Below are 56511 nucleotides of genomic sequence, written 5' to 3'. Positions count from 1 at the left end.
CTGAGCGAAATGTTTTGCATGCCCATCAATTTCCGGTTGCCGATCGATACTTTACGCCCATCTATCTCGACTTCTAGGCCGTGGCCTGGAATCGCCTTGAATGACTCGCCTTTGGCAAGGACGAGCTCTTTTTCAACTGCTGCTTCAACAATTGCTTCCCCAATAGGATGTTCAGAACCTTTTTCAGCGGACGCCGCAAGCGCCAGCAATTGTTCTTCCGTTAATGTGCTGTCAGCCAACACGATATCAGTTACTTTCAATTTTCCTTCTGTGATGGTTCCTGTCTTGTCAAATACGATTGTTTGTACTTTATGGGTGGTTTCCAGCGCTTCACCGCTTTTGATCAACACGCCATGCTCTGCACCTTTCCCGGTGCCGACCATAATGGCTGTCGGCGTCGCGAGGCCAAGTGCGCATGGGCAGGCGATGACCAATACGGAAATCGTGATAGTCAGTGCAAAAACAGCCGTCTGTCCGCCGAAATACCAGACCAGACCTGAAATCAATGCCAAAACGATGACGACTGGCACAAAGTAAGCCGAGATGATGTCCGCCAATCGGGCAATCGGCGCTTTCGATCCCTGTGCATCTTCCACCAATTTAATAATCCGCGCGAGTACCGTGTCTTTCCCGACTTTCGTCGCACGGTAGCGGATTGCACCATTCTTGTTAATACTCGCTCCGACGATGGCATCTCCCGGGGCTTTGTCGCTTGGCAAGCTTTCACCGGAAATCATCGATTCGTCGACGGAAGTGTGGCCTTCTGTAACGATTCCGTCCACCGGCATTCTTTCACCCGGCTTAACGAGGACGATGTCTCCCACTTCCACTTCATCGACAGAGATTTCGCGCTCTTCGCCGTCTCTGAAGACGACAGCGGATTTTGGCGCCATGCCCATCAATTTTTTGATAGCCTCTGACGTTTTGCCTTTTGACAAGGCTTCAAAATATTTCCCTAAGGTAATCAGTGTCAGAATGACTGCAGCTGATTCGTAGTACAGGTTATCGGCAGCGTGCTCGTCGCTTGCAAACATGAATGCCGTAACAACCAGGCTATAAATAAATGCTGCACTCGTTCCCAACGCGATAAGCGAGTCCATATTCGGATGTCCTTTAAATAACGTGCGGAATCCGACTGTGAAGAATTTCGCTCCTAGTATCATCACCGGAATGGTCAAAAGCAGCTGGATCATCGCAAAGTTCGTATGGTTGATCTCTGGATCGATGATTGCCGGCAACGGCATTCCGAACATATGCCCCATTGAGATGAGCAGCAGCGGTACGGTCAAAGCCGCGGACATCCAGAATCTTCTCCACATCTCTTTTATGTGCTGCTGCTTTTTTTCCCGGTCTTCATCAGCGGAATCGATTGCCGCTTCATCATCATGCGCTTCGTAGCCGGCGTCGCTGACCGCCGCTTTTATATCCGAGATGGCCAGGACTGATGGATCATAGCGGATCACCATTTTTTCGGTGGCCATATTGACGTTCGATTCGGCCACTCCCGGCAGTTTGCGTGTCGCTCTTTCAACGGCTTGCACACAGGAAGCACAGGTCATGCCTTCAATCACAAAACTTTTCACTACGCTGTCGGTGCTGGCTTTATACCCGGCTTTTTCGACAGCATCCCGGATATCCTGCACAGAAACAGCGGCTTCGTCATACACGACTTTCACTTTTTCAGTTGCTAAATTGACGTTCGATTCGTCTACTCCCGGCAATTTATTAACCGCTCTTTCAACGGCTTTTGCGCACGCCGCACAGGTCATGCCTTCTACATTCAATGTTTTTTCCATCACGCTCTCAACTCCTTACATTTTAATGGCAATTTATATTGTAGTCTTTTTTGCATTTGCATTGGCCAGGAATACAATTACACGGAACCGTATCTACGGCTTCGCCTTTTTTCGCGTCCAACGCTGACTGCAGCAGCCGGATATCTTCATGGCTGAGCAGTGCTTTTGAAATCATGTCGGCGATTGTCTTGCCGGCTGCACGGCTGCAAATTTGGCCGAATAACCGGTCTGTAGCGCTTTTCACACTGCCTTCTTCGCTGATGCCGGCTGAATAAATGAATTTATTGCCTTGCGATACTGCCAGCAGCATTCCTTTTTTTACAAGGCGTCCGATAAACGTTTTCGTCGTTGCCGGTTTCCAGTCTTTCTTTTCCTGGAGCACTTCAATGATTTCTTTGCTGGTTGCTTGCTCGAGTGTCCAGACGACGCGCATGATTTCCCATTCAGCGTCTGTAATTTCCACTTTCTCTTCTATCATCATGAAAATCCTCCTTCGTTTACATTTGTAATCGATTTATTTTAGTTTACATTTGTAATCATTTATTGTCAAGCACTTTTTCTAAAAAAAAAACTGCGTTTCCATTCTGGGATTTCAGAACGGACACGCAGTTTTTCATTTCAGCAAATCAAGCTGTGGATTCTCCCGTGGAGCGGCCGATCGGTACCATTGATAGCAAAGGATGATGATTAAAGCCAAGTCTATGGCATTTCCGCCATAGTACATCAATAGCGCACCCGCCTCACCATCCGCTTTTCCGACACCATCCGGCGGTGTAGCGTATATCAGTTTTGCCAGGATTTTATGCGCGGCCAACGCGAGAATCAAGACTGCCGAACGCAAGATGAAGCCAGAGCGGTGCGGGGCTATATCGACATAAATGATGGACATTGTGAACAGATAACCTGCTAAAAAAACGTGGAGATGGATGAATGCATACAGCCATTCCGACCCATGCATCGCTTCGAAAAGGCCCGTCAAGTAAAGCACGTATAATCCGCCGATGTTCAAGAAGGCCGCGGTCACCGGATGGCTGACAAGCTGTAACCGCCGGCTTTTCAATAACCGGGACAGCCTTCTAGCTGCAGGGATGCTCAGTGTCCTTAATAACAATGATATCGGCTTTGCGTAAAGCAGCAGCAGCGGTACCAACATTCCAAGCAATAAATGTGCCGCCATATGCGCCCTGAAATTCGAATGTGCCAGTTCAGCAAGCGGCCCTAACAGCACGGCTGCAATCGCCGCTAGCCCAGCATCCCAAAAGACATACCGGTGAAGCGGCCATTTCTTATATTTTCTGCCTGTCATAAAAGCAGCTAACGGATACAAAACGAAAAGTGCGGTAAGCATCACAAATGCCGCCGCTTCAAACCCTCCGAAAATCGGCTCGGCATGGTCATGTACTGCCATTCTATCACCCTTCTTTCGCCGCGGATTTTTTCGACTGCTTCAAAAGGGCAATACCGATAACACTTAAAACCGCTCCAAAAAGATTCCACGCCAGATCATACGGCAGCAACTCAACACCATACCGAATTTGGTGTGTTTGTAAGACTTTGTGATCGATGATGCCGTCGAACAGCTGAAAGCCCCCTAATCCTAGGAAAACCGCAGCCACCCATCTTTTCATCCATACAGCGCTGCGCCTTCTGAGATCCGCAAACAGGAACAACCCGCCAATTGCCGCAAACCAGGCAAACGAATTCAACAATCCGTCGGCAAATATCCCAACGCGCGGAGTCGATAAATCGTAGAAATGATGCCATTGCAGCAATTGGTGGAAAATCACTTCATCCACGAACGCCATCCCTCCGATGCCGAACAGTAGCCCTGACAATAGATTACGAGAAGCGTATTCCGTGCGAAACTCTCCAGAATTATGCGCCTCTACTCGTTCCGACTGGACCTCCATCAAATCTCCTTCTTTCCTTTAGGATTTCTAAAAAATACCCTTCCGGAAAATCTTCAAACTCTTTCACTGGCCATGCGCCCAGGCAATGCGCGGGTCAATTTGGCGCGACATCCGCACCATGACCGGCTCGAACCCAAGACGCGGCCAGAAATAAGCAGCCAGGTGATTGGCCGTGCGCCAGTCGGCAAAAATATACTCGAAGCCGTCTTTCTGCAATTCCGCAAAGCAATGGTCGGCCATCGTCCTGCCCACTCCCCGCCCCCGCAGATTTGGGTTGGTCGATGCTGCTGGCAGCTCGATGCATTTTTCAGGAATGACCAGATTGTATGGATCACCGTCTTTGTAATAAACATGGAATCCCGCTACCTGCTCTCCCTGTTCAGCAATCCAGACATAGGAATTCTCTTCTTCCGACAGTTCCTCATAACCCTTTTTCACTTCTTCCATCGTTTCTTTCGTGATGGGGTTCCAGGATGGCGCAGCCGTTTGGTGGATGCTGTTCCACAAAGCCATCTTCTTATACAACTGCACATCCTCCGGGGTGCCTCGACGGATCTTCAGCGGCGGTTGGGGCGCAATTTCTTTCGGTTCGTATTTATCCAGCGGCAGCAGCGCGTATTTTTGTTCAAAATAAAACGACTGATCGAGCCATTCATTCAGTAATTTTTGTTCCGCAAGCGGCACCATCAATGCATGATGGAAATAGCCATTTTTCACCCATTCCGCACCGGCATCAGCGTAAAGAAGCCTTACCAGCCGGGGATGCTCATTTTCACTGACTGCAATCGATTCGTAGCCCATCCACACGTAGCGCCCACGTTCAGCGCTTTCCTTGAACTCGTAAAGCAAATAACCGATAACATCGATGCCACGGACTGCGACAATGCCGCCGACATAAGGACGTTCCAGCATTTTGCGGATCACGCTTTCCGCTTCATCGATTTCTTCAAAACGCGCAGGCAGATAAGGGAAAGCCTTGCGTTCGCGTTCCTGCCTTTTCGCCAGCAGCACAGCCATTTGGCGAATATGTTTTTCTTCCATTCCCATAAACTGAATCATTGCCCTCACTCCTTGGTTTGAAGTTTCACATCAAGCATATGGTAATTTCCATTTATCACTTTATCGCCGAGTCTGACCGGCACCGCTTCGACAAAAATCGGTCCGTCGATGACCACCGTGTGAAATTCGCCTTCTTCGCCGCAAGGATCAATGCCGATCGCTTCCAGTTCACCGATCAGCTCTTCCGTGAATTCCCGGCCAAGAAATGCCGCATCCATCCGCGTCGTATCCACTACGGTAATGACTGCCTTAAAACCCGCTCTCACCAATTCCAGCAGCAAATCTTTGCGGGGCTCCTGCCACAGCGGATGGCTCGCTTCCATATTTGCTTCCGCGCTCACTTTCAGCACCCATTGCAAATGATCTTCCAAATCGATATCGCCATAGACGCCCATATCGATTCCTTGGGCCTTAAAGCTTTTTAGCTGGCGAATAAATTCTTCTTCGTATCCCGCCCAATCCGCTTTGCCGATGACAAGCGGCAATCCCATCCGTTCGGCCTGTGCTTCCATGACTTCCAACGGCAGGCCATGCGACCGCGACCGCACCCCGTCCGGTTCAAACATCGTAAACAGCGCCAGCGGCACATTGCCGGCCACCACTGCCCGGTAATACGCTAAAGCTGAATCTTTCCCGCCGCTCCACGACATCATAAATGTTTTTTGCATAATGCACCTCTTTTGTTCTGATTGTTCTTTCCGCTACCTACTTCGACGCCCGCCGAATAAAACCCTGCGCGGGAAACTCTGTTTTGAGACTGTTAAGAAGCTACTTATTGCCTTTTCACTGCGCTTCAACTCACTTTCATGTCTCAAAGCTAGCGCAGCGATGCAGAGACATGGACAGGAGCATGTGTTTTAGCGGGGCTATTTGCGAAATATCGGTATCCAAATCACCTTAACAAATGAAAAAGGCTATCGAGAATATCTCGACAGCCCTTTCTCTATATTCAGTTTCCAACCATGTTCTCCGGACGGACCCATTCATCGAATTGGTCAGCCGTCAAATGGCCGCTTTTCACTGCGGATTCTTTTAAAGTCGATCCATCGTTATGCGCCTGCTTCGCGATTGCAGCAGCTTTTTCATAGCCGATATGCGGATTCAATGCCGTTACCAGCATCAACGAGTTGCTTACGTGGTTCTGGATGACATCCAGGTTCGCCTCGATGCCAACTGCGCAATGATCGTTGAAGCTGATCAAGCTGTCTGTCAACAAGCGCACAGACTGCAGGAAGTTATAAGCGATAACCGGTTTGAAAACATTCAATTCAAAATTCCCTTGGCTTGCAGAGAATCCGATTGCCGCATCGTTGCCCATTACTTGCGCCGCTACCATCGTCAGTGCTTCGCTTTGTGTCGGGTTGACTTTCCCAGGCATGATCGAGCTTCCTGGCTCGTTGGCCGGGATTGTGATTTCGCCGATGCCGCTGCGAGGTCCGCTGGCAAGCCAACGGATATCGTTTGCGATTTTCATTGAGTCAGCCGCAAGCGCTTTAATGGCGCCGTGCGTATAAACCATTTCATCGTGGCTCGTCAATGCATGGAATTTGTTTTCTGCTGAAACGAATTTCGTGCCGACAGATTCGCTGATGAAGTCAGCGACCGATGGACCGAATGTCGGATCCGCGTTGATGCCCGTTCCTACAGCCGTTCCGCCAATGGCAAGCTCACGCATATGTTCTACGCTTTCACGCACCATACGTTCGCTCTTTTCAAGCATATGTCTCCAGCCGCTGATTTCCTGGCCCAATGTCAATGGCGTAGCATCTTGCAGATGCGTACGGCCGATTTTGATGACGTCATTGAATTTCTGCGCTTTCTCATCAAGCGTCGCCTTCAATTTTTGGATTGCCGGGATCAGGTTTTCCGTTACCGCTAAGACACCCGCCACGTGCATTGCTGTCGGGTATGTATCATTCGAACTCTGTGACATGTTCACATCATCGTTGGGATGGAGTTTTTCCTCTGACGATTGTTCCTCCAGGATTTCATTTCCACGGCGCGCCAATACTTCGTTCATGTTCATATTGGACTGCGTACCGCTTCCTGTCTGCCATACGACAAGCGGGAAATGGTCGTCCCATTTGCCTGCAATCACTTCATCCGCCGCTGCGCTGACCGCTTGCATCTTCGCTTCAGAAAGTTTGCCCAATTTATGGTTCGCTTTAGCAGCCGCTTTTTTCAGTTCCGCAAAGGCCATAACGACTTCATGCGGCATACGCTCTGTGCCGATTGCAAAGTTTTGGACGCTGCGCTGAGTCTGAGCTCCCCACATTTTGTTCGCTTCTACTTGAATTTCACCAATCGTGTCCTTCTCTGTACGATATTGCATTCCATTCACTCCAATTCAAAGTCGTTTATAAAGCTTCTCTTCTATATATAAACACAAGATGGCAGGAAAAAGTGATTTTCCGCAGTGAAATAAGCTATTTTAGCCCTTGGAAATAACTTTCGATAATCTCTTCATCTGAATGCGGCACAAACTCCCCGCGTATCTTCTGAGCCCCATTGATGCAGCCGCTCGACAAGAGGATAATGTCATCTGGGCCGCTCGCGCGCAATGCGGCCACTACCGCTTCACGGCGGGTAGGAACTGGCACAACTTGCTGTTTGTAAGGGACAGTGAATCCTTTAAGCACTTCATTGACGACGTCGTCCGGGTTGTTGAAGTCGGGATGGTCGACCGTGACGATAATGACGTCCGCCTTTCCTTCGGCCGCTTTTGCCATTTTCGGCATTTTCCCAAAATCACGGATGCCGATGCCTGCGATAAGCGTGATCAAACGCTTATGCGGCAACTTCTTCACTTCGCGCATGACCAAGTCCAGCGCGACTGGTGTATGCGCATAATCCAAAATGATTTTTCGGCCTTCCGGGCCTGCAATCATCTGGAATCTGCCTTCCACTTGCGGCATTCTTGGCAGCACTGAAATGATTTGTACCATTGAAGCGCCGGACAATAGAGCTGCTCCGATAGCAGCCGTCAAATTGGCCGCATTGTATTCACCGAATAGCGGCACCTGCACATCAAAGACCTGTCCTTTGTAAATAAGGTCGAAGCGCATTCCCATTCCTGCGCCTTCAAGCCTCGTCCAGATCAGATCCGCACCTGAATCTTCAAAATGGCTGTAGGTCAGGCCAGGATAATTAACCACCGCTAAAATATCCTGCGCCATTCCTTTATCATCCAAATTGATGACGGCATTTTTCGCCTGGCTGAACAACAACAATTTGCTTTTCAGGTAATGTTCGAATGTTTTGTGGTATTCCAGGTGCTCTTCGGAAATATTGGTATGGATGGCTACATCGAAATTGATGCCTTCCACACGCTTTTGGTCCAGTGCAATCGACGAAACTTCCATTGAAACCGCTTGATCGCCGTGAGAAGCCAATTGTGAAAAAATCTGATGGATATCCGAAGAAATCGGTGTTGTGGGGGTGCTTTTTTTATACGGGAACTTTCCATCGGAATTAAAGACGCCTGTCGTGCCGATGAACCCGCAAGCTATCCCGAGCAAATTAAATAGGTTATAAACATATGTGGCTGTTGTGGTTTTCCCATTAGTTCCAGTAACTCCGACTTTGATCAACCGGTCTTGAGATCTGCCGTGAAAAAGGATTGAAGCGTGTGCAAGCGCATGGCGCACATCTGCTACTGCGACAAACGAAACGTCTGGATAAAGCGGAACGTATTTTGACAACGCCGCCAAATCGGAGCCGATGATCGCCGATGCCCCTTTTTCCAATGCCTCTGGGATGTAAAGATGGCCGTCTGTATTTTCTCCAGTTACGCAAAAGAACGCCGCGCGTTCTGCCGCGTCTGCGGAATTATATACAATCGAACTGATCTCCTGCTTTTCAGGACCAAACTGATCAATGATTGAAAACTCCGGAATATGGTCGAATTGTATATTCATTGGACACCTCTTAGTATAGAATTAATGCGTTTTTTGAAATTCCCTCCAATATAGTCATGACATTATTCTATCATTTCCCTTCCCTACCGCAAACCGTTTCTTCCCTACTTCTATAATTATTTGTGATTCCATAGTCTTAATCAATTTTATTCAGACAAACTTACAAAAATACCCATTAGAAAACCAGCAAAAAAGCATTATCGCTTATTGCCGGCTTTGCATTAAAGAACAGGTTTTGCAAATTGAATTTCATAATAGCCTTTGGTGACCAGAAAGCCGATTCCTGCATAGCCTTCTTCGAGCAATAACTTCTGAGTCTCCAAGTCATCGATTTTGGCAGCCGTATGGTCCGTGTATTTAGGAGCAGGGTTTTCCAGGTCCTTAACCAGGATGTAACGCTGCATTCCATCATATTTCTCTTTAAAGGCGCCAATGTGCATATGCTGGGAAAACTTATCCTTGAGGCTCGGAATATTCATCGGGGCCACAGTGCAGCAAACATATCGGAACTGCTCTTCCATCTTCGGCAGTTCTTCCATGATCACTTCCGCCAATTTCTGTTGGAGCCTATTGCCGCGGTATTCGGGCAGCACCACCGAAATTTCCTGATAGATGACATGCGGCAATTCTTCCGCCGGCAGCCCGAGGTCATAGCCTAGATGCTCCTCATCGATTTCCGGAATGAGCAGCGCCCTGAAGCCGATCAATTGCCCTTCGGCGAATGCACCGACCAGCAACCCGCGTTCGTTCAATATGAAGAGGAATTCTTCTGTCGTCAGTGGCTGCAGCACCGCTTTATCCGGCAGCGAGTCAATGACCTTCTTTTGGACTTGTTCGATAATCGGCAAGTCCTCCAAATACAGCCGCTTCATATACATTGGCTGCTTTTCATGCAATTGCTGGTTTATGATAGTCCCTTCATATAGATGCGTCATGGCCATTCTCCTAATCGTCTAATTTATACCTTAAGAATAGCACGTCCCCGAAAAATCATCTTGCCTTTTTTCAAGCGGTTGGCTCCTTATCTACTGTTTTCAGAAAACCCGCTATTTCTTTTTTGCCAGATAACAAGATCACCTTATTGCCATCGCGAGCTTCCAGGAAATTGCGCATTCTGCTGCGCATTTTCACTTTTCGCGCTGCATAGGTCGTCACGATAAACTTGAGAAATTCCCATTCCATCTTTTCCGGGCAGCCTTCCCCCATGTCAGGCCGGGTTTTCCCGACATTCGACAGCCAGCGCTTTAAGACACGGTACAGGCATACCCGAAGCGGCAACTCCAAATAAATGAAAGTATCAGCCTGAGCCATGCGAATATCGAAAGTTGAAGAATAATTGCCTTCAATGATCCAGCGTTCCCTTTTGACGATATTGTGCTGCACTAACCGAAACTCTTCCTTTTCCGCTTCTACCCAGCCCGGCTTCCAATGATAGGCATAGAGATGGTGGACAGGCAGTTCCAGTATTTCTCCAAGCTTTGCGGCAAAAGTTGACTTCCCAACTCCCGCAGATACACCAGCAACAATTATTTTTTTCATCTTTCAAGGCCTCCTTTTCGCGCTTTACCGCATATTCCGTGCGGTTTTCCGTACAGAATGTAAAGAGTAAATTATACAATTTCATCATTTGGCTTGCAATATGTAAAAACCCATGTTATTCTTAGGAAGAATTATTTTTGTTCGGATAACTTTTTATAAAGTGTCAGATGTCCATCTGCAAGATTTGAGCAAGGATAGTAATACAATGTATGCTCACGCATACGAGGAGGAAACACACATGGAACAAGGTAAAGTAAAATGGTTTAACTCAGAAAAAGGATTTGGCTTCATCGAACGCGAAGGCGGCGACGATGTATTCGTACATTTCTCAGCTATCCAAAGCGAAGGATTTAAATCTCTTGACGAAGGTCAAGAAGTAACTTTCGACATCGAGCAAGGCCAACGCGGTCTTCAAGCTACTAACGTACAAAAAGCTTAATTCTAAGCTACCTATTTCAGGCCCTTCTTCGGAAGAGCCTGTTTTTTGGTTCATCAAAAAAGCGCAGCCTAAGGGCTGCGCTTTTTTATTGCGTTGGATTCATTTGAAAATACCATTGGAACCCTAAAAAAATCAGAATAATCGCAAGCAATGTTCCACCAACGATAAAAATCGCTATTTTTTTCCCTTCCATGCCTTCACCCCATTTTAAATTAGATAACCGATGTCATTTTTGTTCAATCAATGACCGTTCAACAAGTTTCCTCGCTTCATCTGCTCCTTCGCTGTGATTGGATAACACAGCAAGGATAGCTCCAGTTTCAGTATAATAGGCTGACTGGAAGCTGACGCCCGGATCCCCTCCAGTGACAAAGTATTTTTGCTCGCCGTCACGCGAAATCCAGACGCCGTAGCCATAATCATTGTAACGGCTCGATGCATGCGGCTTAAGTATCGTAGCAAGCATCTCCTCGGACACCAGCGACCCGTCCATTAAACGCTCCCAGAACAAAATCATGTCCCCCGCTGTTACGAAAGCGCCGCCATCCGGTCCGCCTTTAATTGGAACCGCATAATGGTTCGTCCGCCAGGAGTCGGCTTCACCAATGTAGCCATAGGCCGTTTCAGAAGGCAGTTGGTCAAGGCTGAAATACCCGGAGCCTGCCATGCCCGCCGGCCCAAAAATCCGTTGTTCTACAACCTCTGTAAACGGCTGCCCTGTCATTTTCTCAACCACCAGTCCTAGAGCGATAAATCCGGCGTTATTATACTGGAATTGTTCGCCCGGTTGAAAAAGCATCTCTTTTTTATGGAAAAGGGGTATGAAATCCGAAGCAGATTTCATCAAATACATCGGATGTATTTCCCAGAGCCCTTCAAAGCTGCCGTTTTGCTCTTCATCGAAATAATCCGGAATTCCAGATGTATGTGTCAGCAATTGATGCAGTGTCACATCGAAATGAGGAAATGCTTCCGGCAGCAATGACGACAGACGGTCTTCAAAAGTAAGCTTCCCTTCTTCAACCAATTGGCATATCGCCACAGCCGTGAAGATTTTGCAGCCAGATGCGATGGCAAAACGGGTGCCCAGCGAATTCGGCCTTTCATTTGCGCGATCTGCAAAGCCTTTAGCAATCGTCCAAAGCTGATTTTTTTTCAGCAGAACAATACCCGAAAACCGTATGTTCTCAAGCTCTTCTTCAACAGGCTTGGACGGGCGCGTCTCCAAAAAATGCCCTTCTCCGTCAATTTCAATCTGGCGCCCATCCACCAGCTCAATTGCCAATGGATGAACCTCGCTTTTTTGCTTTGAAAAATACCATACACGCTTTGGAGCCACCAGCAGAATGAAAGCATCGCCTTGCCCGAGAAAATTCAATGCTTTCGCTTCAATCCCTTTATTGCCGCGCACCGGAATGTCCATATCCTCCAACTGCTCCCCGACCCTTTCAACGAACGGCGTCGTGATGCTCACTTCACTGATGTTGAGCAAGGAGTCTATCGTGAAGTCGCCCATCCGGTCAACGTTCCGACGGCCGATAAATTCAACGACATTGCCCCCGGGATCCTGGAAGTAGAAGGCGTCGGCATTAAAGTTGGCGTAGAAAACTTCGTCCATGCCTTCCTGCCGGTTCAGCGCAACCCGCGAAGCAGCCCAGCTTTTGGCTAACGTGAACTGGTTGCCGGGAATATTGAATGCAAAATGGTAGACAGCTTTCCGCTCCGATTCTTTAAAGATCAAGGTGGAGCTGCCAATCGCCAATGTGAAGCTGCCATTGTCTTCTTCGACAATCCGGAATCCCATCTGGTATTCGTAAAATCCCTTCATTTCTTCTAATCGGTCTGTAAATAAGGTCACTTTCTTGAACATGAAATCACCTCTTGCTATTAGCATACCGAATGTTTATCCATTTTTCCTCTTTTTACATCAAACTATTCTGGCCATCCCGTTGTCGGACTCGCGCTAATCCCATCTTTCGGACAATAAAAAAAGGAGCATCATGCCCCTTTTAATGCTCCAGTATATTGCAGTTCTGACAAGTCTCGGCCGTCAGCCGCCCCAGCCAAAATCGCTTCCGCTCCAGCCAATGTTTCTTGCAGCGAAACCGATGCCGCTTTTTTCCCGCTGAACTCTTCTGCTACAAACAAAGGCTGGGTGAAATACGCTTCAAGCCGCTCGCCTCTGTGATAGATTTCCCTTTCGCTTTGTGGAATCCGCTCTATTCCATGGGCTGCCGCGATTGAACGCAATTCACGGTAACGGCGTAAAGTTTTTTGTACACGCTGACGAAGCTGCAGATGCCGTTCACTCACCTCTGCTTCTTCGAGAATTGAGGAAGCTGACTGCAGCGGACTTAAAGCAGGGTATTGATGCCGCGCCGCCAAATCCGCATCTAATTGCCACAGCGTTTCCAGCGGACCGAACGGAAAATCATCGTCAACCACTTCGCCGGAAAGATCTACCAATAGCGTCGTTACGGCTTGCCCTTGCAAGCCGTCCTGCAGCTCGAATAATTGTCCTGCATCGATGCGCCCTTTATCGGTGACGAGCACTGCATTGTCTCCGTATCGCTTTAAAAGATCCAAGGTTTCTGTGACCGAGCTGCTTGCATGGTCTGCCAGCTCCACGATGCCTTCAAGTTCCGGATGGAGGCTTTCAGGCATCCAATACACAGTTTTAAGCTCTGATCCTTTGAAGCGATGCAGCAATTCTGCGATGATGACGAGCTGCCCCATTCCGGGTCTTGCCACAATCCCCGTTGTACCGCCTTTGACAAGCGGTGCGAAAAAATCAAATGCTTTAATCTGCGTCTCAATCATTTTCATCTTCTCCCCTCGAATGATCAATTCATCAACTGTGCAATTCGCCAATTTTGCAAGGCCTACCAGCGTTTTGACTTCCGCTTTCCCCAAATCGATTTTACCGGTGCAAAGGTTTGATACAGTCGCAGATCGAATCCCGGCCTCTTTTGCAGCCGTTGTTAAATTGGGGACACGTTTTCTCAATAAAGCACAATTCAATCTGATTTCATCCATATTATCCCTCCTATTATTACTTTTAATAGTAATTAAAATTACTTTAAAGCGCAAGTTTTATTTTAATAAAGCTAATTCTTCTTTTTCTGATGATGCAGCATTGCCATCAATACCTTGCCTCTTTTTATTTTTTTGCATAAAAAGAAACCCTTCCACATACGGAAGAGTTTCAAAGCCATTCGTATTCAAGCCGGACCATGTCCACGCATGGGATGCCGTTCTCGACAATCGGCTCCGGGTAATTTCTTAGAAAAAATCCGCGGTCTATGGACACCATCCGGAATCCGCATTTTTGGTATAGCGCCAGCTGGCCAAGGCTTGAATTGCCAGTGCCGATCACAGCTTTGCGAAACCCCAGGCGTTTGGATTCTGCTAAAGCATGGAAGATCAATTTTTTTCCAAGCCCTTTGCCGCGAGCATTTTCAGCCACCGCAATGTTTTTGATCTCGATCACGGTTTCTTCCAACGGGAAGAGAACGAGCGCTCCGGTAAAGCCTTCGCTATTTTCCAAGACGTAGACCCGGCTTTCAGCGCAATACGAACGGACCAATTTTTCTGAAGGATCCGCTTCAAGCAATAACTCCATTGGCAGCGGCTTTTCTTTTCCGAGCAGCCGGATGTCCATTATTTCGGTTCTTTGAACCCTTGTTCGAGCAGGTAGTCTTCTGCATCGCTAAACGTGCCGAAGGTTTCCTCGAGGTTCTTGCCCGTGTAAAGATTCCAGAACGGCTCTTCGTAGACCAGGTCCAATTTTTCATTTTCCCGGTTTGTCCATGTCTTGTCGTAAGGCGGCTCCGGTTCAAGCGACAGGTAATCGATTGAGTCAGCGACAATGCTGTGCAGCTCTTTTTCCGAGAAATCGCGGATGTTGACGAAACCTTTATTGTCCGCTTTGTATTGCGGCAAGTTGCCGACATAAACAAAGCCGTTGCCGGTTGGATGGAGATGGTAGACGACGATTTTCTTGTCGTACAGGCTATCTTCGTAATGGAAGTTCACGCGTTTCATCGACACGTCTTTGCGTGTCAGGTCTGGAAACGATTCAATGATTTTCAGTTTTTCTTCAAATGTAAGCACGTTGGAAACCCCGTTTCATTTAGTCAATATATTTTTAGTATACCACGGCATGGCCCATTCCCCCATTAAACAGAAAAATGCCGCCCGAAGGCAGCATCTCTCTTATTTTGTACGATTTTTCATGTTGAATGGCCACCAAACGCCGCGGTCGAATGAAACCGAAATTGCCGGTATCAGAAGCGGCAATACGATCAAGCCGTATAAAAGCAGCCCGGTGATGACGATTGTCGCGATCTGGACAAGGCTGAGGACGCCTGAAGGCATCATAGCGCCGAAAGTCCCGGCGAGGATAATGGCTGCCGTGATGATGACCGTCCCCATCTTCGCCATGGAGATTTGCATGGCCTCCCGGACGCTGATGCCATTTTCCGACTCTTCACGGAAACGGTCCAGCAGGAAGATGGAATAGTCGACGCCAAGAGCTACCAGCATGACAAAACCGAAGAACGGGACAGCCCAACTGATGCCGTCATAGCCAAGGGCATTGACGAAGATCAGTTCAGCAATCGCGATTGACGTGTAATACGTCAAAAGCAATGAACCGATCATGTAAAGTGGCATGATCAGCGAACGGAACATCAACGCCAATACGACGAACAAGCTGACCAGCATGATGAGCACAGTCTTGCTGAAGTCACTCGACGATACATCCTGCAAGTCGCTGTTGATGCTAGCGATGCCACCGTATGCGATGTCTGCTTGTTCCAGTGGCGTATCGACAATACTGCGCTCCACAGCAGCTTTGATTGCAGCCGTTGTTTCAATGGCTTCCGGTGAATAAGGGTCATCCGCTAAGATAACTTCCATTTTAACGCCATTGCCATCCGCAAAGGTATAGCGTTCCAAGACTTGCTCAAAATCAGCATTATCCAAGGTGCCTTCCGGGATAAATAGCCCTGTAGCGCGGACAGATTCACTTTCACTCATATCCGCCATCATCGCCACAGCTTCTGTTAAGCCATCCTGGATTTGCAGCAAGCCTGCATTCGAAGCACCGACTCCATCTGCCAGCTGCGTCAAGCCGGAGCCGAGTTCGCCCGTTTGGCCTGCTGCATCTGACAGCCCTTGCTGGACTTGCACCAGCCCGGCGCTGATTTGCGTCAATGCCCCGACAGTCTGTGGAATATTGCTTGTCTGTTGCAGACCTTGTGAAACTTGGCCCAGCTGAGCGTTCACTTGCCCAAGCCCTGCTGCAGCTTCACCTAATCCGCCAGCGTCTCCCGCTTGCGCACTGATGCCGGACAAATTGGTTTCGATATCAGCCAGACCCGACTCCACCTCGCCCAAGCCGTCCCGCGCTTCTTCCAGGCCTTCCGCCAAGGAGCCGATTTGCTGATCGGCGTATAGGTCTTCAATAACCTCTCCGGTCGGGCGCGTGATTGCCCGGACCGCCTCAACACCTTCAATTTTTTCTATTTCTGAACTCAGCGACTCGAAATATGGCACAATCGCTTCTTCAGCCAAAATTTCATCCGACTCGATAATCACTTCAACCGGCAGGGAATCCCCTTTTCCGAAGCCATTTTCTATGGCGCGCAAGCCTTTGACCGATTCGTATTCTGAACCGATTTCATCGACTGTATTGAAAGACAATGCATTGTCGTATGTGAATAATAACGGTACCGTAATGGCTGCTACAACAAGCATCGACAGCAATGGGCGGTTGATTGACAATTTGCCCATCCAGATCCATAATTTACTGTCTTTATGCGAAGCCGATTTTTTTGCCGGCCAGAATAATTTATGCTTGAGCAAAGCCATGAAGAATGGCACGACTGTGAACAGTACAATGAGCAGGACGAAAATCCCAACTGCTACTGCAACAGCAGATTTGAAAATCGGAAATTCCGCAAAACCGATGGCAAAGAACCCGATAAATACAGCTGCTCCGCTGATCAACAATGTACGGCCGGCAGTTTTGTAAGTATTGACAATTGATGTTTCCACGCTATGCCCCGCTGATAATTCTTCTTTATAGCGGCTCAAAAGAAGGATGCAATAATCCGTCCCGATTCCGAAAAGAATCGCCACGAGGAAAATCTGTGTGTAATTCGACACCGGAAACCCGAACCAGTCAATGAAGAACGCCACAATCGATTGGCTCAGCAGATAAGAGATGCCGACTGCCACGAGCGGTATAAACGGGGTGACGATAGACCGAAAAACTGCAAGCAATAAGCCGAAGATCAACACAACCGTGATGATTTCCGTGCGCTTCAAGCCTTCCTGCGCACTGATGTTCACGTCATTATTAATAATGGCTTCACCGGTAACATAAGCGGTCATGCCTTTCGGAACAATCAACTCGCGGATATCTGCAGCAACTGCATTAACTTCTTCATCCGTGCCGTCGACCGTTACCGGCATCAAAACTGTCTTACCGTCTTCCGATACCAATTGCCCTTCGAGTTCCGGGCTTTCAACCGGATTCAGCACACCTGTGACAGGATCGCCAAGCGCTTCGATATTCACAACCATACCCGATAGTGTTTCACGCATCAGGTCATCCAATTCGCCTTCAAGCGGCATGACCAGCGAAATTGTCTGAGCTGAAGCCCCTGCTTCCGCTAAAATGGTCGCTGCCTGCTGGGAAGAGGCTTGTTCTGAAAGCTGGAACGATCCCGCTTGTTCCGCCTGTTCCGTTAAATTCGGCGCCAACAGGAACAAAGCCACCGTTAAGACGATCAGACCGATCATGATTGGCCATTTCAATTTCAATATTGTATGCATCCTTTACACTCCATCCGTTTTGATAATATCTTTCAGCTTGCGGAACGTCGCCAGGAACTGGTCGATTTCTTCATCATCGATTTGTTGGCCGAATAGTTTTTCAATGTAATTCGTCAGCACGGTATCCGATGCCGACAGCACCTCTTCGCCTTTCGGGGTAAGTTCGAGCACCTTTTCCCTGCGGTTCGGCGTTTCAACAATCTGGATCAGCCCTTTTTCCAACAGCTTTTTGATGCGGCTTGAAATGGCGCTTTTATGTACTGCCTGGAGGACCGCCAACCTGCCTGACGTGATCCGCTGCTCCCTGCTGATCAGTTTGAGCATTTGCATTTGTTCAGGTGAATATTCTTTCCATAACGGATCGTCAATCGACTTTATGACACGTTCGGTGCCATAAACCATTACTTCCGTGAATAAATCCACCGCTTCTTTAATTCTAGTGTCCATAATAGTTTACCCCCTCAACTAAATAACAGTTTAGGGGGTAAACTATTTTACGTCAAGACAAAAGATCGAGAGGGACAAAAAAATTCACAGCCGACGAACTTCAGTTTTCTTTCGTCCTGATGAATAGAAAAAAGCCGCCGAAAGCTTATCGGCGGCTTGAAGAAAAACGATTCTCCCTCTTATGTTATGGACATAGGTCCATCTTGAGACCTTCGCGTTACACTTCTTTCGTAGCTGTATGCCTAATGTCTCTGCGGCGTGCGTAAATGTTCTTGGCAATGGTTTTCAGAACGGCGTAAACCGGAATCGCCAGAATGATCCCCCACAAGCCAGCAATATTCCCTGCAGCCAAAATTACTGTAATGACTGTCAACGGGTGAACGTCAAGCGCACTGCCCATCACTTTCGGCGTGATCAGGTTGCTTTCGACCTGCTGCGCGATAAGCATGATGATCATCACATAAACTGCCATGATCGGTTCTTGCACCAGTGCAATGATAATCGCCGGAATGACCGCGATGTATGGCCCAAGGAACGGGATGACGTTTGTTGCCATGCCGATGAGCGCGAGGAGCAGCGCGTATTCCAAACCGATGATCAAGTAGCCGATCAACAGCATGATGCCGACCAGGAAACTGACAAACAACTGGCCTTGGATATAGGCTTGCAGCGTTGCATCGATATCGCTCAAGGTTTTGCGAATCCATGTTTTGCGTTCGCCTTTGAAAAATCCGGCCATAAACGGCGCGAATTTATCGTGGTCGAGCAATAAGTAAATCAAGAAGAACGGGACCAGCACAAGCGTGAATACGCCGGAGATGAAACTTCCCAGGAATGCCAGCAGCCAAGATCCTATATTGCCTGCCCATTCCCCGATTTTCCCTTGCATGCCATTGATCTGTTCTTCGATTGAATCCGGCAGGCGATCGCGCTGGTTAAACCAGTACATGCCGTATTCTTCAACATCTGCAGCAATGCCAGGTGCGTTGTCGACCAGTGAATTCACCTGTTTGGAAACCATCGGGCCTACCATGGCGTAAAGCAGATAAAACACCAGGATGATCAACAGAAGAATGACGAGAACCCCAGACCAGCGGGGAAATTTCTTCTTCTCCAATAAGTGGAGAAGCGGACGGCTCAGATAAAACAGCACCCCTCCCAATAGCAAGGGCACAAAAATAGTTTGTGCAATGATGAATAATGGATCAAATAAGTCTTGGACCTCTATGAATAATCGAATAATGACTAAAGCAAGGATAATTCCAATTCCTACTTGAAACCAGAGTTTACTAGTCAAAAAAAGCTCACTCCCTTTCTTACATTTGAGTATACCCAATATATCACGAAATGCGTCCTTTTTAGCGAGCGAACTTTTATTGCTCATGAACGTCAAGAATAGTTGGCTCCAAAATCGCCATAACGGAGGAGGTATTCGATGGAACAATTATGGCTGACACTCAAATTTCTGCTGCTGGGTTTATTCCAAGGGCTGACGGAACCTATCCCGATTTCCTCCAGCGGGCATTTACTCATTGCACAATATTTTTTAGGTGTAGAAATCGAAGGAAGCACGTCAACATTCGCGTTGCTTGTCAACAGCGCCTCGCTTATAGCTGTGTTGATCATTTACAGCACTGATATCCGTCGGTTAGTCACCCACGGCTTCATGTATTTCACGGTCAAGAATGAAGAAAACAAAAGAGATTTTATGTTCCTGCTCTACCTGATTATTGCGACCATTCCAGCAGCCATCATCGGATTACTGTTCCAGGATGCCATCGATGAATTGCTGTCATCCGTCGCGACGGTCGGAACAACTTTGGTCATCACCGGAGTAGGGCTCTGGCTGATCCGCAATATGCGGGGGAAGCGGAAAGATGGAAGCTTGTCTGTAAAAGACGCTTTGATTATCGGGGGTGCGCAGGCTGTTGCGCTCATCCCCGGCATCAGCCGCAGCGGTGCGACCATCGTTGCGGCCATGGCCCGCGGCATCAACCAGGAAACCGCATTGCGCTTCTCGTTTTTGCTGTTCATCCCGATCAGCCTTGGCGGCGCTGTCCTAAGCATCAGCGACATTGTCAACGATCCAAATCTCAGCCAAATGGCTGTACCATACATAATGGCGTTTTTAGGATCGCTTGTCGCTTCCTATTTTTCTTTAAAGTGGTTCATGAATATTATGGCCAAAGGGCAATTGAAGTATTTTGCACTTTATTGCTTTATCGTAGGGCCGCTTGTCATCTTGGCATGGCTCGTATTGAACTGATGAAAAAAGCACGGCCATCTGGAATGATGGCCGTGCTTTTTTATCGATTAAAGAAGTTGGCTGTAAAATACGGCTGCTTGTCTGAGTTGAATGCTGCTCCGACTCCAAGATAGCCGAAATCCCGTTTGACGATGTTTTCCCGGTGTCCCAGCGAATTCATCAGTCCTTCATGCGCAAAGATACTGCTATACTGCCCATATGCTAAATTCTCGCCTGCAACAAAGAATGTGATTCCGTCATCGCCCATGCGATCGAATGGCGACTTGCCTTCCAAATTCGTGTGGCTGAAGTATTTATTGTCGGCCATGTCTTCGCTATGTTTGCGTGCAGTTTCTTTCGCCGCCTCATCCCATTTCAAGAGCGGCAGCTCTCGCTGGATGCGCGCCGAGTTTGTCAACTCAAATAACAGATATTCATATCCTTCACGCACTTCATCGTTCGGCTCCGCATAAATCTGTGGACGGTTTTCTTCAAGTCCGCCGTCGATCACTTGGATAGCCGTCACTGTATTCTCTTCATGAATATCGTAGAATACAGTGATATAGATGGAGTCGATTTTAAAAACGTCGTATTCTTCCCGTGTATCCAGAATGTACTGGACGTTCCCTTTTTGCAGGCTTTTAAGCGGAATGCCAAGTGCCGATCGAACTTCAGCTCTTTTCGACTGCATCGTTATCCCCCTCGTAGAGGAAATGAGCGCCTGATTGGTGAACATGCCGTTTACTTTGCCTTCCTGGTCATATGAAAGCAATACATAGTTTTGATAATCCTGGTGGTAGCTATGCCAATCAGTGCCATATTCATTGCGCATCAACCGAAGCGGCAGGCCCACTTTCACTTGCGCCTCTTCTTTCGTCATGCCAAGCGTAACGTTGTGGACAGCAAATAGCGATTGTGTTTCATCAAGAGCCGGTTTAGAAACCGCTATGGGCATTTCCGCGGAACTGCTTGCGACAAATGACTGCAGCTGGCCGCCTAGTTGTAGCGTGAATTGTTTAGCCTGAGTTAACGCGTTTTCAATCGCCGGACCCTCTTTGACCTGATCCACCGCCCGGTCAATCGGCGCCAAAAAACCAAGGTCTACATATTCACTTGCTTTGTCTTCCCATATGGGCCGCGCCATAAAAACAAGCACTAGCAGAATCAGCAGCCAAAATAATTTCCGCAAGCATATCCCCCCTTTTTCTTCAGTTTAAATGGAAACGCGATTTCCAGAAAGCATTAAGCTTTTTCGATACAGAAAAACCCTTTTACGTTATCGGCAAAAGGATTTTCCAAGGGCTGCAGCAGCAAGTCATTAATCTGTGATAGTGGTTTTTTTAGGTGAGCTGAACAACAACGTGAAGACCAAGCCGGCCGTGAAAGTGGCGGCGCTTAGCGCAAGTGTGCCGGGATCTGATGAAAAACCAGGGAAGACGACAAACAACGACCCTACTATCAAGCCGATGATCGCAGCATACGTGACATATGTAAAATGCTCCAGCAAATACTGAATCGCTTTGCTGCTGACGATAAATCCGGCAATAACACCGGCGCCGATTGCCATGGCGATCGGAATGTTAAGCGTCGACAGCGCGTTAATGGCGGTCGAATAAACGCCGAGCAGCAACAGAATGAACGAGCCGCTGATTCCTGGAAGCAGCATCGCCATGCTGGCAAGCCAGCCGGAGAAAAACAGCAGGAAGAAAATCGGGACGCTCAAGCTGGTGATCGGTTCGACATTGTCATTCGTTTGAATAAAGGCAGTAGCGGCAAGCGCTGCGCCGATCGCAATCAAAATGAACAAATGGCGGCGGGTGAAATTCTTTTTAACTTCCGCCTGTTTCATGATGTAAGGGATGACTCCTAAGATCAATCCCATGAAAAAGAACTGGGTCGCTTCGTAATGCTGGTGAAGCAGATATTCGATGACCCGGCTGAAAGCCAGGAGCGTAATGCCGATTCCGAGGCCCAGTGGGACGAGAAAGCCCAATTGTTGTTTCCATTCGCGGCTGAAAAATCCGCTGATGGAAGACAATAACCGGTCATAGATTCCAAGTATAAATGCGATTGTACCTCCGCTGACACCAGGTATCAAATCACTGATGCCCATCAAAATGCCGCGGTATATATTTTTCCATTCCATTATTCAAATCTCCTTATCAAATAAAGTTTCCTTCCTTGATTATAGCGTTAGTCGAAGAGAAACTCACCCTAAAAATGGAACTAACCGGCAGTTTTCTCCACTCTATGTCCAAAACTGGAATTTAAGCTTCTACAGGGAACCTCGTAGCTGATGGTGCGTCCTTACTATCAGCAACTCTAAAAAGGCGGAGGTTATCTTTATGAAGGGCTTCCTTTCACTTCTGGGCATCACTTTGATCGTCGCGGCATTCGGCTTAATCCTTTTATCTTTCTCAGACAATCCTCTTGAAGAACTGAAAAAACAAGAGAGAATGTACGCATATATGGAAACGCGGCAAAACCATGCAGCAGATCCGGCACTCAGCTTGCCATCCTCAGCTTCATCGAGTGAGCGTCCGGAAATGCTTAAATTCGATTTCTCCCTGAACAACGGCAAGAGCTGTGAAAATCCGGCTTTTACGCAAAAAAAGGCTGGCTCTGATTGATAGAGCCAGCCTTTTCCTATATCGTCAATCGGATGATATTGCCCGATGGATCGGCAGTTTCAACATATCCGCCGCGTTCGTCAACTGTTGCGCCAAGTGCACGCAGCCGTTCCGCAATGCGCTGCCGCTTTTCTTCGTCTGCCAGTACCAGTGTGTAGTAGCCTAGTCCCGCTTTTTCCCTCGGAAGCGCCGGAATGCCGGTGCCGTTCCAGACGTTCAGCCCGATGTGATGGTGGTATTTGTGGTCAGCCAGGAACAGCGCCTGCCCCCCCAGTGATGACACCACTTCAAATTCCAGAGCATTGACATAAAAATCTTTCGCTTTTGCCAAATCCGCTACATGAAGATGAATATGGCCCATGACGGTTTCTGCAGGCGTGCCTTGCCAAGCCGTTCCTGCGCTCTCTGCAGCCTGGACAAGGCCAGCCGCATCAATCGGATCAACCGTCATCGCCACTTCACTGCCGTTCCAATCCCACTCTTCGGGTTCGCGATCGCGGTAAATTTCAATTCCGTTGCCCTCCGGATCACTTAAATATAACGCTTCACTTACTAAATGGTCCGATGAACCCAAACGTGCGCCTTTATTGTGAAGATGAATCAGTATTCTACCCAAGTCTTCTCGGCTTGGCAATAGAATGGCAAAATGATAAAGGCCTGCGTAGCGCTGGTCTTTCTCCTCTAGCCCATCCACTCCCTCAAGCCTTAACAAGCTTTTGCCTCCCGCTCCAAGAACCGCTGAATCCACTGAATGTTCGAGCACTTCAAACCCGATAATATCGCGGTAGAATTCGACCATTGCTTTTAGATCAAGAACCTTCAGACCGACTTCCCCTACATAAGTGATAGGTTTTTCATGAAAATGCATAATATTATAGCCTCCAATTTAGTTACTTTATGTAACCAATTATATTTTAGGAACCTTAATGTGTCAAGTAACTAAATTCCTTTAATCCACAAGGTAATTGTGTTATTATAAACGAAAGGGGTGACAAGGATGGATACAACTATTATTTGCCCGCGTTTCGAATCTGCGATTTCACTTCTCAGCCAACGATGGACAGGCTTGATCATATACCAACTATTAAATGGCCCTCAAAGATTCAGCCACTTGACCGAAGTAATCGGTATAAGCGGACGCCTATTGTCTGAGCGCCTGAAAAGCCTTGAAGCAGCCGGTGTCGTCACACGAAAAGTTTATCCGGAAACGCCCGTCCGGATTGAATACGAGCTAACTGAAAAAGGATTTTCCTTAAAACCGGTCATGGATGCCATTCAGGATTGGTCGCAGGAATGGGTGGAACCCGTTAACGCAAAATAAAACAGCTTATCCGCTAAAAGGATAAGCTGTTTTTTCTCGCCCATTATTTGTTCGAGCAGTTTTCTTTGATTTAAGCGTCCTAAAATGGAAATCCTGGATCAGAGAGCTTGCTGCTCCATGATGTGCTTTAGGCCGGCGTGCGCCGTGCTGAAGATCGGGGTGCCGCTTTCTAGTACGACAATGGACATCGCGAGCTTCGGGCTGATTCCCACCAAGATGCATTGGGTTCCAATCAGTTTCAAACTATCAGTCATCATCTGAATCTGGTAACGAATTTCGTTTTCGAATTCCGTAATGCCACTCAAATCGAGCAGTACGTACTCAATATTTTTATTGGAACATTCCATAAGCACAGTCACCAGTAATTCATCGGAACGGTTTCTGTCGAACTCGCCGATCAGCGGCAATGCAATCGTCTTCTCCCATATGTTCAAAATCGGGATCGACAGGTCTTTGATCAGCTGTTCACTGCGTTTTAGTTCTTCAGCTTGCGTGGTTACGTCCATCAGCATGACGATGTATCCGGCAATTTCGTCGCTGGCTTTGATCGGAGTGATGACGATGTCCGTAACAACGGCATTGCGGATGTTGATGCGGGCACGATGCCCTTCCGTCAGCCCGTCCATCAACTTCCGCTGGCGGCCAGGCTGCAAATGGAAATCGTCCATATTCATGCCAATCAATTCTCGGCAATCCTCAATGCCATATAAAGGGACGACGCCCGACAACAGCCGATGCGCCTCCGTATTCATCCAGCGTATTGTATAAGTGTCGTCAGCGATTATAATCGTTTCCCCAATATGATCCAGTGCATTCAGCAAAGATATATTGTCTGGTATTGTCCCGATTGCGGTCATATATTCACCTTACCTATTCCTCTTTTTCCATCTCTATTCAGTATCCCATACCTTCCGGCGTATGCGCCACTTTTTGCGGCACTTTCATGTCACCGATGCGGCCTTCTTTTTTTCTTTAGCGAATGAATAATTGCCATCAAAGCGCTCGATCGATTGATGGCTGAGCCAATACGTGATTGGGAATAATTTATCCAGGAAATAACGGTCATGCGAAACCGCGATGATGGTTCCTGGAAATCCGCTGAGCGCCTCTTCCATCACTTCTTTCGCTTCCAAATCCAAATGGTTCGTCGGCTCATCCAAAATCAATAGATTGTGGTCCAAGTGCATAAGCTGTGCAAGACGGAGGCGCATGCGCTCTCCGCCGCTCAATTGGCGGACGGGCTGAAATACCATATTGCCGAAAAACAGGAATTTAGCGAGTATGGGCCTTGCATCATATTCAGAGACCGCCACTGCGTCACGGAATTCTTCAATGACGGTACGCCCATTATCCATTTCGAGCGTATGCTGCGATAGGTAGCCGACCGACAGCCCGCTTCCCAGCAGAATATTTCCGCAATCCGCCTCTTCACTTCCCAGAACCATATTCAGCAGCGTTGTTTTTCCTGTGCCGTTTGAGCCGACTACCGCCACACGTTCCCCGAAACGCACATGCAAATCCACTTCTTGAAACAACAGCCTGTCGCCGAACTCTTTCCAGACCCCTTCCAAGCGCACGACGTCTTTGCCGCTTCGTTCTGCCATCTGAAAATCGAGCGCCATCTGTTTTTTTGACAACACAGGGCGGTCCAGCATTTCAATACGCGCCAACGCTTTCTCGATGCTTTTCGCCTGCCGGTGCATGCCGGCATTTGGTGGATTGGCGCGGTTTGCCCATTCTTTCAAACGTTTGATGGTTTCTTTCATTTTTTTGATTTTTTTCTGCTGGTCCTGATATTGCTGGAACTCGATCAACAGGCAGGCATCCCGTTCTTTGACGTATGCCGAGTAATTGCCTTTGTAATGGATCAGGTCGCCTTGGTCCAGCTCCCAAATGCACGTTACTGCTTCATCCAGGAAATAGCGGTCATGGGAAACCATGACGATCGTCCCTTTGTAATGGGCAATGAACGAGCCGAGCCATTCGATCGCTTCCAGATCAAGGTGATTGGTCGGTTCATCAAGCAGCAGTAGATCCGGCTCCTGCAGCAGAAGTTTCGCCAAAGCGACCTTGGTCCGTTCGCCACCGCTCAGATGCCTCAATAATTCGTTTTTCAATTGCTTGATTTTTAGGCCGTTCAGCACTTGGTCGATCCGCATATCGATGTCATAGCCGCCATGCAGCATAAACTCTTCTTGCAATACGCCGTATTTGCCCAAAATGCGCTCCATCTCTTCCAACGATGCTGTTTCCATCCCCTTTTCCATTTCAGCCAAGCGTTCCCGTGTTTTTAACAATTCGGCAAACGCCGTTTGAAGGAGCTGCTCGACCGTCCAATCCGGTTCTTCATCCGGTGATTGCTTTAACAAACCGACGCTGCAGCCTTTCTTCCAAGTGACGGCACCTTCTGTGGGCTGGAGGATTCCTGCAAGCACGTTGAGCAAGGTGGTTTTGCCTTCACCGTTGCGTCCGACAAGGCCGATTCTCTGCCCTTCAGGGACTTCCCCTTTTATATGATTAAATAATTTCTGATTTGCAAAATGACACATGATTTGTTGGAATTGGCTAATTATCATCGTTCTCTTCCTTTCGGTTGAAGAGACGCGCGCAATACAAAAAGGCATGCAGGGACGCATGCCTTTTGCTTAAATCCGATTGCAGGCAGATGTCTCTTACTGGTTATTTTCACTCCATGCAGTTAGCTGAAAAAGGACAGACTTATCCTGTGCATGTTTTTTAGTGAAAGTAACGCCATGAAGAATGTAAAGATATTCCTGACATTCAGTCATGCGCTTACCAGTTCGAATCATCATACCCACCTCCTCGTTTCATTTCCTTAATCATAAGGGAAAGGGTTTTTTCCGTCAACGATTATTCAGAATTTTTATTTTTTTCGAAAATAACCTTACCTTTTGACCTTTTACTTACAGAGCTCGTTCAAAACAGCTGGATAAAGGATTAAAATAAGGGCAACAAGGGAAATAACGATAATAAAAGGCGAAAGGCGGCGGATACCGTGTCCATGTATTCAAGAATCGCTTTTGACAACAACACACGAAAAGTGGAGAAAGCATTGAAGAAATACGAAGACAAGAAAACGGAAGCTCTCGTTTTGCTGGCGGAAATTGATTTGCTGGAAAAAATGGAAGATGTGAAAGAAGCTGAATTGTGGAAGCGCCAGTCAATGAAAGAAAAGCTGGTTGCTGTGGAACGCCTGCGGAAAGACTTGAAGAACCAAGTAGTTGATTATATTGAAAAACACGGAAATCAGGATCTCCAGCGCTATACCGAGCTTCTGGAAGAGCTTGAAAAAGATAAAGCGCATTATTAGTGGGGAGCTATTCCCCGCTTTTTTTCGGCTTACTCAATTCCGGATTTTTCGCTTTTAAAATATCGCCGGTCCACCCTCTTCTTTTGAAGAAAAGATAGAGTGCTCCTGTTGAAACGACTATGATGACGAGCGACACCAAGTAGCCGAAGGTCCAATAAAGTTCAGGCATATTCCTGAAATTCATGCCCCATATCGCTCCCCAAGCCATCGCCGGGGTAAAAAGGGTTGTTAAAACCGTCAGCGTTTTGATGATTTCGTTCCCACGGTAGTTGGCGACCACATTCTCCATGTCCACCATGTTCTTAATTTCTTCATGATAGGAATTCACTAAAATGACGCAGCGTTCAATCCCCTGCGACGTGCGATAAAACTCGATACCGTTATGGACATCTCGCCCGAATGTTTCCGGAATGGCCATTTTGATCTCCGCAAAACCTTGGATCAGATGTTTCCACAACAGGATTTCATGCCGCAGAACCGATATTTTATCCAAAGTTTTGCTTTCATTCTTTTCACTGATTTCCCACAATAGATTGCGTAATCGTTCTTCGAACTGGTCGATCTTATGGAGAATGGAGCTGACCATATGCCCAAGTAATACCATCATCAGTTCGATGGTGGTGGCGGACGCTTCCATCTGTTTCAGCAGGGCTTCTTTGTTCAAGTCGGCATCTCTCTCAAAATCCAATTGGTTCGTCACCAGGATATCCCTCGACAAATAGAAGTGGAATACATCCAGTTCCCCTTTATCATGCTGGCTTTGCCGGTAGATGAGCGATCCCCAAATGCCTTCGCGGCCTTGTTCAACTGTATCGTTGTGGAGGATATTCACCACTAAATCTTCGGAATCCTTGATCCACGAATGCATTTTGTAATGGTCAGGCAGGAATTTTAGGAAAGCCTCGTCGCCAATTGCCCCTTCTTCTTGCCATACCACGTTTTTAAATTTGTATTGCGGCATATTCTCTCCCCCTTTGATGCTCCAAAATTCCATTCTTATCGAAAAAAACAAGCCGAAAAACGGCTTGTTTTATTCTTTTCGAGGCTGCTGATCTTTATATTTTTCATTCGAATTTTCTTTGTATTCCAAGTCACGGTCAGGCATGGGATCTATTTCTTTCTTTTCAGGCATATCGCGGCGCGGTTCAACTTCTGGAATTAGTTCTTCCCCTTCATGCTCTTCCTTGCCTTTTTTCATATGCTCCCTCCTCAACTTTCGGTTAGCCTTAAAATACCCTTTCCACTCATTTTTAATCCTTTTCAGTTTTCAGCAATGCCTCGATTAAAGCCCGGTCATCCGGGTAAGCCATGTTCACATCAGCCAGCTCAGCGACAGGTTTCCAGGCGACGTCCAATATCAACCCGAACGGATCTTCGACATTGATTTCTCCGCCCGTTACTTCCACACGGAAATAATGCACTTCGAATGATATAGCCGAATTTTCGTATTCCCCTTTTTTTACAGTCAATTCCTCTTTCACTTCGACAATCAAACCCGTCTCTTCAAAAAACTCCCGCTCACAGCACGCGCTCAAACTTTCCCCTGGTTCTGCCCCGCCTGCAGGGACGCCCCATTTCCTGTCATCGTCTTCAGGCATATTCTGCTGTACAAGCAGTACCTCATTTTTATCATTGACGCATATTCCGGCTGCGCCTTGCCAATTGGACATTTCCATCATTATTCCTCCGTTGCTTCTTTATCGATCTAGAGAGATCTTCTTTTCCCTTTAACATACTAAAAAGCGACTCCTACTAGCAAGCCGCTTTTCATATCATTGCATTGTTTTCGAATATTGGCTATCCAATGTAAGACCGTGGGTCGCATCCGGAAGTCCAAGGTCTCCCGAGAAGCCATTGGCCCGGTAAAAAGCGTCAGCGTTCGCCGAATCTGTCCTCACAACAATTTCCTTGAAATGGCTGCGCGCGTGATCGACGATTTTTTTCAAGAGCTTCGTTCCAATCCCTTGCCTGCGCGCCCCCGGCGAAATGTAAAACCGCCGCAGCCGCCCAACACCGTTTTTATCTGAATAAGGATCCCGGTTTATGCCGCCAATTGCCACTAAGTGGCCATGCTGATCCCATGCCCCGTATAAGATTTCGCCTTCTTTATTGAATGTATTTGTCCCGTCTTCGTATTGGTCGACAAGCCGCCGTAAAAAGCGGTACCCTTCCGCTTCACTTTCTTCCACCAATTTTGAGACATCGACTGATTTTAAATCTGTGACTTCTTTCAATTCAAGTTTCATGCCGCTCCTCCTCATCCTGGTCTATGCTTGCTGCCGTTCCTCTTTCAGTGTATAGAAAATAATCGACGGGCGCCACTATAATATCAGAATTTTCTTGTTTTTCACCTTTTGTTCAAACTAAGTAAATCCCATACAAAAAACCTGCACAAAATTTTCTGTGCAGGCCCATGTTCATACAACGGATTAAACGGCGGAAGATTCCACGTTCGCCTTGCGCCCTTCCATTTTCCGGACGATGTAAATGCTCGTTTCGTATAGCACCGCCATTGGAATGAGCACCAAAAGCTGGCTGATAAAGTCCGGCGGCGTAATCAATGCTGAAACGATCGCCAGGACCAGATACGACCATCTCCTTACTTTTTTCATTGATTCTGACGTCAGCAACCCGATCGATGACAGGAACAACGCCACAATCGGCATTTCAAACAACAGGCCCAGCGGGATTGTTGTCATGATCAGGAAATGGATGTATTCGCTCGCTGAAATCATCACCGCAAAATTGGCTGCGCCGAGGCCGACCAAAAATTGATAGCTCAGCGGGTTGACGATAAAATAACCGAATCCAACTCCCAGTATAAAAAGCAATAACATTGCCGGAGAATACAGGCCGATGAATTTCGATTCTTCTTCTTTCAATCCGGGTTTGACAAACTGCCATAAGAAATGGCAAAGGAATGGAAGCGACAAGCCGAGTGCCAGCGTCAAAGAAATCGATGTATAGAACTTGATGACTTCAAGCGGACCCAGAATGACGAGGTCATGCCCTTTTACCACATAAGGAAACCAGAAATTCAACGTCGAGAAAACGACGATCAGGAAGAAGCCGAAAACCAGCAGGCTTTTGATCAGCTGTTTTCGCAAATCGCCCAAATGGTCAATCAGCGACTCTACATGGTCTTCTTGTGGAGGCGGTTCTGAAGTCGGCGGTTTCTGCGGCGGCTCATTGGAAAGCTGTTGGACGGTCGGCATCTCTTGTTCATGAGGCTTCTCAAGTTCCACATTCTTTTTCGACAACGGACTGATTAATTTGCGTTCTCCATACGGATCCATTTAACCACCTTCATAAGTTTTCGGATTTTTGCTCTTCTTTCTTCGCTACAGGCTCTTCGTCATCATCCATCAGCCCTTTAGTGGAGCGTTTGAATTCCGAAAAAGTCTTGCCGACAGCTCCGCCAATTTCCGGCAGCTTTTTCGGCCCAAATAAAATAAGGACAATGACCAGAATAATGATCAATCCTGGTACCCCAATTGAAGATAATCCACCCATATTGCTTTTCCTCCTTCATTTAAACGAGAGATCCCCCGTTTTTACTGTAATTGATGATTCCTTCTGCACAACGGTATGCCAATGCTCCGACAGTGCCTGTCGGGTTATAGCCGCCGTTATGCGCAAAATTCCCTGCACCGACAACAAATAAATTCTCCATGTCCCAATGCTGCAAATAGTTATTGACGACGCTGTTCGCCGGATCGGCTCCCATAATCGTGCCTCCGGTATTATGCGTTGTCTGGTAAGGAATAATATCGTAATCCGATATCGGATTGCCGCCTGCCACTGTTTTCGCGCCCATTTCCTGCATAATTTCGGTCGCTTTTTCCGTTAAATAGGAATGCAGTGCACGATCCTGGTCGGTGAAATTATAAGTCATCTGCAGCAACGGAACTCCGTAGATATCTTTATAAGTGCCATCTAGAGCCAAGTAATTCTCTTTATGCGGCATCGAAGCACCTTGTCCGCCTACCCCCAATGTCCGCGTGAAATTTTCGATGGAAGCTTTTTTGAATTCCGCTCCCCACGAAGGCGTGTCTGGCGGAAGCGGGTTGAAGAGAATCGGCCGGCTTCCAGTCTGAGTAATGGATAAACTGGCGCCGTGGATGAAATCCAAATCACTGTGATCGAAGTTGTCTCCGTTAAAATCATCGACGGTCATACCGAGCGCGCCCGCCCCCATGAACGTGTTCATCTGTTCATCAAAAAATCCACTCGCTCCTGGAAGAATCTGATAAGCGTAGTTTTTTCCGAGCGTCCCTCTCCCGGTGGCGGGGTCGTATTGCTCGCCAATTTGCGAGACCATCAGCAATTTGGCATTGTTGAGCATGTAGCTGGTTAACACGACCACTTCCGCCGGTTGGATGAATTCCTCAAAAGTGATGGTATCAATATAACGGACCCCCGTGACTTTATCGCCTTCTTTCATGACCTCTACAACATTCGCGTTGAACTTGATTTCATAATTTCCCGTTTCGCGCGCCGCAGGCACAACTGTGATTTCAGGTGAAGACTTGGCCCCGTATTCACAGCCGAATCGTTCGCAGAAACCGCAGTATTGGCAGGCATTAATCTGTTGTCCATCCGGATTTTCGTACGCCTCTGAAAGGTTGGCTGACGGAATCATGAATGGCGAGTATCCAAGATTCGTTGACGCTGTCTCAAACTTTTTCAGAATTGGTGTCTTTTTCATCGGCGGCGTCGGGTATTCGCTGGAGCGCTTGCCCCAAAATGGATTTTTGTCCTCACCCGATATGCCAGCCGTTTTTTCAAAGCGATCAAAATAAGGTTCTAGTTCATCGTAAGTGATGCCCCAATCCTGCAAAAGGTAGTCAGCTGATAGTTTATTGCCATATTTTTGCTCGGTCATCGTCTTGATCTGGAAATCATAAGGCAGAAAACGCCAATTTTGCCCATTCCAATGGGTTCCTGCACCGCCAAGCCCCTCGCCTAGCAGGAAAGACCCCATCTGCCGCATCGGAAGCGCGCGCTGATTGCGGTTATTGCGGAACGTGACAGTTTCTTTTGATAGATCCTGCATCAGTTCATAGCGCACAGCATAGCGAAATTCATCGTGGACAATTGAAAAGTCTTCTGTGCTACGTTCTTTTCCGCGTTCAAGGCCTACTACTTTCAAGCCTTCCTTGGTGCATTCTGCAGCGATGATGCCGCCTGTCCAACCCACGCCAACTGTGACCACATCGACTTTATCCAAAGTTGTGACCATTGCAGTCCCCCCTTTAACTTAATTTTTCATCCCCAGTGAATGGGGTTCGATCTCGACGAAATCTTCGCTTTCAATATCATCGATATAGGCTGCCTGATGTCCCGGGAACCCTTTCATCTTCCAGCCTTCCATATTCTGATTCCCACCATAGATAGGGTCGGCATAAGCTCCTTCGAGCGTTGCCATCCGCAAGAGGCGGAAAAAGAACAGCGCGGAGACGCCGCTCATTTGAATCTCATCTTCCTGGAATGCCGTCAAGATTTCATCCATTTGCCCGGCTTCTATGTCCACGAAGTTGGCATTGAAACGCGATTGCGCCTCTTGTTGCATAATTTGCAAGCCTTGGCGGAACATTTCGTTCCGTTTCAGCCGACTTTGATAGCCCTGGGTCATTTCGCCTTCCAGAAATGGCCCTTGCATGTATTCTTTGGAGTTTTCTCCGTACGCCCCGGCAAGCTGGCGATCGATAAAATATGGAACACCTAAGCCAATTGCGCCTGGACCTAAATCATCTTCCGGAAAAATACGTTCTGTCGCTTGCGCAAGGATTTGAAATTCCGTGTCATTCTTGAAGAACATCAACCCCCTTACGCCGCCCGCAGCCCCGCCTTCACCTGTCACTGGCGCTTGTCCCGGGGCGGCGGTGTCATTGACGTTCGCGCCAATCAGCCCTCCGATTATGCCGCCGCCGATCAAAGCGCCGGCTGCAATGCCAGAAGTCTTTAAAAAGTCACGCCTAGAATAGTTCTTTTGTTCTTTTGCCATTTCCAGACCCCCTTATCGATTGTAGATATACTATTCAGAATATTGCTTATTTAACCATATGTAAAGCATTAACCGGAATTAACATAAATTATTTGATATCTATATTAAAAAAATACCCCTTCACGCACTGCGATTCCGAAAGCAGATTTTCATCTAGCTTTCCGATGCGGTTCGTAAGGGGTATTTTTTGCATATAAAAAGCCAAGGGAAGATTCACCTCGGCTGTATAGCTATAAATATTAGTCTAGAACTTTGATTGTGATGTTTTTACGGCCCCAATCAAGTGCTGCGCTTTGAGATGGAATGAATACATCAATCTTATTGCCTTTAATCGCGCCGCCTGTGTCGCCTGCAATAGCAGTTCCGTATCCTTCAACCCAAACTTTAGAGCCTAGTGGGATAACAGTCGGGTCTACGGCAATCACTTTTTGGTTCGGATTAGAACGCAAGTCTTGCCCTGTAGCAGTTGTTCCTGAGCATCCTGCGCAATATGCAGTGTAAGCCGTAGCTGAAACTGTCATTTCTTTGCCGGCTTGCTGAGTTGCTGGAGCAGGTGCTGCTTGTGCTGCTGCCGGTGCAGATGCTTGCACTGGAGCTTTAGCTGGTGCTGCTGCTGGTGCTGCTGCTGGTGCAGATGCTTGTTTAGGCGCTGCATTACCCGCTTCTAATGTAAAATCTTGTCCTGGGAAGATTAAATCGGAAGACAGTCCGTTCCAACCCATTAATTGATCAACTGTTACGTTATTTTTCTGTGAGATACCCCAAAGAGTATCACCTGACTCTACTGTATACGATGAATGAGCGCTAGCTGTGCTTGCTGCGCCTACACTTAATACTGCGATTGCAGTTAGTGTAACGATTTGCTTCTTCATAAAATGAAATTCCTCCTTTTCACTAACAAATAGCATCATAACACCTGAGCATTTCAGAACGATGACAGAACGTCGGATATAAAATATCAATTGCGTTACGTAAAAGTGATATATATTACAGTCTGTAATGAAGCAGAAAATTCATTTTAGATAAAATATAGTTTAGGGGATGTAAGAGAGGGAACAATCTAATGTTTAAGATATTTATATGGATTGAACTAAAGATGGAACTTAGTGAACATCGATTTGGGCACGGCTCCGCTGGGTAAGTACTTGGAGAAATAAAAAAGCTTATTGGTGTCTGCTATTTTTACTCCGCATCCATAACCAAAATCTTTAGTTCAACTTATATACTTCAAGAATAAAGGGGGAAGAAAAATGAAAAAAGTGACAATCGTTTTCTGGGTTTCCCTTGCGCTTTGTCTAAGCTTTGTAGTTTGGGGGTTTATCACGCCTGAGGGCTTTAATGAAACAACTGGAAATCTGACAGCTGCTATTTCCGAAACGTTCGGCTGGTATTACCTGGTCACCGTGTTCCTAATATTGGCGTTCTGCATTTATATGATTTTTTCCCGCTACGCGAACATCAAGCTTGGCAAACCGGATGAGGAGCCTGAGTTTTCTTTGCCATCTTGGTTCGCCATGCTGTTCAGCGCGGGCATGGGAATGGGATTGGTGTTCTGGACTACTGCAGAGCCTATATCCCACGCTTTCATTAGCGCCCCGCGCTCTGAAGTCGGATCGCCAGAAGCCGTTTCAGAAGCGCTTCAGTTCTCTTTCTTCCACTGGGGCATCCACGCCTGGGCAGTATATGGAATCGTGGCATTGGTACTCGCCTATTTCAAATTCCACAATGGCGCTCCGGGGTTGATCAGCGCGACGTTGACACCTTTGTTCGGACACAAAGCGATGTCTGGCATCCCTGGCAAACTAGTGGATATCTTGGCGGTCTTTGCGACAGTCATTGGCGTCGCTTCTACGCTTGGGTTCGGGACAGCCCAATTGAATGAAGGCCTGTCGTTCCTTTTCGGTACGCCGAACACATTCGCTTTCCAGCTTCTCATCCTGGGAGTCTCGACAATCCTATTCATCGGATCCGCGTGGTCCGGAATCGGACGCGGCATCAAATACTTGAGCAACATTAATATGGTGCTGGCCATCATCCTGCTATTGCTGATGCTGTTTGCCGGACCGACCCTTTATATTCTCAACTCGTTCACAGCCGCACTCGGCGGCTACATGACCAATTTCTTCGACATGAGTTTCAACATAGAGCCAAACAATGAAGAAAGACGCGGATGGGTTAACGCCTGGACGGTCTTCTACTGGGCGTGGTGGATTTCATGGGCGCCATTTGTCGGCATTTTCATCGCCCGCATTTCTAGAGGACGCACCATCAAAGAATTCATGGTCGGCGTGCTGTTCGTGCCGTCGTTGGTCTGCTTTATCTTTTTCGCAGTATTCGGCGTATCGGCATTGAACCTTGAAGAAAATAATATTGCCAAAATTTCCGAGTACAGTCTTGAAACAGCGACATTCGGCATGCTACAGCATTATCCGCTTGGTACATTGATGGCGTTCATCACCTTATTCGTCATCGCCATCTTCTTCATTACTTCGGCAGATTCTGCTACATTCGTGCTCGGCATGCAGACGACCGGCGGCATGCTGAATCCGCCTAACCTTGTTAAAATCACATGGGGCCTCATCCAAGCGGCTGTTGCCGCAATCGTCCTTTACACAGGCGGTACGCAAGGATTGCAAAACGCTTTGATCATTGCGGCCCTGCCCTTCTCGATTGTCATCTTGCTGATGGGCGTTTCATTCTTTAAAGTCATTCAAAAGGATCCGCTCATCAAAAAACGCAAACGGACATAAAAAAATCAGCCATCGCGGCTGATTTTTTTTATTTAAATACGCTTGTGCTGTGGAGAGGCTGGATTTTCGATTTCGGATCCAGATAGGCTTTCGCGTTGTTGATAGCTGTCGGCGCTTCTCCGAACCCTACTGCGATCAATTTCACTTTACCTTCATACGTGGCAATATCGCCGGCTGCATAAATCCCCGGAATACTCGTCTCCATTTTCGAATTTACTACGACAGAGTTCTTCTCCATCTCCATGCCCCATTCCTTGATTGGGCCGAGGGATGTAATATTGCCGTAATTGACGATAACATGATCAGCTTCGATGCGCTCTTCGTTGCCTTCTTTGTCGACAAGGACAAGTTCACGGAGATGGCCATTTTCGCCAACCAATTCTTTTACGCCATACGGTTTTTTGACTTCCACTTTGGAAGCGAGCAATGTGTCGATATTCGCTTCATGGGCAGTCATCTTTTCCCGTCGGTGGCTTAATGTAACATGTGACGCTACATCTTCCAGCATCATTGCCCAGTCGACCGCAGAATCGCCGCCGCCCAGAACTACGACTTTCTTGCCGCTGAACAATGTCAGATCTTTGACTCCGTAATGAAGGGTTTTTCCTTCAAAAGGTTCTGAACCATCCACGCCAATCTTGCGCGGCTGGAAAGCTCCGACTCCGGCAGTCAGCAATACTGCTTTTGTAAAATGGACATCTTTATCGGTCGAGATTTCAAAATAATCTTCTTCCAGACGTTCGACAGTGGAAACTGTCTCTTCCAGACAAATTGTAGGATCGCCATAATTCGCCTGGACCACCAAGCTATCCACAAGATCCTTGGCCAATACTTTCGGAAACCCGCCGACATCATAGATAAATTTATCAGGATACAGCTCTGTCAGCTGCCCGCCAAGCTGAGGTAAACTATCAATGATCTTCACTTTCATTTTGCGCATGCCGCCGTAAAAGGAAGCAAACAATCCGGTCGGACCGCCGCCGATAATCGTAATATCAAAAATTTCGCGTTCTGCCATGTATAACACTCCTAATCTGCTCAATAATTATATCCTATCATATTATGCCCTATTTCACGCAATCAGACTAATGATTGAAATTATGGCGATATGCGGATTTTATCACCAGCATTCCTGCTGTTTTTTCCTTATACTGGCCAATAATACGCTCGGCTCTGGCCACGTTATACAACTCAATTAGCTTGCAGCAAACAAGCAACATGCCGTGCCGGAAGAAATTGTGGAGAAAAGCGCGGCGAACCGGAGGAATTTGCAAAAGCGGTAGTTTTTCCCGCCTCTTCCGCATACACTTGCCTGACAGGCCAATCTCTCCTTATTGACGACAGCATGCTGAAATCCCTGAAATAGCCATATGATTATACAGACAGGAGAAAAATCGATATACTTGGGAATGTACAAATTGAAAAGGAGATGTTGTAAATGACGAAAAAAGGACATATCCACATGGAAAATGGCGAAGTAATCGAATTCGAACTTTTCCCGAACGAAGCACCAAACACAGTTAAAAACTTCGAGGATCTTGCAAACTCTGGTTTTTATAACGACGTAACTTTCCACCGCGTAATTCCTGGTTTCGTTTCCCAAGGCGGAGACCCTACTGGAACTGGCGCAGGCGGCAGCGGCAAGAACATCAAATGTGAAACTGAAGGAAACTCGCATAAGCACCAAGCAGGCAGCCTTTCAATGGCACATGCTGGTAAAGATACAGGTTCAAGCCAATTCTTCATCGTCCATGCACCACAACCGCATTTGGACGGAGTCCATACTGTTTTTGGCCAAGTGACTTCAGGCCTTGAAACAGCAAAAGCAATGAAAAACGGCGCTAAAATGACGAAAGTCCACGTCTTCGACGAAGAATAAAACAGGAAACCCGGTTTGGATATAAATCCAAACCGGGTTTTTTTGATCGCTCTTCACTTTTCTAAGTTCTTGATATATTTATTCACAATATCGTCGTACGTGCCGTCATCTTTCAATTGCTGCAGGCCTTCATTAATTTGTTCCAGCAGTTCGCCATTTTGCCCTTTTAAGACTGCAATGCCGTACTTTTCATCGTTCAAGCGTTCTCCGACCGTTTTCAGTTCAAGATCCCGTTTGGAAATTGCATAAGCAATCACAGGGTAATCTTCTACAAAAGCATCTGCATTCCCGTTTGCCAATTCCAGGAACATTGAAGGACTATCCTCAAAATAAGAAATTCGATAGCCGTACTTCTCACGGTTTTCACCAACAAATTTTGACCCAGTCGTCCCGCTCTTAACAGCAATGGTTTTCCCATCCAAATCTTCCAATGTTTCAATTTCGCTATTGTCCTGAGCCGTAACCAACGTTAATCCTGCATCAAAATAAGGCTCCGAGAAATCCAGAATCTCTTTTCGTTCGTCCGTAATGCTCATCCCTGCGATTGCCAAATCAATCGTGCCTTCTTCCATTGCCGGAATGATTCCTACAAAATCCATCGGACGGAATTGAATTTCAAACCCCTGGCTTTCCGCAATCGCTTTAATCAATTCGATGTCAATCCCTTGGTATTCCCCGCCAACTTGAAATTCGAAAGGCGGATAACTGGTATCAATGCCTACTGTATATACTCCTTGTTCTGCACTTCCGCTTTCTCCCTCACCTTCTCCTCCTTCTTCTTCAGATTCTCCGTTCTGCTGTGCGCACGCTCCTACGATAAGAATCAGTGTAAAAAAAAGCAGTAAAAAACTGATCTTTTTCATTTTTCTCACCTCTCATCGTACCATTATGTACCTTCTAAATTTAACACATTTATCTGATAATTAACACTTTTTTGATTAATTTACCTGGAAATTTATACTTGTGAAGCATGATGCATTATACGCTTTATTGTCAGTCAAATACGCTCTGTTTACGGATAAATACGCCCTATAAGAGCGAAAATACGCTTTTTGCGCTTTCCCAAATAAAAAAAGCATGCCCATGTTTGGGCATGCTTTTACAATACTTTGCTTAGGAACGCTTTAGTGCGTTCGTGTTGCGGGTTGCCGAACAATTCTGCTGGCACGTTCTCTTCCACGATATAGCCGCCGTCAATGAACATGACGCGATCGCCCACTTCACGGGCAAAACCCATTTCGTGCGTGACAATGACCATCGTCATCCCTTCGACCGCTAGTTGCTTCATAACGTCGAGGACATCGCCGACCATTTCCGGGTCAAGCGCCGATGTTGGTTCGTCAAAAAGCATTATTTTAGGGTCCATCGCAAGTGCGCGGGCAATTGCAACGCGCTGCTTTTGGCCGCCTGACAATTCGCCCGGGTAGGCATTCGCTTTTTCACGTAAACCGACTTTATCGAGTAGCTCATATGCTTTTTCGGTAATGGCTTTTTTGTCGTTTTTCTTCAGTTTCATCGGTGCGAGTGTAATATTTTCCAATACGCTCTTATGCGGGAACAAGTTGAATTGCTGGAACACCATGCCCACATCCTGCCGGACTTTATTGATGTCCACTTTCGGATCGGTAATATCGGTTCCTTCGATATAGACATGCCCGCCAGTAATTTCTTCAAGCCGGTTCAGACAGCGGAGAAACGTACTTTTTCCGGAGCCGGAAGGACCGATGACGCAGACCACTTCTTTTTCTTCAATCACTGTGCTCATGTCTTTCAGCACTTCAATTTTTCCGAAGGATTTTTTTAAGTTTTCCACTCTGATCATAGTCATCGCAATACAAACTTCCTTTCTGCAAAGCTTGCCAACATTGAGAGCAAGTAAATAACAATGAAGTAAATGACTCCAAGGGTCAAGTAAATCGTAAAGGCTTCAAAAGTCTGGCTTGCTTGAATGCGCCCTTCCTGCGTCAAATCGGCGATGCCGATAACCGACAGCAATGAGGTGTCCTTCAATGAAATGATTGCCTGGTTTGTAATGGTCGGCAGCATCCGGCGGAAAGCCTGCGGCAAGATGATGTAACGCATATTTTGAGTAGCGTTCAATCCAAGCGAGCGCGCTGCTTCTGTCTGCCCTCTGTCAATAGACTGGATGCCGGCACGGATAATTTCCGAGAAATAAGCACCAGCGTTGATGGCCACTGTGACAATCCCGGCCGTTGTATTGTCCATCGAGAAAAAGCCAAGTGAATTGAGACCAAAATAAATGAAGAATAACTGGACGATAAACGGCGTTCCACGTATCGCATCAACGAAGAACTTCGCAATCCAGTTTAGGATTTTGAACGGGGCCAAGCGAAGCAAAGCCACGATTAATCCAATAATAAAACCAAGAATGATTGCAATTATGAAAATATACAGCGTAACTTGCAATCCTTCCATCAAATACGGCATGGCATTCCTAATCGTATCCATTTCCACGTCTCCTTTATATACAGAGAAACTTTAATCGGCAGAAAGTAGATTCACCTCTGCAGATTTCCAGCTAATCCAATCAAATCTTGGCAACAGTTCGCCAATAAAACCGGATAAAAAAATGCAGCGCGCTGCTGCGCGCCACATGTAACCCATTTATTCGGCGATGTATTTATTAAGAATTTCATCGTATTCTCCGCTGTCGCGAAGTTCTTTAAGACCCGTATTGATTTTTTCAAGCAAATCAGCGTTTTCGCCTTTCAATACAGCAATTCCGTATTGATCGCCTGTCAAACGTTCTCCGGCAGTTTTAAGGTCTAAACCGCTTTCAGAAATCGCATAAGCGATAACCGGGTAATCTTCAAGAAGTACATCGGCATTGCCGTTTGAAACTTCTTGGAACATCGATGGACTGTCTTCGAATTGAGCTACAGTGTAGCCATATTTCGATTCGTTGTCCATAGCGAATTTAGAGCCTGTCGTACCGCTCTTCACCGCTACCGTTTTGCCTTCTAAATCTTCCAAAGACGTAATGTCGTTATTGTCTTTGCTGACTACCAATGACAATCCTGCGTCAAAGTATGGATCCGAGAAATCCACTACTTTTTTACGCTCATCCGTGATGCTCATGCCGGCAATCGCCACATCCAATTGGTTTGCTTGAAGAGCCGGGATGATGCCGCCGAAATCCATTGGTTCGAACTGGATTGCAAATCCTTGGCTTTCCGAGATGGCCTTAATCAAATCAATATCAATCCCCGTGTATTCTCCGCCTTCTTCAAATTCAAAAGGTGGATATGTTGTATCGATCCCTACTTTATAAGTCTTTTCTTCACTTGAGCCTTCCCCGCCGCCTGAGCCTTCAGATGAATCGTCTGAGCCGCAAGCTGCTATAACAAGCATCGTTGCCAGAAGAACAAGCAGTAAACTAAACTTCTTCATGTTGTTGGTGCCCCCTTTGTCTCATTTATTAAAATACTAGATGTAGTATATCATAAAGTCTTTCTTATCAGAACCTTCCAAAGAAATTAAACAATGCTATTTTTTTCCCTACTCGTTCCCTGCTACTTTCTGCGAGATTGCACGCTTTCTCCGCAGACGGTTGAACAGGCGGAAATTATGAACGAGCGTTTTCAAAACGGCGTACAGCGGAATTGCGATGAGGATGCCGATAAAACCATAAAGCGCCGCGGCAATAAGCAGCAAGAGAATAATGGTCAGCGGATGGATGTTCAGCCGGCTGCCCATGATGTTAGGCGTGATTAAGTTTCCTTCAATTTGCTGCACAGCAAGCAGGACCAAGATTACCTTGAATGCTGTGATTAATGGATCGCCGCTCATTAATGCGACAAACAGTGCCGGCACAACTCCAATGATCGGACCAAGAAACGGAACGATCGTCAGAAGCATTGCAAAAACCGCCAGCAACAGCGCATAATCCAAATCGATGATCAAATAACCGATGAACATGAGCGTACCGACTGCCGCCGCGACAATCGCCTGGCTCACAATGTAATTCGACAAAGTTTCATCCATATCCCGCAAAACTTTGCGCCCTTCCGGCTTATGGTCTTCTGACACGTATTTCATCAAATGCGGCACAAGCTTGTCATCGTCTTTCAATAGAAAGAATAAGATGAATGGCACCACAATCAGGACGATTGCAGCATTCATCAAAACGGTCAAGACATCCATAGCATTTTTCATTAAATTATCGGAATACTTTTCAGCGTAACCGAGCACGTTGCTTTTCAGCTCATACCCTGTAAAGCCTAAAAATTCGAAGTTGGATACTGCGTTGTCGGATTCCTCCGTCATTTCTTCAACTGTTTCCGGTGCGAGCTCTGCCAAGCTTGCCACTTGTTCTTTGATGGTTGGACCAAAAAAATACAAGACTGCAGATGTGATTAAAATGAATAGCGAAAATACCGTAATAATGGCTGCAATCTTAGGGATAAAACGCATCAATAAATGTAAAAAAGGGCGGATCAGGTAATACAGCAGCCCAGCGATAAGAATCGGGGCAAAAATAGTGGTAAGCACCACTTGGAATGGCCAAATAGCGTAGTCGATTTTTCCAAGGAAAAAAAGGATGACGACCACCAGCAATGTGCCAGTGGCATATTCAAAAAAAGGTTTCTTAATCCACATGCTTTCTGTTCCTCTCCCTCTAGCAACTTTTCCGCACTACAGCGAATCGGTAAATATACTTTCTTTCCCATAATAGCATTGCTGCGGCTTCGGCGAATGCCTAAAAAAGAACATAAAAAAGAGCGAAAGCTTTACGTTTCCGCTTTCGCTCTTTGCGTTGTCATTTGTCTTCTTCTAACTCTTTCATTTCACGGTGAGTTTGAGGGAAAGCATTTGCCTGCCATTCTTCACGGTAAGCCGAATCCAATTGCGAAAGCCCTTTTTCAGCCGGGTCTGTATCGGCTATGACACTTTCGCGCTTATCAACTTCTGAACTATTTCTCATATCGATATCTTTTGGCACATTCAATTTATTTCGTTCCTGAAGTGCTCTAAAAGCGAAAATGCCGGCTCCGGCCGCAAGTGCGCTTCCAATAACTGAATTCAATGTTGATTTTCTCATAATAAATCCCTCCAAATAAAATGCTGAATAACGTTTCTTCTTGTTTGTATACCCTGAAAACAACTTTTTAACTGTTTTTGCGGAAGAAAAATTTTGGGGGCACATGGAGCGTACTTAGCAGCCAGCAGGGGGTATACTAATTTTAGATAAAAAAAAGGAGGGAAAATGCGTGAGCGAGTCGTTAAGATTTACCGATTACAATCAATTTCTTTATGCTCTTTATCATAAAAAGCACCCTTTCTTTGCGACTGCCCACCGCGGCATGTGGGGAAAAGCGCCAGAGAATTCGTTAATTGCTTTCGCCAACTGCATCCAGCACCATGTCTATTTGATCGAAATGGATCTGCAGCAGACAAAAGACGGACATGTGGTGATTATGCATGACGACACAGTCGACCGCACCACAAATGGCACCGGCAAGATTGCGGACCTCACTTTAACCGAAGCCCGCCAATTGCGTTTGAAAGAAGGAGCCGGGGGCAAGCATGCCGCGCTCACGGAATGCCAAATTCCGACCATTTATGAAGTGCTGTCACTCGTGAAAGGCAAAGCGATGATTAACGCAGACAAGTCTTGGGATGACCGTTTTGAACTTTACGAGGCGCTTGAACAGACGGATGCATTCGATCATGTGCTCCTTAAAAGCAGGCAGCCGGTCGATGAAGTCCTTGAGTTTTTCCATTCTTGTGAGAAAGCGGTGCATTATATGCACATCATCACTAACGAAAACCTTGATCAGCTGGATGAGCTATTTGAACGCTTTCCGCCCGTGGCCATCGAAATCCTTTTTCAACACGATTCGGATGTGGTGCTTTCTGAACCTGTCCTGTCAAAAATGAGAAACCGCGCCAATCTATGGGTCAACTCATTGGACGATGGCGAGAATGCTGGCCATAACGACGCCTTGTCATTGATAGATCCCGAGCGTGGGTGGGGATGGCTTTTAGACCGCGGCATTAATATGATCCAGACCGATTACCCTGAAAAAGCGCTCGCGTACGCGCAGCATCGATTGACCGGCAAAAGCTGATTCCAGCTTTTCCCTATCTTTTATTGAGCATTTATTAAATGTCAAATAATTATCAATAAATACATTTTAATGTTATAAATTTTCAGTTTTAATGATATAATTCACTTAAATAAGGGAGGGATTTTCATGAAAAACATCCTGTCTATTGCAGCGGCTGTCGTCCTTGCATTCAGTGTTTTTTCGGTTCCTGCCAAAGCGGTTGTAACATTCGATGACTTTTTCGCCACCGATCCATTTGCGTTCGAAGTCATCTATTTACACGAAATGGGGATTGTCACCGGCTATCCGGATGGAACGTTCCGGCCCAATAATCCTGTCACACGCGCTGAAGCCATCACAATGATCGGCCAAGCATTGAAGCTTGACGGAACCCAGCGAGCCACATCGTTCAAAGACGTGAGTGCCTCGCATTCAGCTTCCGGCTTTATTGTTTCCGGTGTTGAAGCAGGGATTGTCAAAGGCTTTCTTGATAAAACGTTCAAACCGGATGCGCCTGTGACGCGCGGCCAGGCGGCAGTAATGCTAGATCGGGCTTTTGAATTCGCCGATGCCCCGGACACCACGTTTAAAGATGTCAAACCGCGTAAAAATTATTTTGACGCGATTTCACGTCTGGAATTCGCTGGTGTAGTGGAAGGCTATCCGAATCATACTTTCAAGCCTGCCAAAAACATTAGCCGCGTTCACTTTGCCGCATTCCTGGCGCGCGCCTTCGAACCGTCTTTTGTTCCTGAGAAGCGCGAATTGCTGAATGATGCCAATGACATATTGGCGGATTTAAAAGCCAAGAACTTTGAAAACGTGTCTGATTATGTCAGCGCAGATGAAGGAATCGTTTTCTGCCCTTATAGCGGCGGCTGCATGGGTGACGACAGCGGTATATCCTTCACGAAAGCCGAAGTCGCGAATTTCATGGAAGATAAGGAAGAGTATTTATGGGGTTATCAGGATGGAAGCGGTTTTCCGATTGAATTGACACCGGCCCAATATTACGATGAGTATTTGATGGATGCCGCCTACACCGCAAAAGAACGCTACGGCATCACCAAACAGCCGATGACGATGGAACAGATCCATGAACGTTTCCCAGGGGCGACCATCGTCGAGTTCTATTACCCAGGCACCCAGCAATATGATTTCATGGATTGGCAGAACCTCAATATGGTCTTTGCCAAAGACTGCAGCGGCGAATGGCATTTAATCGCCATCGTCAATAATCGCTGGACCATTTAGCCAAATTCAAAAGCGGACACAGCGCATCAAGCTGTGTCCGCTTTTCTTATTCTCCCGCTCTTTTTTCGAGCAGCCCGACCAATGCGTGTTCAAAATTATCATTATGTTCCTGCCGGCGCTTTTTAGGGCCCTTCATGCGACCGCCGCTCTGCCGGATTTTTTTTGCTATGTGGCGCCCATGGAGAAGTTGGTCTATATTTTCATCGGAATAAATGCGGCCGTTCTGGTCGATTGGCACTCCTCTTTTTGCAAGCACCATGGCCGCTAAGCCGTAATCCTGCGTCACGACGATATCACCTTTGTCGACTTTATTGACCAAAACGAAATCCACCGCATCTGCGCCTTTTGAAACAGTGACCGTTTCTGCTCCTTCTCGCTGCATGATGTGCGCCGTGTCGCAAATCAACAAAACCGGAAGCCCGAATCTCTTTGCTGCCGCTATTGTCAAATCCACGACTGGGCACCCGTCAGCGTCAATCAGCACTTTTGTCATTTCTGTTTCCTCCGCTCCGCCAATTCATCGACCATTTTTTCTGCTGCCCGACGGTAAAGGTTGCTGGTATGGACGAGTGATGCGATAAGCAATACCTCTTTAAGCTCATCCGCATCCTCCATGTCTCGGGCTTGGTGTTCCGCTTCTTCCGACTGTTTATGAAAAATGCCTTTGAAGATTTCCACATTGCTTTGCTGAAGCTCCAGGAAGCTGGCATAAAAGCTTTCCACATCCCATTCATTCTGCATGGCCTTTTCATTGACGCCATCCAACACTTTCTTAACATCGTTGATGGATAATACGCTTTTCATCTGATAAATCAAGCTGATTAACATAATATGGTTACGTGAATATTTTTTATTTTGAATCGGATAAAATATTTTTCCTTTGGCATAATTGTTGATCATCGTTTTTGTTAAGATTTTTTCTTCGCTATTCCGTTTAGCATCTGCGAAAATTTCTTCAAAAAGCTGGATCACTTGATCAATGTATAATTCGATTTTCGGTATATCATCGGCCAACACCTGTTTTTCTAAAGCCAGGCTGTTCAGCCATTCCCCATTTTCCTGCATCCGCATTCACCTTCGTTGCTTTATTTGATACCGTAATTTTACCCTATCATCTCAAATTCTCCAAACTTGACCTCATAAATAAATCAATGTATCATTATATGTAGTTTCAATAACTACTTTAGAAGAGGTGCATATTTACATGCGTACTTATATCCGTGAACCATTCAACGCATTATCCCATTTAGCAGGAGCCGTACTATCTTTCATCGCTCTTTTGATGATGGTCATTAAAGCTTCATACAACCAAGCTCCTCCTATACACTTAGCCGCAGTCCTGATTTTCGGCATCAGTCTGATATGCCTTTACTCGGCATCGGCGATTTACCATAGCGTCAAGGCGAGCCCGAGATTCATCGCATTTTTGAGAAAGCTGGACCATTCGATGATCTACGCCTTGATCGCAGGATCGTATGCGCCATTTTGCCTTATCGCTTTAGAAGGCACGCTTGGTGCCGTGTTATTCGCATTGGTCGCGGTTATCGGCTTGAGCGGCATTTTCTTTAAAATGGTGTGGTTCCATTCCCCGCGCTGGCTTTCAACCGTCCTCTACATCGCCATGGGTTGGATCATCGTTTTTGCAGTCGTGCCATTGGCTGGCCAATTGTCGCTTGTCGGCTTGCTGCTGCTGATAGTGGGCGGCGTCCTTTATACAATCGGTGGTGTCATCTATGCGCTGAAACCGGAAATTTTTTCACATATGCGCCTCGGCTTTCATGAAATCTTCCACTTATTCATTTTAGCCGGCAGCTTGTGCCATTTTCTTGCCGTTTATTTTTATGTACTTTAATCACTCTCTCCCATGTTCCGAATACTGGAACATGGGCTTTTTTTACCGATTTGCGGAAGGCGGTTACACGATAATAAATTAAGTGTTATGATAACTCAAACGTTTCGGAAGGGGCATTAACAATGACAGACTTATCAGCAGCAGATGAAAAAACTGCCGAGAAATTATTTCAAGCCTATGTACATAAGCAGCAAATTGATAAAGAGCAAATACCAGGGGCATTGGACAAACAGCAGGCATACGGTATCCAGCATGCGCTGACGGCGAAGAAAATCCATTCCGCCGGTGAAGAGTTAAAAGGCTATAAAGTGAGTTTGACCAGCCCCGAAACACAAAAGCTGTTCAATTCGACCACTCCGCTATACGGTGCGTTGATGTCTTCTGCATTGTCAGGCGGCATTATCAACCTGGCAGGGATGTCTTCACCTTTGATTGAAATCGAATTGATCTTCATCGCCCAAGAAGATTTGTTCCCCACCGACAGCGTCGCTGACATCCTTCAAAAGACCGTTGTCTGCCCGGGAATCGAAGTGCCAGATTCACGTTTTAATGACTGGTTTCCCAAAATCACGCTTGGCCAAGTGATTGCGGACAGTGCTGTCGCCGGCAAAATCGTTTCTGGTGCGCCGGTCTCTTCTGTCACCTATGAGGGGTTGGCGGATATCCAAGGCGTGCTCCGTCTCAATGGTGAAGAAATTGCGTCCAATAGCTCAACTGCAGTACTGGGGCATCCGGCGTTGGCAGTGAAATGGCTCGTTGACGAGTTGGCTCTGCACGGCAATACATTGAAAAAAGGGATGTACGTGTCCTCCGGAACTTTTATCTCTCCAAAAAAATTGGAAAGAGGCTTTTATACAGCAAGCTATGAAGGTCTCGGTGAAGTAGCGTTAGAGGTTGTTTGATAAGAAAGGACGTTACGGCCGTTTGAAGATCAACATAAAAAAACCCTTTTCCTCGCCGAGGAAAAGGGTTTTTTGCTGCTTTAAATAAGGATGCCCTGCTTTTTGGCGTCAAACGTGAGTTCATCGCGGAAATCCGGATGCGCGATGCTGATCAGGCGTTTCGCCCGTTCGGAAATCGATACGCCGTGCAGGCGCGCGATGCCGTGTTCGGTCACGATATTATCAACATCATTTTTCCCGGTCGTGACGACGGAGCCTGGTGCCAGCTGGAGTTTGATGCGGGAGATGGTATTGTTCTTAGCTGTCGATTGCATGCAGATATAGCCTTTGCCATTTTCCGCAAAACGCACGCCGCGAGCAAAATCGATTTGGCCGCCGCTTGACGAATAATACTTGCCGCCAACCGTTTCCGATGCACATTGGCCAAAAAGGTCCACTTCGGTTGTCGCATTGATGGAAACGATGTTCTTCTCTTTCGCGATTTCCCTCGGATCGTTAACAACGCTGACCGGCAGGAATTCCACAACCGGATTATCATCGATGAAATCGTATAACTTTTTAGAGCCGTAAGCGAAAGTGGCAACAATTTTACCGGTATGAGTAAATTTCCGCGTGCCGTCGACCGCACCGGATTTAACGAGATCGACGATGCCGTCCGGCAGCATTTCCGTATGGATCCCCAGATGGCGATGGTCTTTCAGCATGCTGATGACCGCATTCGGCACCGATCCGATACCAATTTGCAGCGTATCGCCATTCTGGATATCTTCAATGACAGATGCTGCAATCAGCAAATCTTTGTCGCCGACCGCAGGAGTATTTTCTTCCGCAAGCGCTTCGTTGTGTTCGATGAAACCGGCAATTTGACTAATGTGGATTTGGTTGCGCCCGTAAGTTCTCGGCATGTGTTCGTTGACTTCCAAAACAAACGGGACCTTGCCGACAAATTCAGCGACGTAATCCGCCTGCGTACCGAACGTGAAGTAGCCGTGTTCATCCATTGGCGATGCCACTGTCATGATCATCGACATTTTCGTCACTTTTTGCAGCATGCGCGGAACTTCGTGGAAATTATTCGGTACAAGTTCCATTTTCGCTTGCTGGTACACTTTCCGGGTAGCGCCACTCAGGAAATACGACACATGCTTCAAGTGTTCAAACTCACCGTTGATATAGCGGCGGCTGCGCAAAGCAAGCATCTGATGAATTTTAACGCCTTGCAATTTTTCTGCATGGTCCTCCAGAATATCGAGCAGGCGGACCGGTTCGCCGTTGGCAATCGGCACGATGATGTCTGAGCCAGGTTCGATCAAACGGATCAGTTCTTCGGGGTTTAATTTTTTCGTCATGGTATTTTCACTCCTGCTTTTACAAATATCTTTTTACTTTACCACAGCTTCCGGCCCTTGCCCATGAAACTTTAGCGGCCCTTTCTAGCGATGCTGTAAACGAATCCGCCGATGCCGAATGCCGCCAGAAGCCCCCATACAATGAGAAGCATCCCTTCCCAAGTGCTTTGCCCTCCATTTTGATAACCATAAAATTGCAGAGCAAAAAAAGCGGCGCTGACCAACGCAATAACGCCAAAATAAATCAACCGCGTTTTCAAACTCCATTTTTTCATATCGCTCGCCCCTTCTTGTTCTTTTTATGGATGCCTTTATTTGATGACAAATTTCGTCCGGCTAAAGCCTTCTTTTGATTTATGCACTTCCAGGATGGCTGGAATGGCCGCTTTCAGTTCCTGGACATGGGAAATGACACCTATGATGCGGCCCGATTTTTGGAGGTCGATCAATGTGTCAATCGCTTTATTCAAAGATTCTTCATCAAGCGACCCGAATCCTTCATCGATGAACATCGTGTCAATCGAAACATTGCCTTGGAAACTCTGGATGACGTCTGCCATGCCGAGCGCCAAGCATAACGATGCGTTGAACTTCTCGCCGCCTGACAAAGTTTTTACGTCCCGCGTCTGGCCGGTATAAGCATCATAGACATCAAGGCCGAGACCGCTTTGTTTGCCGCGCGCTTCCTGCCGGTTGCTGCGCATCAGATAAAACTGGCCGTTTGACAGATTTTTCAAGCGCTCATTTGCGGATTGGATGATCTGCTCCAAATACTCAATCTGCAAATAGCGTTCAAACGAGATTTTTAGGCTGTTCTGGCCGCGGACCATGTCATGGAGGTCGGTGATGCGGTTCATTTGTTGTTCCATCTCCGCCGCTTTACCGGAAGCCTGAATGATTTTCGCCGTTAAACCGGCAGCTACCGATTTCAAATCCTTGCTTTGGTTCCATTCGCCAAACGCCGCTTCGTATTCCGCTTTCAATTGGCTAATTTCAAGTTCCAAGAGGCTGAGATCCGATTTGGCCTTGCCTGAAAGTTCTTCCCGCAGCTCCTTGGCCTGCTGTTCTGCGGTATGGAATGCCTGCCTGAATTGCTGGTTCGAGCGCTGCAATTCCCCTCGTGCCGCTTCCGGCATTCTCGCCTGCTGGTACGCTTCTTCAGACTCAAACTCGGATTTTTGCAGCGCTTCACGGTATTGCTGCAGCGCCGTCTCTTTTTTAGACACGGCTTCCGCTGCCGCTTCGCTTCTATGCACAACCGCAACAGCAGCAGCGGCGACCCGTTCTTTCCCAAGCTGCAAGCCTTTTTGCGCATTTTCCCAACTGCGCTCCAGCTGTTCTTTCTTATCTTTTATGCGCCTGATTTTTTCGCTCAATACCGCCATGGTCCGGACTTCCTCAGGAATGGACAGCAGGCGCTGTTTAAAAACAGCCTGGGCTGTCTCGAAAGCGGAAACCTGCAGCTGCGTCTTACGGGCAAGCTCTGTTTTGCTGGTTTCCAATCCACTCGCTTTTTCGGTTTTCAACGCAAGCCGCTCTTTCAGCGTCCGCAGCTGCTGCTTATCCAAAAACAGTCCTTTGACTTCGCTATCCAACTCACGCCGATTTTGCTCCAGCTCTGTGTGCAGCTCTTGCGCTTTTTCAGCAGCCAAACCTAGATCCGTCACTGTACGACGTTTTTCGATCAGTTGCTCTTCTATGGAATTCGCTTTTGCCAGAGCGTCCCGGTATTGCCCGTCCACCAAATCCAGATTCGCCTTCGCTCCGTCCAAACGGACTTTCGGCACTTCTTCATGGTGCCCGCCGTTTTCTTTGGCAGGATGCTCGGTGCTGCCGCATACCGGACAGGCTTCTCCGTCATGCAGTGCAGCAGCCAACACTTGCGCCTGATTACCGAACCAGCTCGCTTCAAGAGCCTTATATTCTTCTAAAGCCGCTTTGTAAGCAGCCTGTTTGCTGCTGTTTTCAGTGATGTGGCGCAGCTGCGCTTTTTCGAGCGCCGTTAATTCCATCAGCACGCGGCATTGCTCATTCAGCACGGAAAGCACGGCCTGTTTGTCATCAAACGTTTCAAGCTTCGTTTCGAGCAAAGCGATGTCCGCTGCCAATTCTTTGCACGCTTCTCTTTCGGCCAACCATGCTGCTTCAGCTTTTTTCTCATCTACTGCTGATTTTTTTGCAGCAGCTTCCATTTCCGCCAGTTCTCTTTGCTTAGATGCAAGCTCCTGAACTGCTGGCAATAAACTCTCCAGATGCATCAGCTGCCGCCGCACTTCATGGCGCCCGTCTTCCTGCTCCAACTCATGCGCAAACACTGACTCGGCAGATGCCAAAGCATTCGCTGCCTGCTCTTCCGCTTTTTGCGCATCGGCAAATAGCCGTTTTTTTTCAACTTCGCTTTGCTGCAGCTCCTTGAACAGATTTTCCAGCCCTTCGATCAGGCTGGCCCGCTCCGCTTTTTGTACAGCGCGTTCTTGTTCTTCAATAGAAGCAAGCTGTCCATCCAGCTGCCCGAGACGCCGTTCTTTCTCTTCCAGCTCGCCAATCCGGTCATTCCACTTTTTCGCTTCGTAATAAGTAGCCTGTTTTTCGCCATGCTTACTAAACACCGCTCCATAGCGCTGCTCATCCCGAAGCTCTTTTTCGCTGTAATGAATTGTTTCGCTGTCCAATCCATCCAGCACTTGGTGGATGTTGATGTGATCGCGCTGAATCAGCTCGAACAACTCGCTTTCCCGAGCCGGCAGTGCTGAAGCGATGCTGCTGATATGGCTTTTGAGCATCCGCTCTTCAACGCCGTAGGCTTCTGACGCTGCGTCTTTTTTCTGTTTCAATCGCTCGCTGATCATTTTATACGGCTCGGTCTTGAAAATTTTGCGCAAAATCTCTTCTTTATTGTCCGTCTCGGAAGTCAATAGCTTCCTGAATTCCCCTTGCGGCAGCATGACAATCTGGCTGAATTGGTTTTGCGTCAAGCCCAGGAGGTCTTCCACTTTGCGGTCGATTTCAGAGACGATTTGGCGCTCCACGCATGGGACTTCCCCGTTCTCCGTAATTTCAAAAAACTCATAGCGGTCGCCTGTTGCGCTTTTATTGCCCGCTTTGACATGGCTCATCTGGCGCAGGATGCGATACGTTTTTCTATGTATCTCAAACTCCATTTCCACGCTTGTGTGGGTGTTGCCGTCAGCAAAATCACTGCGCAAATTACGTGGTTCAGCACGGTCGGAACCGCTCGCGGAACCGTAAAGCGCGAAACTGATTGCATCGAAAATCGTCGTCTTGCCGGAGCCGGTGCTGCCGGAAATGACGAATAGCTGATTGCCTTTCAAATCGGCAAAATCAATCGTTTCGCTCCCTTTATAAGGTCCAAATGCGGTCATTTTCAGTTTTAAGGGTTTCATTTTTTCACCTCCGCTTTGACGCCATCTTCTTCGTGAAGAAATTCTTCCAACACTTCTTTAAAAATCATTTCTGTCTCTTCAGCTGCTCGCTCGCCTTTCACTTCTTCGTAAAAAGCATGGAACAATTTCAACGGATCCATCTCCCGGCGCGAACCGTTGTCGCTTTGGAATCCTGCGCCCCCAGCCAGCTTCCGTTCGACATGCATCGCATTCGGGTAAACCGACCGGATTTTTTCCATCGGATAAAGAATCGGCGTTTCATCCAGCAGCTTGACGAAAACATAGTCTTCGTTGACCTCATGGCGCAGCAAATCTTCTATAAAGGCTTCGACAGTCCGCATATCGCGCTTCGGCAGCAGCAATTGTTTTTCAGTGGTGACGTTTCCGTCGCCATCGATGTCGACCACGAGAAAACCTTTTTGGTGGCGTTCTTCCGAAATCGAATATTTCAGCGGAGACCCCGCGTAGCGTATTGTTTCATTCAGCACATGATGTGCTTGGTGCAGATGGCCGAGTGCGGTGTAATGGAATGCCGCGAAGTGGCGTGCTTCCACATGCTCCGCTCCGCCGATCGACAACGGCCGTTCAGAATCGCTGGTGTTTTCCTGCTGTTCGCCATGCGGCGTCACGAAGGCGTGGCCAACCGCAATATGGCGCGCAGCCGGATCAAGCGATTGTGCGATATTCAGCGTCAATGCTTCTGCAGCATCGTTGTGTGAGCGGATTCCCGGATTTTCAAGTGCATAGCGAACTTGAGACGGATCTGCATAAGGCAGCAGGTGGATGTGGACTTCCCCAAACTCGTCCGCAATCACTGCAGGCGCATGGTCTTTTGCCACATGGCCCGCGATGTGGATGCCGTTTTTGCGAAACACTCGGCTCCCGAAATTCAGGCGTCCTGGGCTGTCGTGGTTGCCGGCAACTGCAAAGACCGGCGTGTTTAATTCAAGGACAATTTTTGCAAGGGTTTCGTCGAGCAGGTTGACAGCCTCGGTCGGCGGCACGGCACGGTCGTATAAATCACCTGCGATGATGACGCAATCCGGCCGCTGTTCTTCAACTGCAGCGATAAACTGGTCCAAGATAAAACGCTGGTCTTCTGTCATGTAAACCCCTTGGACCAGCTTGCCGAGATGCCAATCGGCGGTATGGAAAAATTTCATATTCAAGCTCCTCTCTTTTTCTGAAAAGAATATATGTTCGTTCCATTATACACGAAATCAAATTGCTTGTTTGCTCCGCATTTATACTCTATAATAAGAACAAACGTTCTATTAAGGGGTGAAAGCCAATGCGCGCGCAGATTTTAAAGGCATTCAAATATCAGCAGCTTGTGGACATCATGTACATGGCCAACGACGGAACCATCAGCAAACGACGCATCAAAATTTTCAAAGTCAGCGGCGAATCGTTTCAAGCTTATTGCTTCCTGCGGAATGAAAAACGGACGTTCAAAATAGACAACGTCTTGTCGCTGATTCCCGTAACGCGCAAGGAACGCTTAATCATTTGATGGATGCCAGCGCCGCCATTGCGAATATTTCCAACCCGTAAACCCCAGCTATCTCGTGATGGCCGGGGTTTTCCTATGATTTCGGAAATACCCTCTATTGCTGAAGAAATACGCTCTGCAACGGCCAATATACACTTTACTGAACTTGAAAAAAGCCCCATAGTTGGCGAAATACGCTTCTCACCGGATTTTATTCCAATAAAAAAAGCCCTCGAGGGGCTTTTTTCATTGATACCATGCTCCGACAATCGGATAATCGAATTTTTCGTTGTTCAATGCTTTGATAATGCCCATAACCGGCACGATGATTGTCATCAAGCCGAAAATGATCAGCATCGGAATGCCGATGATGACAAACATCAACAAACTTGAAATGAACAGCAACACGCCCATGGCGAGTTGGAACAGCAATGCCTGAATCGACAATTTCTTCACTTCTTGGTCGCTCGTAATCAGGAAAACGATAAACGGCACTAAAAATGGCGCAAAGAACGCGCTGGCGTGGACGAGCACTTTCAATCCTGTATTTTCCATCCTATTGACCTCCAGTCAATTTTCTTGCTTCTGGTTAATTATACGGATGGGCGGCTGAAAAGTTTCAAGAAGTTATTCACTGATGCGCAGAACGACTTTGCCGAATTGCTTTCCGGCAGCCAGGTAATCAAAAGCTTCCTGAGCTTCGTCCAAAGCAAAAGTCTTATCGACTATCGGAAGCGTCTCGTATTGTTCCATATGGGCGATCAAGTCGCGGAGTTCTTCGCGGCAGCCCATTGTCGAACCGAATAACTGGTATTGCCCGTAGAAAAAGCTGCGCAAATTGAAATCGACATTGTCTGAAGTCGTCGCGCCAAAGATGACGATGCGTCCGCCTTTTTTCAACGCTCCCAACGACCTGTTGAATGTCGCGCCTCCGACGCTATCGATGACCAGGTCAACTGTTTCATCCGCTAATTCTTCAACCCAGTCGCTGTCTGTGGCAATTGCGCGGTCCGCTCCGATGCGCAGCGCATGTTGGCGCTTTTCTTCGCTGCGCGACGTCACGACTACGCGGGCTCCAGCGTTTTTCGCGAACTGGATAAGGAATGTCGCCACTCCACTGCCCGCTCCCGGAATGAACAAAGTCTGCCCTTTTTCCAATTGTCCTTTTGTGAAAAGCGCTCGGTAGCCCGTCAGCGCGGGCAACACTAAGCCCCCTGCTTCTTCCCAGCTCATATGCGCAGGTTTGCGTTCGATCTGCTCTGCGGAAATTGCGATTTTCTCCGCGAACGTTCCGTGATCCGGCATGCCGAGAATATCGAATTCTGCTGGCGGCGCGTCACTATTCTTAAACCAGCGCAATGCAGGATTGATGATAACTTCTTCCCCTTCGGAAAAATCCGCTACCCCTTTCCCCACCTTTTCAATGATGCCCGCTCCGTCAGAACCGATCACCAACGCTTCAGGATTGTCACCGTAGCGCTTCAAAAGGCCAAGGTCGCGGCGGTTGATGCCCGCTGTTTTCAAACGGACAACCACTTCGCCGCTTTTCGCTTCCGGCTCTTGCATGTCTTTCAATTTAAATTGCCCTGCTTCCATAACGAATGCTTTCAATTGCGTCACCCTTCCGTGAATTGTCGACTGAACAGCTCCAATTGCTCCATGCTGATGATATCCTGCGAGAACAACGGAATAAAAATCAATTCCTGCTTCGGAAATGTTTCTTTGATCAGCTCCAGATATTTTTGTTCATGCTTTTTCCGCTCCATCAAAAACTCGCCATCCGCCTCTTCAGGCAGCACCTTGTTAATGATCAGCGTCTTTACGTGCAGATGGTATTTATGCAAAAGCTCCAAGGCTTTTTTCGTTTCCAGGATCGGCAGGCGCTCCGGATTCAGCACAAAGATGAAGCCGGTCTCCTTTTCATCCAATAGGATGTCGCGTGCTTTTGAAAAACGTTCCTGGCGTTCACGGAGCACTTCGTAAATCGGATCTTCCCGCGGCTGGCCGTCATTCAAGAGTGCGGTGTAATTTTCGTTCGTTTTCCGCCTTTTTTCGAGCAGCCCTTCTATCCACA

General features: G+C 47.3%; 60 protein-coding genes (2 of these 60 cut by a window edge). 12 read left to right on the top strand and 48 right to left on the bottom strand.

The annotated features are described in order from the left end of the window. The 10 genes from AC4EHB_RS13985 to AC4EHB_RS13940 form a co-directional block, all read right to left on the bottom strand. On the bottom strand, positions 1–1799 hold the 5' portion of the coding sequence (locus AC4EHB_RS13985; RefSeq protein WP_490976140.1) for a heavy metal translocating P-type ATPase. The gene continues 661 nt to the left of window position 1, outside the view; only the first 1799 of its 2460 coding nucleotides appear in the window; its start codon is at positions 1797–1799; its stop codon lies off the left edge, out of view. A gap of 19 nt (positions 1800–1818) precedes the next feature. Next, entirely contained in the window at positions 1819–2277 is a 459-nt protein-coding gene (locus AC4EHB_RS13980) for a CopY/TcrY family copper transport repressor (RefSeq protein ID WP_490976141.1), read from the bottom strand. A gap of 132 nt (positions 2278–2409) precedes the next feature. Beyond that, positions 2410–3204 carry a cytochrome c oxidase assembly protein gene (locus AC4EHB_RS13975; protein WP_490981877.1) on the bottom strand — a complete coding sequence of 265 codons (795 nt, stop codon included), beginning with the start codon at positions 3202–3204 and terminating at the stop codon, positions 2410–2412. Positions 3205–3208: 4 nt separating this feature from the next. Next, positions 3209–3706, bottom strand: a complete 498-nt coding sequence (locus tag AC4EHB_RS13970; RefSeq protein WP_490976143.1) for a DUF2243 domain-containing protein — start codon at positions 3704–3706, stop codon at positions 3209–3211. A 63-nt stretch (positions 3707–3769) separates the two neighbouring features. Beyond that, positions 3770–4765: a GNAT family N-acetyltransferase gene (locus AC4EHB_RS13965; RefSeq protein WP_490976144.1), complete on the bottom strand. Its 996-nt coding sequence runs from the start codon at positions 4763–4765 to the stop codon at positions 3770–3772. Between the two features lie 5 nt (positions 4766–4770). Continuing rightward, positions 4771–5433, bottom strand: coding sequence for a Dph6-related ATP pyrophosphatase (locus AC4EHB_RS13960; RefSeq protein WP_490981876.1), 663 nt, complete (start codon positions 5431–5433; stop codon positions 4771–4773). Positions 5434–5714: 281 nt separating this feature from the next. Continuing rightward, the gene (gene fumC / locus AC4EHB_RS13955) at positions 5715–7097 is read right to left on the bottom strand and encodes a class II fumarate hydratase (RefSeq protein WP_490981875.1); all 1383 of its coding nucleotides are present in this window, start codon (positions 7095–7097) and stop codon (positions 5715–5717) included. Positions 7098–7191: 94 nt separating this feature from the next. After that, positions 7192–8682 (bottom strand): UDP-N-acetylmuramoyl-L-alanyl-D-glutamate--2,6-diaminopimelate ligase, encoded by a 1491-nt coding sequence (locus AC4EHB_RS13950; protein WP_490981874.1) that lies wholly within the window; start codon positions 8680–8682, stop codon positions 7192–7194. Positions 8683–8903: 221 nt separating this feature from the next. Next, a complete protein-coding gene (locus AC4EHB_RS13945) occupies positions 8904–9617 on the bottom strand; it encodes a hypothetical protein (RefSeq protein WP_490976148.1) in 714 nt (237 codons plus the stop codon). 70 nt (positions 9618–9687) lie between these two features. Next, positions 9688–10221, bottom strand: a complete 534-nt coding sequence (locus AC4EHB_RS13940; protein WP_490981873.1) for a P-loop NTPase family protein — start codon at positions 10219–10221, stop codon at positions 9688–9690. Between the two features lie 238 nt (positions 10222–10459). On the opposite strand from AC4EHB_RS13940, the gene AC4EHB_RS13935 reads away from it, so the two are divergent. After that, a complete protein-coding gene (locus tag AC4EHB_RS13935) occupies positions 10460–10660 on the top strand; it encodes a cold-shock protein (RefSeq protein ID WP_006830093.1) in 201 nt (66 codons plus the stop codon). Positions 10661–10886: 226 nt separating this feature from the next. On the opposite strand, the gene AC4EHB_RS13930 is transcribed toward AC4EHB_RS13935, so the two are convergent. The 7 genes from AC4EHB_RS13930 to AC4EHB_RS13900 all read right to left on the bottom strand — a co-directional run bounded on the left by AC4EHB_RS13930 (position 10887) and on the right by AC4EHB_RS13900 (position 19247). Beyond that, entirely contained in the window at positions 10887–12530 is a 1644-nt protein-coding gene (locus AC4EHB_RS13930; protein WP_490981872.1) for a serine hydrolase, read from the bottom strand. Positions 12531–12658: 128 nt separating this feature from the next. Continuing rightward, positions 12659–13696, bottom strand: coding sequence for a hypothetical protein (locus AC4EHB_RS13925; RefSeq protein ID WP_490981871.1), 1038 nt, complete (start codon positions 13694–13696; stop codon positions 12659–12661). A gap of 169 nt (positions 13697–13865) precedes the next feature. After that, positions 13866–14321 carry a GNAT family N-acetyltransferase gene (locus AC4EHB_RS13920; RefSeq protein ID WP_490981870.1) on the bottom strand — a complete coding sequence of 152 codons (456 nt, stop codon included), beginning with the start codon at positions 14319–14321 and terminating at the stop codon, positions 13866–13868. Further along, positions 14321–14773, bottom strand: coding sequence for a hypothetical protein (locus AC4EHB_RS13915; RefSeq protein WP_490981869.1), 453 nt, complete (start codon positions 14771–14773; stop codon positions 14321–14323). Before AC4EHB_RS13915 ends, AC4EHB_RS13920 begins: the two co-directional genes overlap by 1 nt. 102 nt (positions 14774–14875) lie before the next feature. Further along, the gene (locus AC4EHB_RS13910; protein WP_490981868.1) at positions 14876–17503 is read right to left on the bottom strand and encodes an MMPL family transporter; all 2628 of its coding nucleotides are present in this window, start codon (positions 17501–17503) and stop codon (positions 14876–14878) included. Positions 17504–17506: 3 nt separating this feature from the next. Next, the gene (locus tag AC4EHB_RS13905) at positions 17507–17950 is read right to left on the bottom strand and encodes a MarR family winged helix-turn-helix transcriptional regulator (protein WP_490981867.1); all 444 of its coding nucleotides are present in this window, start codon (positions 17948–17950) and stop codon (positions 17507–17509) included. 217 nt (positions 17951–18167) lie between these two features. Beyond that, a complete protein-coding gene (locus AC4EHB_RS13900; protein ID WP_490976156.1) occupies positions 18168–19247 on the bottom strand; it encodes an AI-2E family transporter in 1080 nt (359 codons plus the stop codon). A 138-nt stretch (positions 19248–19385) separates the two neighbouring features. Between AC4EHB_RS13900 and AC4EHB_RS13895 the strand changes: the two genes are divergently transcribed. Beyond that, positions 19386–20216, top strand: a complete 831-nt coding sequence (locus AC4EHB_RS13895) for an undecaprenyl-diphosphate phosphatase (RefSeq protein ID WP_490976157.1) — start codon at positions 19386–19388, stop codon at positions 20214–20216. Positions 20217–20256: 40 nt separating this feature from the next. Here AC4EHB_RS13895 and AC4EHB_RS13890 read toward each other — a convergent pair whose 3' ends face one another. Beyond that, a complete protein-coding gene (locus AC4EHB_RS13890; RefSeq protein WP_490976158.1) occupies positions 20257–21384 on the bottom strand; it encodes a CAP domain-containing protein in 1128 nt (375 codons plus the stop codon). A gap of 129 nt (positions 21385–21513) precedes the next feature. After that, on the bottom strand, positions 21514–22341 hold the full coding sequence (locus AC4EHB_RS13885) for a DUF368 domain-containing protein (RefSeq protein ID WP_490976159.1): 828 nt from the start codon (positions 22339–22341) through the stop codon (positions 21514–21516). A 199-nt stretch (positions 22342–22540) separates the two neighbouring features. Here AC4EHB_RS13885 and AC4EHB_RS13880 point away from each other — a divergent pair, with 199 nt between their 5' ends. After that, positions 22541–22825, top strand: coding sequence for a hypothetical protein (locus AC4EHB_RS13880; protein WP_490976160.1), 285 nt, complete (start codon positions 22541–22543; stop codon positions 22823–22825). A 16-nt stretch (positions 22826–22841) separates the two neighbouring features. On the opposite strand, the gene AC4EHB_RS13875 is transcribed toward AC4EHB_RS13880, so the two are convergent. After that, entirely contained in the window at positions 22842–23693 is an 852-nt protein-coding gene (locus tag AC4EHB_RS13875) for a VOC family protein (RefSeq protein ID WP_490981866.1), read from the bottom strand. Positions 23694–23822: 129 nt separating this feature from the next. Between AC4EHB_RS13875 and AC4EHB_RS13870 the strand changes: the two genes are divergently transcribed. Next, complete coding sequence (locus AC4EHB_RS13870) at positions 23823–24146, top strand: winged helix-turn-helix transcriptional regulator (protein ID WP_490976162.1); 324 nt, start codon at positions 23823–23825, stop codon at positions 24144–24146. Between the two features lie 98 nt (positions 24147–24244). Here AC4EHB_RS13870 and AC4EHB_RS13865 read toward each other — a convergent pair whose 3' ends face one another. The 3 genes from AC4EHB_RS13865 to AC4EHB_RS13855 form a co-directional block, all read right to left on the bottom strand. After that, the gene (locus AC4EHB_RS13865) at positions 24245–25003 is read right to left on the bottom strand and encodes an STAS domain-containing protein (RefSeq protein ID WP_490981865.1); all 759 of its coding nucleotides are present in this window, start codon (positions 25001–25003) and stop codon (positions 24245–24247) included. A gap of 84 nt (positions 25004–25087) precedes the next feature. Beyond that, positions 25088–26722: a ribosomal protection-like ABC-F family protein gene (abc-f, locus tag AC4EHB_RS13860; RefSeq protein WP_490981864.1), complete on the bottom strand. Its 1635-nt coding sequence runs from the start codon at positions 26720–26722 to the stop codon at positions 25088–25090. 96 nt (positions 26723–26818) lie between these two features. After that, positions 26819–26956, bottom strand: coding sequence for a hypothetical protein (locus AC4EHB_RS13855; protein WP_490981863.1), 138 nt, complete (start codon positions 26954–26956; stop codon positions 26819–26821). A 212-nt stretch (positions 26957–27168) separates the two neighbouring features. Between AC4EHB_RS13855 and AC4EHB_RS13850 the strand changes: the two genes are divergently transcribed. Beyond that, complete coding sequence (locus tag AC4EHB_RS13850) at positions 27169–27477, top strand: hypothetical protein (RefSeq protein WP_490981923.1); 309 nt, start codon at positions 27169–27171, stop codon at positions 27475–27477. Positions 27478–27484: 7 nt separating this feature from the next. On the opposite strand, the gene AC4EHB_RS13845 is transcribed toward AC4EHB_RS13850, so the two are convergent. The 9 genes from AC4EHB_RS13845 to AC4EHB_RS13805 form a co-directional block, all read right to left on the bottom strand. Further along, positions 27485–28438 carry a magnesium transporter CorA family protein gene (locus tag AC4EHB_RS13845; RefSeq protein ID WP_490981862.1) on the bottom strand — a complete coding sequence of 318 codons (954 nt, stop codon included), beginning with the start codon at positions 28436–28438 and terminating at the stop codon, positions 27485–27487. Positions 28439–28507: 69 nt separating this feature from the next. Continuing rightward, positions 28508–28675, bottom strand: a complete 168-nt coding sequence (locus tag AC4EHB_RS13840; protein WP_490976166.1) for a hypothetical protein — start codon at positions 28673–28675, stop codon at positions 28508–28510. Positions 28676–28727: 52 nt separating this feature from the next. After that, positions 28728–29153 carry an NUDIX hydrolase gene (locus AC4EHB_RS13835; RefSeq protein WP_490981861.1) on the bottom strand — a complete coding sequence of 142 codons (426 nt, stop codon included), beginning with the start codon at positions 29151–29153 and terminating at the stop codon, positions 28728–28730. Positions 29154–29249: 96 nt separating this feature from the next. Continuing rightward, the gene (locus AC4EHB_RS13830) at positions 29250–29723 is read right to left on the bottom strand and encodes a GNAT family N-acetyltransferase (RefSeq protein WP_490976168.1); all 474 of its coding nucleotides are present in this window, start codon (positions 29721–29723) and stop codon (positions 29250–29252) included. A 183-nt stretch (positions 29724–29906) separates the two neighbouring features. Further along, the gene (gene tatC / locus AC4EHB_RS13825; protein WP_490976169.1) at positions 29907–30773 is read right to left on the bottom strand and encodes a twin-arginine translocase subunit TatC; all 867 of its coding nucleotides are present in this window, start codon (positions 30771–30773) and stop codon (positions 29907–29909) included. A gap of 10 nt (positions 30774–30783) precedes the next feature. Then, a complete protein-coding gene (gene tatA / locus AC4EHB_RS13820; RefSeq protein WP_490976170.1) occupies positions 30784–30990 on the bottom strand; it encodes a twin-arginine translocase TatA/TatE family subunit in 207 nt (68 codons plus the stop codon). Positions 30991–31009: 19 nt separating this feature from the next. After that, positions 31010–32719, bottom strand: coding sequence for a GMC family oxidoreductase (locus tag AC4EHB_RS13815; RefSeq protein WP_490976171.1), 1710 nt, complete (start codon positions 32717–32719; stop codon positions 31010–31012). An 18-nt stretch (positions 32720–32737) separates the two neighbouring features. Further along, complete coding sequence (locus AC4EHB_RS13810) at positions 32738–33484, bottom strand: gluconate 2-dehydrogenase subunit 3 family protein (protein WP_490976172.1); 747 nt, start codon at positions 33482–33484, stop codon at positions 32738–32740. Positions 33485–33723: 239 nt separating this feature from the next. Further along, the gene (locus tag AC4EHB_RS13805; protein ID WP_490981860.1) at positions 33724–34356 is read right to left on the bottom strand and encodes a 3D domain-containing protein; all 633 of its coding nucleotides are present in this window, start codon (positions 34354–34356) and stop codon (positions 33724–33726) included. A gap of 378 nt (positions 34357–34734) precedes the next feature. Here AC4EHB_RS13805 and AC4EHB_RS13800 point away from each other — a divergent pair, with 378 nt between their 5' ends. Continuing rightward, positions 34735–36234, top strand: coding sequence for a BCCT family transporter (locus tag AC4EHB_RS13800; RefSeq protein ID WP_490981859.1), 1500 nt, complete (start codon positions 34735–34737; stop codon positions 36232–36234). 28 nt (positions 36235–36262) lie between these two features. On the opposite strand, the gene AC4EHB_RS13795 is transcribed toward AC4EHB_RS13800, so the two are convergent. Next, the gene (locus AC4EHB_RS13795) at positions 36263–37252 is read right to left on the bottom strand and encodes an NAD(P)/FAD-dependent oxidoreductase (protein WP_490976175.1); all 990 of its coding nucleotides are present in this window, start codon (positions 37250–37252) and stop codon (positions 36263–36265) included. A 420-nt stretch (positions 37253–37672) separates the two neighbouring features. Here AC4EHB_RS13795 and AC4EHB_RS13790 point away from each other — a divergent pair, with 420 nt between their 5' ends. After that, positions 37673–38113, top strand: coding sequence for a peptidylprolyl isomerase (locus AC4EHB_RS13790; protein ID WP_490976176.1), 441 nt, complete (start codon positions 37673–37675; stop codon positions 38111–38113). Positions 38114–38166: 53 nt separating this feature from the next. On the opposite strand, the gene AC4EHB_RS13785 is transcribed toward AC4EHB_RS13790, so the two are convergent. The 6 genes from AC4EHB_RS13785 to AC4EHB_RS13760 all read right to left on the bottom strand — a co-directional run bounded on the left by AC4EHB_RS13785 (position 38167) and on the right by AC4EHB_RS13760 (position 43175). Beyond that, a complete protein-coding gene (locus AC4EHB_RS13785; RefSeq protein WP_490976177.1) occupies positions 38167–38976 on the bottom strand; it encodes a transporter substrate-binding domain-containing protein in 810 nt (269 codons plus the stop codon). A 236-nt stretch (positions 38977–39212) separates the two neighbouring features. Then, positions 39213–39941 carry an amino acid ABC transporter ATP-binding protein gene (locus tag AC4EHB_RS13780; RefSeq protein ID WP_490976178.1) on the bottom strand — a complete coding sequence of 243 codons (729 nt, stop codon included), beginning with the start codon at positions 39939–39941 and terminating at the stop codon, positions 39213–39215. Next, positions 39938–40582 (bottom strand): amino acid ABC transporter permease, encoded by a 645-nt coding sequence (locus AC4EHB_RS13775; protein WP_490976179.1) that lies wholly within the window; start codon positions 40580–40582, stop codon positions 39938–39940. The genes AC4EHB_RS13780 and AC4EHB_RS13775 overlap by 4 nt, the downstream gene beginning before the upstream one ends. 156 nt (positions 40583–40738) lie before the next feature. Continuing rightward, on the bottom strand, positions 40739–41524 hold the full coding sequence (locus tag AC4EHB_RS13770) for a transporter substrate-binding domain-containing protein (protein ID WP_490976180.1): 786 nt from the start codon (positions 41522–41524) through the stop codon (positions 40739–40741). 108 nt (positions 41525–41632) lie between these two features. Beyond that, positions 41633–42733, bottom strand: a complete 1101-nt coding sequence (locus AC4EHB_RS13765; RefSeq protein ID WP_490976181.1) for an AI-2E family transporter — start codon at positions 42731–42733, stop codon at positions 41633–41635. Positions 42734–42893: 160 nt separating this feature from the next. Continuing rightward, the gene (locus AC4EHB_RS13760; protein WP_490976182.1) at positions 42894–43175 is read right to left on the bottom strand and encodes a hypothetical protein; all 282 of its coding nucleotides are present in this window, start codon (positions 43173–43175) and stop codon (positions 42894–42896) included. A gap of 169 nt (positions 43176–43344) precedes the next feature. Here AC4EHB_RS13760 and AC4EHB_RS13755 point away from each other — a divergent pair, with 169 nt between their 5' ends. Continuing rightward, positions 43345–44205, top strand: coding sequence for a glycerophosphodiester phosphodiesterase family protein (locus AC4EHB_RS13755; RefSeq protein WP_490976183.1), 861 nt, complete (start codon positions 43345–43347; stop codon positions 44203–44205). Between the two features lie 126 nt (positions 44206–44331). After that, positions 44332–45438, top strand: coding sequence for an S-layer homology domain-containing protein (locus AC4EHB_RS13750; RefSeq protein WP_490976184.1), 1107 nt, complete (start codon positions 44332–44334; stop codon positions 45436–45438). Positions 45439–45484: 46 nt separating this feature from the next. Here AC4EHB_RS13750 and AC4EHB_RS13745 read toward each other — a convergent pair whose 3' ends face one another. Together AC4EHB_RS13745 and AC4EHB_RS13740 are read right to left on the bottom strand one after the other, a co-directional pair. Beyond that, positions 45485–45931 (bottom strand): YaiI/YqxD family protein, encoded by a 447-nt coding sequence (locus AC4EHB_RS13745; RefSeq protein WP_490981858.1) that lies wholly within the window; start codon positions 45929–45931, stop codon positions 45485–45487. Beyond that, positions 45928–46503: a DUF1836 domain-containing protein gene (locus AC4EHB_RS13740; protein WP_490981857.1), complete on the bottom strand. Its 576-nt coding sequence runs from the start codon at positions 46501–46503 to the stop codon at positions 45928–45930. Before AC4EHB_RS13740 ends, AC4EHB_RS13745 begins: the two co-directional genes overlap by 4 nt. A 139-nt stretch (positions 46504–46642) precedes the next feature. On the opposite strand from AC4EHB_RS13740, the gene trhA reads away from it, so the two are divergent. Both trhA and AC4EHB_RS13730 read left to right on the top strand, forming a co-directional pair. Then, positions 46643–47290 (top strand): PAQR family membrane homeostasis protein TrhA, encoded by a 648-nt coding sequence (gene trhA, locus AC4EHB_RS13735; RefSeq protein WP_490981856.1) that lies wholly within the window; start codon positions 46643–46645, stop codon positions 47288–47290. Between the two features lie 122 nt (positions 47291–47412). After that, a complete protein-coding gene (locus tag AC4EHB_RS13730; RefSeq protein ID WP_490981855.1) occupies positions 47413–48192 on the top strand; it encodes a 2-keto-4-pentenoate hydratase in 780 nt (259 codons plus the stop codon). A gap of 80 nt (positions 48193–48272) precedes the next feature. Here the strand turns inward: AC4EHB_RS13730 and AC4EHB_RS13725 are convergent, their stop codons facing one another. From AC4EHB_RS13725 to AC4EHB_RS13710, 4 genes are all read right to left on the bottom strand, one after another. Beyond that, positions 48273–49541, bottom strand: a complete 1269-nt coding sequence (locus AC4EHB_RS13725; protein ID WP_490976189.1) for an acetyl-CoA hydrolase/transferase family protein — start codon at positions 49539–49541, stop codon at positions 48273–48275. Between the two features lie 71 nt (positions 49542–49612). Next, on the bottom strand, positions 49613–49816 hold the full coding sequence (locus AC4EHB_RS13720) for a hypothetical protein (RefSeq protein ID WP_490976190.1): 204 nt from the start codon (positions 49814–49816) through the stop codon (positions 49613–49615). A gap of 36 nt (positions 49817–49852) precedes the next feature. Next, positions 49853–52945, bottom strand: a complete 3093-nt coding sequence (locus AC4EHB_RS13715) for an AAA family ATPase (protein ID WP_490981854.1) — start codon at positions 52943–52945, stop codon at positions 49853–49855. Further along, a complete protein-coding gene (locus AC4EHB_RS13710) occupies positions 52942–54108 on the bottom strand; it encodes an exonuclease SbcCD subunit D (protein ID WP_490981853.1) in 1167 nt (388 codons plus the stop codon). The genes AC4EHB_RS13715 and AC4EHB_RS13710 overlap by 4 nt, the downstream gene beginning before the upstream one ends. A 128-nt stretch (positions 54109–54236) precedes the next feature. On the opposite strand from AC4EHB_RS13710, the gene AC4EHB_RS13705 reads away from it, so the two are divergent. Further along, the gene (locus AC4EHB_RS13705; RefSeq protein ID WP_490981852.1) at positions 54237–54458 is read left to right on the top strand and encodes a transcriptional regulator; all 222 of its coding nucleotides are present in this window, start codon (positions 54237–54239) and stop codon (positions 54456–54458) included. Positions 54459–54683: 225 nt separating this feature from the next. On the opposite strand, the gene AC4EHB_RS13700 is transcribed toward AC4EHB_RS13705, so the two are convergent. The 3 genes from AC4EHB_RS13700 to AC4EHB_RS13690 form a co-directional block, all read right to left on the bottom strand. Then, positions 54684–54992: a magnetosome magnetite crystal formation protein family gene (locus tag AC4EHB_RS13700; protein ID WP_490976194.1), complete on the bottom strand. Its 309-nt coding sequence runs from the start codon at positions 54990–54992 to the stop codon at positions 54684–54686. Positions 54993–55064: 72 nt separating this feature from the next. Further along, the gene (locus tag AC4EHB_RS13695) at positions 55065–56048 is read right to left on the bottom strand and encodes a zinc-binding dehydrogenase (protein WP_490976195.1); all 984 of its coding nucleotides are present in this window, start codon (positions 56046–56048) and stop codon (positions 55065–55067) included. Between the two features lie 5 nt (positions 56049–56053). Then, positions 56054–56511: the final stretch of an ArsA family ATPase gene (locus AC4EHB_RS13690; protein ID WP_490981851.1), read on the bottom strand. The gene runs 475 nt beyond the window's last position; only the last 458 of its 933 coding nucleotides appear in the window; the start codon falls outside the window, past its right edge; it ends in the stop codon at positions 56054–56056.

The organism is Planococcus sp. TJ-302 (assembly GCF_058268455.1).
Note: the sequence above shows the minus strand (reverse complement) of the source record. Positions and strands in the feature narration are given on the sequence as shown.

Excerpts from the sequence above, each read along its gene's own strand:
- AC4EHB_RS13700 (WP_490976194.1), bottom strand. The coding sequence starts at position 54,992 with ATGGAAAATACAGGATTGAAAGTGCTCGTCCACGCCAGCGCGTTCTTT.
- AC4EHB_RS13935 (WP_006830093.1), top strand. The coding sequence starts at position 10,460 with ATGGAACAAGGTAAAGTAAAATGGTTTAACTCAGAAAAAGGATTTGGC.
- AC4EHB_RS13785 (WP_490976177.1), bottom strand. The coding sequence starts at position 38,976 with ATGAAAAAGATCAGTTTTTTACTGCTTTTTTTTACACTGATTCTTATC.
- AC4EHB_RS13710 (WP_490981853.1), bottom strand. The coding sequence starts at position 54,108 with ATGAAATTTTTCCATACCGCCGATTGGCATCTCGGCAAGCTGGTCCAA.
- AC4EHB_RS13870 (WP_490976162.1), top strand. The coding sequence starts at position 23,823 with ATGGATACAACTATTATTTGCCCGCGTTTCGAATCTGCGATTTCACTT.
- AC4EHB_RS13980 (WP_490976141.1), bottom strand. The coding sequence starts at position 2,277 with ATGATGATAGAAGAGAAAGTGGAAATTACAGACGCTGAATGGGAAATC.
- AC4EHB_RS13780 (WP_490976178.1), bottom strand. The coding sequence starts at position 39,941 with ATGACTATGATCAGAGTGGAAAACTTAAAAAAATCCTTCGGAAAAATT.
- AC4EHB_RS13715 (WP_490981854.1), bottom strand. The coding sequence starts at position 52,945 with ATGAAACCCTTAAAACTGAAAATGACCGCATTTGGACCTTATAAAGGG.
- AC4EHB_RS13740 (WP_490981857.1), bottom strand. The coding sequence starts at position 46,503 with ATGCAGGAAAATGGGGAATGGCTGAACAGCCTGGCTTTAGAAAAACAG.
- AC4EHB_RS13830 (WP_490976168.1), bottom strand. The coding sequence starts at position 29,723 with ATGAAACTTGAATTGAAAGAAGTCACAGATTTAAAATCAGTCGATGTC.
- AC4EHB_RS13865 (WP_490981865.1), bottom strand. The coding sequence starts at position 25,003 with ATGACCGCAATCGGGACAATACCAGACAATATATCTTTGCTGAATGCA.
- AC4EHB_RS13845 (WP_490981862.1), bottom strand. The coding sequence starts at position 28,438 with ATGCCGCAATACAAATTTAAAAACGTGGTATGGCAAGAAGAAGGGGCA.
- AC4EHB_RS13810 (WP_490976172.1), bottom strand. The coding sequence starts at position 33,484 with ATGGCAAAAGAACAAAAGAACTATTCTAGGCGTGACTTTTTAAAGACT.
- AC4EHB_RS13910 (WP_490981868.1), bottom strand. The coding sequence starts at position 17,503 with ATGCATACAATATTGAAATTGAAATGGCCAATCATGATCGGTCTGATC.
- AC4EHB_RS13765 (WP_490976181.1), bottom strand. The coding sequence starts at position 42,733 with ATGTGGATTAAGAAACCTTTTTTTGAATATGCCACTGGCACATTGCTG.
- AC4EHB_RS13720 (WP_490976190.1), bottom strand. The coding sequence starts at position 49,816 with ATGAAAAAATGGAGTTTGAAAACGCGGTTGATTTATTTTGGCGTTATT.
- AC4EHB_RS13840 (WP_490976166.1), bottom strand. The coding sequence starts at position 28,675 with ATGAAAAAAGGCAAGGAAGAGCATGAAGGGGAAGAACTAATTCCAGAA.
- AC4EHB_RS13815 (WP_490976171.1), bottom strand. The coding sequence starts at position 32,719 with ATGGTCACAACTTTGGATAAAGTCGATGTGGTCACAGTTGGCGTGGGT.
- AC4EHB_RS13745 (WP_490981858.1), bottom strand. The coding sequence starts at position 45,931 with ATGACAAAAGTGCTGATTGACGCTGACGGGTGCCCAGTCGTGGATTTG.
- AC4EHB_RS13805 (WP_490981860.1), bottom strand. The coding sequence starts at position 34,356 with ATGAAGAAGCAAATCGTTACACTAACTGCAATCGCAGTATTAAGTGTA.
- AC4EHB_RS13975 (WP_490981877.1), bottom strand. The coding sequence starts at position 3,204 with ATGGCAGTACATGACCATGCCGAGCCGATTTTCGGAGGGTTTGAAGCG.
- AC4EHB_RS13920 (WP_490981870.1), bottom strand. The coding sequence starts at position 14,321 with ATGGACATCCGGCTGCTCGGAAAAGAAAAGCCGCTGCCAATGGAGTTA.
- AC4EHB_RS13875 (WP_490981866.1), bottom strand. The coding sequence starts at position 23,693 with ATGCATTTTCATGAAAAACCTATCACTTATGTAGGGGAAGTCGGTCTG.
- AC4EHB_RS13965 (WP_490976144.1), bottom strand. The coding sequence starts at position 4,765 with ATGATTCAGTTTATGGGAATGGAAGAAAAACATATTCGCCAAATGGCT.
- AC4EHB_RS13790 (WP_490976176.1), top strand. The coding sequence starts at position 37,673 with ATGACGAAAAAAGGACATATCCACATGGAAAATGGCGAAGTAATCGAA.
- AC4EHB_RS13950 (WP_490981874.1), bottom strand. The coding sequence starts at position 8,682 with ATGAATATACAATTCGACCATATTCCGGAGTTTTCAATCATTGATCAG.
- AC4EHB_RS13945 (WP_490976148.1), bottom strand. The coding sequence starts at position 9,617 with ATGACGCATCTATATGAAGGGACTATCATAAACCAGCAATTGCATGAA.
- AC4EHB_RS13885 (WP_490976159.1), bottom strand. The coding sequence starts at position 22,341 with ATGGAATGGAAAAATATATACCGCGGCATTTTGATGGGCATCAGTGAT.
- AC4EHB_RS13970 (WP_490976143.1), bottom strand. The coding sequence starts at position 3,706 with ATGGAGGTCCAGTCGGAACGAGTAGAGGCGCATAATTCTGGAGAGTTT.
- tatA (WP_490976170.1), bottom strand. The coding sequence starts at position 30,990 with ATGGGTGGATTATCTTCAATTGGGGTACCAGGATTGATCATTATTCTG.
- AC4EHB_RS13775 (WP_490976179.1), bottom strand. The coding sequence starts at position 40,582 with ATGGATACGATTAGGAATGCCATGCCGTATTTGATGGAAGGATTGCAA.
- AC4EHB_RS13800 (WP_490981859.1), top strand. The coding sequence starts at position 34,735 with ATGAAAAAAGTGACAATCGTTTTCTGGGTTTCCCTTGCGCTTTGTCTA.
- AC4EHB_RS13850 (WP_490981923.1), top strand. The coding sequence starts at position 27,169 with ATGTATTCAAGAATCGCTTTTGACAACAACACACGAAAAGTGGAGAAA.
- AC4EHB_RS13880 (WP_490976160.1), top strand. The coding sequence starts at position 22,541 with ATGAAGGGCTTCCTTTCACTTCTGGGCATCACTTTGATCGTCGCGGCA.
- AC4EHB_RS13895 (WP_490976157.1), top strand. The coding sequence starts at position 19,386 with ATGGAACAATTATGGCTGACACTCAAATTTCTGCTGCTGGGTTTATTC.
- AC4EHB_RS13705 (WP_490981852.1), top strand. The coding sequence starts at position 54,237 with ATGCGCGCGCAGATTTTAAAGGCATTCAAATATCAGCAGCTTGTGGAC.
- AC4EHB_RS13770 (WP_490976180.1), bottom strand. The coding sequence starts at position 41,524 with ATGAAGAAGTTTAGTTTACTGCTTGTTCTTCTGGCAACGATGCTTGTT.
- AC4EHB_RS13905 (WP_490981867.1), bottom strand. The coding sequence starts at position 17,950 with ATGGACACTAGAATTAAAGAAGCGGTGGATTTATTCACGGAAGTAATG.
- AC4EHB_RS13760 (WP_490976182.1), bottom strand. The coding sequence starts at position 43,175 with ATGAGAAAATCAACATTGAATTCAGTTATTGGAAGCGCACTTGCGGCC.
- AC4EHB_RS13925 (WP_490981871.1), bottom strand. The coding sequence starts at position 13,696 with ATGGATGAAATCAGATTGAATTGTGCTTTATTGAGAAAACGTGTCCCC.
- trhA (WP_490981856.1), top strand. The coding sequence starts at position 46,643 with ATGCGTACTTATATCCGTGAACCATTCAACGCATTATCCCATTTAGCA.
- AC4EHB_RS13930 (WP_490981872.1), bottom strand. The coding sequence starts at position 12,530 with ATGTTCAAGAAAGTGACCTTATTTACAGACCGATTAGAAGAAATGAAG.
- AC4EHB_RS13940 (WP_490981873.1), bottom strand. The coding sequence starts at position 10,221 with ATGAAAAAAATAATTGTTGCTGGTGTATCTGCGGGAGTTGGGAAGTCA.
- AC4EHB_RS13855 (WP_490981863.1), bottom strand. The coding sequence starts at position 26,956 with ATGATTCGAACTGGTAAGCGCATGACTGAATGTCAGGAATATCTTTAC.
- abc-f (WP_490981864.1), bottom strand. The coding sequence starts at position 26,722 with ATGATAATTAGCCAATTCCAACAAATCATGTGTCATTTTGCAAATCAG.
- AC4EHB_RS13835 (WP_490981861.1), bottom strand. The coding sequence starts at position 29,153 with ATGGAAATGTCCAATTGGCAAGGCGCAGCCGGAATATGCGTCAATGAT.
- AC4EHB_RS13750 (WP_490976184.1), top strand. The coding sequence starts at position 44,332 with ATGAAAAACATCCTGTCTATTGCAGCGGCTGTCGTCCTTGCATTCAGT.
- AC4EHB_RS13725 (WP_490976189.1), bottom strand. The coding sequence starts at position 49,541 with ATGACGAAAAAATTAAACCCCGAAGAACTGATCCGTTTGATCGAACCT.
- AC4EHB_RS13730 (WP_490981855.1), top strand. The coding sequence starts at position 47,413 with ATGACAGACTTATCAGCAGCAGATGAAAAAACTGCCGAGAAATTATTT.
- AC4EHB_RS13960 (WP_490981876.1), bottom strand. The coding sequence starts at position 5,433 with ATGCAAAAAACATTTATGATGTCGTGGAGCGGCGGGAAAGATTCAGCT.
- fumC (WP_490981875.1), bottom strand. The coding sequence starts at position 7,097 with ATGCAATATCGTACAGAGAAGGACACGATTGGTGAAATTCAAGTAGAA.
- tatC (WP_490976169.1), bottom strand. The coding sequence starts at position 30,773 with ATGGATCCGTATGGAGAACGCAAATTAATCAGTCCGTTGTCGAAAAAG.
- AC4EHB_RS13795 (WP_490976175.1), bottom strand. The coding sequence starts at position 37,252 with ATGGCAGAACGCGAAATTTTTGATATTACGATTATCGGCGGCGGTCCG.